This is a genomic window from Sphingobium sp. UBA5915 (genome assembly GCF_002431195.1).
In the GTDB taxonomy this organism is placed as follows: domain Bacteria; phylum Pseudomonadota; class Alphaproteobacteria; order Sphingomonadales; family Sphingomonadaceae; genus Sphingobium; species Sphingobium soli.
In genome coordinates this window covers 752-58422 of the sequence record NZ_DJDV01000128.1, presented here as the reverse complement: position 1 = coordinate 58422, position 57671 = coordinate 752, and the positions used below count along the sequence as shown (strand labels likewise).

The 57671-nt window shown below is 62.2% G+C and carries 50 protein-coding genes, 1 tRNA gene and 1 pseudogene (1 of these 52 cut by a window edge); 36 read left to right on the top strand and 16 right to left on the bottom strand.

Features of this window, described 5'->3' with window-relative positions:
- Positions 1-2119, top strand: the 3' portion of a protein-coding gene (locus tag B2V90_RS22890) for a S9 family peptidase (protein WP_228222802.1). 110 nt of this gene lie to the left of the window's left edge; only the last 2119 of its 2229 coding nucleotides appear in the window; the start codon falls outside the window, past its left edge; its stop codon occupies positions 2117-2119.
- Positions 2120-2128: 9 nt separating this feature from the next.
- Here B2V90_RS22890 and B2V90_RS22885 read toward each other — a convergent pair whose 3' ends face one another.
- Entirely contained in the window at positions 2129-2839 is a 711-nt protein-coding gene (locus tag B2V90_RS22885; RefSeq protein WP_228222801.1) for a class I SAM-dependent methyltransferase, read from the bottom strand.
- Between the two features lie 157 nt (positions 2840-2996).
- On the opposite strand from B2V90_RS22885, the gene B2V90_RS22880 reads away from it, so the two are divergent.
- The 5 genes from B2V90_RS22880 (at position 2997) to B2V90_RS22860 (ending at position 8524) form a co-directional block, all read left to right on the top strand.
- Positions 2997-4022, top strand: coding sequence for an aspartate-semialdehyde dehydrogenase (locus tag B2V90_RS22880; protein WP_009821613.1), 1026 nt, complete (start codon positions 2997-2999; stop codon positions 4020-4022).
- A gap of 7 nt (positions 4023-4029) precedes the next feature.
- Positions 4030-4707, top strand: a complete 678-nt coding sequence (locus B2V90_RS22875) for a DUF2238 domain-containing protein (RefSeq protein WP_228222800.1) — start codon at positions 4030-4032, stop codon at positions 4705-4707.
- A 5-nt stretch (positions 4708-4712) separates the two neighbouring features.
- A complete protein-coding gene (locus tag B2V90_RS22870) occupies positions 4713-5474 on the top strand; it encodes an alpha/beta fold hydrolase (RefSeq protein WP_228222826.1) in 762 nt (253 codons plus the stop codon).
- A gap of 52 nt (positions 5475-5526) precedes the next feature.
- Positions 5527-7347 carry a M2 family metallopeptidase gene (locus tag B2V90_RS22865; RefSeq protein ID WP_228222799.1) on the top strand — a complete coding sequence of 607 codons (1821 nt, stop codon included), beginning with the start codon at positions 5527-5529 and terminating at the stop codon, positions 7345-7347.
- 82 nt (positions 7348-7429) lie between these two features.
- Positions 7430-8524, top strand: a complete 1095-nt coding sequence (locus B2V90_RS22860) for a GGDEF domain-containing protein (protein ID WP_009821617.1) — start codon at positions 7430-7432, stop codon at positions 8522-8524.
- A gap of 8 nt (positions 8525-8532) precedes the next feature.
- On the opposite strand, the gene B2V90_RS22855 is transcribed toward B2V90_RS22860, so the two are convergent.
- Together B2V90_RS22855 and B2V90_RS22850 are read right to left on the bottom strand one after the other, a co-directional pair.
- Positions 8533-9987: an AMP nucleosidase gene (locus B2V90_RS22855; protein ID WP_228222798.1), complete on the bottom strand. Its 1455-nt coding sequence runs from the start codon at positions 9985-9987 to the stop codon at positions 8533-8535.
- A gap of 79 nt (positions 9988-10066) precedes the next feature.
- Positions 10067-10549 carry a peroxiredoxin gene (locus B2V90_RS22850; protein ID WP_228222797.1) on the bottom strand — a complete coding sequence of 161 codons (483 nt, stop codon included), beginning with the start codon at positions 10547-10549 and terminating at the stop codon, positions 10067-10069.
- A 144-nt stretch (positions 10550-10693) separates the two neighbouring features.
- On the opposite strand from B2V90_RS22850, the gene B2V90_RS22845 reads away from it, so the two are divergent.
- The 9 genes from B2V90_RS22845 (at position 10694) to trxA (ending at position 24208) form a co-directional block, all read left to right on the top strand.
- Complete coding sequence (locus B2V90_RS22845) at positions 10694-11254, top strand: YqgE/AlgH family protein (RefSeq protein ID WP_228222796.1); 561 nt, start codon at positions 10694-10696, stop codon at positions 11252-11254.
- Between the two features lie 139 nt (positions 11255-11393).
- Positions 11394-12806: an adenosylhomocysteinase gene (gene ahcY, locus B2V90_RS22840; RefSeq protein WP_228222795.1), complete on the top strand. Its 1413-nt coding sequence runs from the start codon at positions 11394-11396 to the stop codon at positions 12804-12806.
- 171 nt (positions 12807-12977) lie between these two features.
- Positions 12978-15326: a sensor histidine kinase gene (locus tag B2V90_RS22835; RefSeq protein WP_228222794.1), complete on the top strand. Its 2349-nt coding sequence runs from the start codon at positions 12978-12980 to the stop codon at positions 15324-15326.
- Positions 15319-15777, top strand: coding sequence for a tRNA (adenosine(37)-N6)-threonylcarbamoyltransferase complex ATPase subunit type 1 TsaE (tsaE, locus tag B2V90_RS22830; RefSeq protein WP_228222793.1), 459 nt, complete (start codon positions 15319-15321; stop codon positions 15775-15777). Before B2V90_RS22835 ends, tsaE begins: the two co-directional genes overlap by 8 nt.
- A complete protein-coding gene (locus tag B2V90_RS22825) occupies positions 15774-16760 on the top strand; it encodes an aminoglycoside phosphotransferase family protein (RefSeq protein ID WP_228222825.1) in 987 nt (328 codons plus the stop codon). The genes tsaE and B2V90_RS22825 overlap by 4 nt, the downstream gene beginning before the upstream one ends.
- 10 nt (positions 16761-16770) lie before the next feature.
- Positions 16771-17481: a nucleotidyltransferase family protein gene (locus tag B2V90_RS22820; protein ID WP_228222792.1), complete on the top strand. Its 711-nt coding sequence runs from the start codon at positions 16771-16773 to the stop codon at positions 17479-17481.
- Positions 17474-20443 (top strand): double-strand break repair protein AddB, encoded by a 2970-nt coding sequence (gene addB / locus B2V90_RS22815; RefSeq protein WP_293923203.1) that lies wholly within the window; start codon positions 17474-17476, stop codon positions 20441-20443. The genes B2V90_RS22820 and addB overlap by 8 nt, the downstream gene beginning before the upstream one ends.
- Positions 20424-23858, top strand: a complete 3435-nt coding sequence (gene addA, locus B2V90_RS22810) for a double-strand break repair helicase AddA (RefSeq protein ID WP_228222790.1) — start codon at positions 20424-20426, stop codon at positions 23856-23858. Before addB ends, addA begins: the two co-directional genes overlap by 20 nt.
- A 29-nt stretch (positions 23859-23887) precedes the next feature.
- Positions 23888-24208: a thioredoxin TrxA gene (trxA, locus tag B2V90_RS22805; protein WP_009821630.1), complete on the top strand. Its 321-nt coding sequence runs from the start codon at positions 23888-23890 to the stop codon at positions 24206-24208.
- 168 nt (positions 24209-24376) lie between these two features.
- Here trxA and B2V90_RS22800 read toward each other — a convergent pair whose 3' ends face one another.
- Together B2V90_RS22800 and argJ are read right to left on the bottom strand one after the other, a co-directional pair.
- Complete coding sequence (locus B2V90_RS22800; RefSeq protein ID WP_228222789.1) at positions 24377-25174, bottom strand: inositol monophosphatase family protein; 798 nt, start codon at positions 25172-25174, stop codon at positions 24377-24379.
- Complete coding sequence (argJ, locus tag B2V90_RS22795) at positions 25174-26397, bottom strand: bifunctional glutamate N-acetyltransferase/amino-acid acetyltransferase ArgJ (protein WP_228222788.1); 1224 nt, start codon at positions 26395-26397, stop codon at positions 25174-25176. The genes B2V90_RS22800 and argJ overlap by 1 nt, the downstream gene beginning before the upstream one ends.
- Positions 26398-26528: 131 nt before the next feature.
- Here argJ and B2V90_RS22790 point away from each other — a divergent pair, with 131 nt between their 5' ends.
- The 3 genes from B2V90_RS22790 to B2V90_RS22780 all read left to right on the top strand — a co-directional run bounded on the left by B2V90_RS22790 (position 26529) and on the right by B2V90_RS22780 (position 30921).
- Positions 26529-27590 (top strand): hypothetical protein, encoded by a 1062-nt coding sequence (locus tag B2V90_RS22790; protein WP_228222787.1) that lies wholly within the window; start codon positions 26529-26531, stop codon positions 27588-27590.
- Positions 27591-27714: 124 nt separating this feature from the next.
- Positions 27715-30450, top strand: coding sequence for a preprotein translocase subunit SecA (gene secA / locus B2V90_RS22785; RefSeq protein ID WP_228222786.1), 2736 nt, complete (start codon positions 27715-27717; stop codon positions 30448-30450).
- 111 nt (positions 30451-30561) lie between these two features.
- Positions 30562-30921 (top strand): PilZ domain-containing protein, encoded by a 360-nt coding sequence (locus B2V90_RS22780; RefSeq protein ID WP_228222785.1) that lies wholly within the window; start codon positions 30562-30564, stop codon positions 30919-30921.
- Positions 30922-30944: 23 nt separating this feature from the next.
- Here the strand turns inward: B2V90_RS22780 and B2V90_RS22775 are convergent.
- A tRNA-Ser gene (locus tag B2V90_RS22775) sits at positions 30945-31034 on the bottom strand.
- 131 nt (positions 31035-31165) lie between these two features.
- On the opposite strand from B2V90_RS22775, the gene B2V90_RS22770 reads away from it, so the two are divergent.
- The 13 genes and pseudogenes from B2V90_RS22770 (at position 31166) to B2V90_RS22710 (ending at position 42607) form a co-directional block, all read left to right on the top strand.
- The gene (locus tag B2V90_RS22770; protein ID WP_228222503.1) at positions 31166-32215 is read left to right on the top strand and encodes a lytic murein transglycosylase; all 1050 of its coding nucleotides are present in this window, start codon (positions 31166-31168) and stop codon (positions 32213-32215) included.
- A pseudogene (locus B2V90_RS23070) lies at positions 32199-32951 on the top strand (septal ring lytic transglycosylase RlpA family protein); the annotation flags it as partial. The gene B2V90_RS22770 and the pseudogene B2V90_RS23070, both read left to right, overlap by 17 nt.
- Entirely contained in the window at positions 32923-33126 is a 204-nt protein-coding gene (locus B2V90_RS23210) for an SPOR domain-containing protein (RefSeq protein ID WP_323132802.1), read from the top strand. The pseudogene B2V90_RS23070 and the gene B2V90_RS23210, both read left to right, overlap by 29 nt.
- A 48-nt stretch (positions 33127-33174) precedes the next feature.
- Positions 33175-34338 carry a D-alanyl-D-alanine carboxypeptidase family protein gene (locus B2V90_RS22755; RefSeq protein WP_009821638.1) on the top strand — a complete coding sequence of 388 codons (1164 nt, stop codon included), beginning with the start codon at positions 33175-33177 and terminating at the stop codon, positions 34336-34338.
- Positions 34335-34961, top strand: coding sequence for a dTMP kinase (gene tmk, locus B2V90_RS22750; protein WP_009821639.1), 627 nt, complete (start codon positions 34335-34337; stop codon positions 34959-34961). Before B2V90_RS22755 ends, tmk begins: the two co-directional genes overlap by 4 nt.
- Positions 34958-35926, top strand: a complete 969-nt coding sequence (locus B2V90_RS22745; RefSeq protein WP_228222502.1) for an AAA family ATPase — start codon at positions 34958-34960, stop codon at positions 35924-35926. The genes tmk and B2V90_RS22745 overlap by 4 nt, the downstream gene beginning before the upstream one ends.
- Positions 35927-35969: 43 nt before the next feature.
- Positions 35970-37532 carry a methionine--tRNA ligase gene (gene metG / locus B2V90_RS22740; protein WP_228222501.1) on the top strand — a complete coding sequence of 521 codons (1563 nt, stop codon included), beginning with the start codon at positions 35970-35972 and terminating at the stop codon, positions 37530-37532.
- Positions 37533-37535: 3 nt separating this feature from the next.
- Entirely contained in the window at positions 37536-38309 is a 774-nt protein-coding gene (locus B2V90_RS22735; protein WP_009821642.1) for a TatD family hydrolase, read from the top strand.
- Positions 38306-39097, top strand: coding sequence for an MBL fold metallo-hydrolase (locus tag B2V90_RS22730; RefSeq protein WP_228222500.1), 792 nt, complete (start codon positions 38306-38308; stop codon positions 39095-39097). Before B2V90_RS22735 ends, B2V90_RS22730 begins: the two co-directional genes overlap by 4 nt.
- Positions 39097-39726: a retropepsin-like aspartic protease family protein gene (locus B2V90_RS22725; protein ID WP_228222499.1), complete on the top strand. Its 630-nt coding sequence runs from the start codon at positions 39097-39099 to the stop codon at positions 39724-39726. The genes B2V90_RS22730 and B2V90_RS22725 overlap by 1 nt, the downstream gene beginning before the upstream one ends.
- Positions 39723-41018, top strand: coding sequence for an MFS transporter (locus B2V90_RS22720; RefSeq protein WP_228222498.1), 1296 nt, complete (start codon positions 39723-39725; stop codon positions 41016-41018). The genes B2V90_RS22725 and B2V90_RS22720 overlap by 4 nt, the downstream gene beginning before the upstream one ends.
- A gap of 198 nt (positions 41019-41216) precedes the next feature.
- Complete coding sequence (mazG, locus tag B2V90_RS22715; protein WP_228222497.1) at positions 41217-41969, top strand: nucleoside triphosphate pyrophosphohydrolase; 753 nt, start codon at positions 41217-41219, stop codon at positions 41967-41969.
- Between the two features lie 77 nt (positions 41970-42046).
- Complete coding sequence (locus B2V90_RS22710) at positions 42047-42607, top strand: tetratricopeptide repeat protein (RefSeq protein ID WP_037542223.1); 561 nt, start codon at positions 42047-42049, stop codon at positions 42605-42607.
- A 36-nt stretch (positions 42608-42643) separates the two neighbouring features.
- On the opposite strand, the gene hflX is transcribed toward B2V90_RS22710, so the two are convergent.
- The 7 genes from hflX to dusB all read right to left on the bottom strand — a co-directional run bounded on the left by hflX (position 42644) and on the right by dusB (position 52024).
- Positions 42644-43978, bottom strand: a complete 1335-nt coding sequence (gene hflX / locus B2V90_RS22705; RefSeq protein WP_228222496.1) for a GTPase HflX — start codon at positions 43976-43978, stop codon at positions 42644-42646.
- A 117-nt stretch (positions 43979-44095) separates the two neighbouring features.
- Entirely contained in the window at positions 44096-44578 is a 483-nt protein-coding gene (gene hfq, locus B2V90_RS22700; RefSeq protein ID WP_009821650.1) for an RNA chaperone Hfq, read from the bottom strand.
- A gap of 143 nt (positions 44579-44721) precedes the next feature.
- Positions 44722-46092 carry a sigma-54-dependent transcriptional regulator gene (locus B2V90_RS22695; protein ID WP_228222495.1) on the bottom strand — a complete coding sequence of 457 codons (1371 nt, stop codon included), beginning with the start codon at positions 46090-46092 and terminating at the stop codon, positions 44722-44724.
- The gene (locus tag B2V90_RS22690) at positions 46082-48337 is read right to left on the bottom strand and encodes a sensor histidine kinase (protein WP_228222494.1); all 2256 of its coding nucleotides are present in this window, start codon (positions 48335-48337) and stop codon (positions 46082-46084) included. The genes B2V90_RS22695 and B2V90_RS22690 overlap by 11 nt, the downstream gene beginning before the upstream one ends.
- Before the next feature lie 110 nt (positions 48338-48447).
- Positions 48448-49896 carry a nitrogen regulation protein NR(I) gene (ntrC, locus tag B2V90_RS22685; protein ID WP_228222493.1) on the bottom strand — a complete coding sequence of 483 codons (1449 nt, stop codon included), beginning with the start codon at positions 49894-49896 and terminating at the stop codon, positions 48448-48450.
- Positions 49893-51005: a two-component system sensor histidine kinase NtrB gene (locus tag B2V90_RS22680; RefSeq protein WP_009821654.1), complete on the bottom strand. Its 1113-nt coding sequence runs from the start codon at positions 51003-51005 to the stop codon at positions 49893-49895. Before B2V90_RS22680 ends, ntrC begins: the two co-directional genes overlap by 4 nt.
- Entirely contained in the window at positions 51002-52024 is a 1023-nt protein-coding gene (gene dusB / locus B2V90_RS22675) for a tRNA dihydrouridine synthase DusB (protein WP_228222492.1), read from the bottom strand. Before dusB ends, B2V90_RS22680 begins: the two co-directional genes overlap by 4 nt.
- Before the next feature lie 118 nt (positions 52025-52142).
- Here dusB and B2V90_RS22670 point away from each other — a divergent pair, with 118 nt between their 5' ends.
- Positions 52143-53309, top strand: a complete 1167-nt coding sequence (locus tag B2V90_RS22670) for a bifunctional 2-C-methyl-D-erythritol 4-phosphate cytidylyltransferase/2-C-methyl-D-erythritol 2,4-cyclodiphosphate synthase (RefSeq protein WP_228222491.1) — start codon at positions 52143-52145, stop codon at positions 53307-53309.
- Positions 53310-53313: 4 nt separating this feature from the next.
- Positions 53314-53826, top strand: coding sequence for a CinA family protein (locus B2V90_RS22665; RefSeq protein WP_228222490.1), 513 nt, complete (start codon positions 53314-53316; stop codon positions 53824-53826).
- Here the strand turns inward: B2V90_RS22665 and B2V90_RS22660 are convergent.
- Together B2V90_RS22660 and lipA are read right to left on the bottom strand one after the other, a co-directional pair.
- The gene (locus tag B2V90_RS22660; RefSeq protein WP_009821658.1) at positions 53778-54248 is read right to left on the bottom strand and encodes a type II toxin-antitoxin system RatA family toxin; all 471 of its coding nucleotides are present in this window, start codon (positions 54246-54248) and stop codon (positions 53778-53780) included. The genes B2V90_RS22665 and B2V90_RS22660 overlap by 49 nt on opposite strands.
- 7 nt (positions 54249-54255) lie before the next feature.
- Positions 54256-55254, bottom strand: a complete 999-nt coding sequence (lipA, locus tag B2V90_RS22655) for a lipoyl synthase (protein ID WP_050763017.1) — start codon at positions 55252-55254, stop codon at positions 54256-54258.
- 7 nt (positions 55255-55261) lie between these two features.
- Here lipA and B2V90_RS22650 point away from each other — a divergent pair, with 7 nt between their 5' ends.
- Genes B2V90_RS22650 through B2V90_RS22640 form a run of 3 tightly spaced genes read left to right on the top strand, consistent with a single transcriptional unit; the run spans position 55262 to position 56972 of the window.
- Positions 55262-55903 (top strand): carbonic anhydrase, encoded by a 642-nt coding sequence (locus B2V90_RS22650; RefSeq protein ID WP_009821661.1) that lies wholly within the window; start codon positions 55262-55264, stop codon positions 55901-55903.
- Positions 55904-55917: 14 nt separating this feature from the next.
- Positions 55918-56691 (top strand): NYN domain-containing protein, encoded by a 774-nt coding sequence (locus tag B2V90_RS22645; protein ID WP_009821662.1) that lies wholly within the window; start codon positions 55918-55920, stop codon positions 56689-56691.
- Positions 56691-56972 carry an acylphosphatase gene (locus B2V90_RS22640; protein WP_228222489.1) on the top strand — a complete coding sequence of 94 codons (282 nt, stop codon included), beginning with the start codon at positions 56691-56693 and terminating at the stop codon, positions 56970-56972. Before B2V90_RS22645 ends, B2V90_RS22640 begins: the two co-directional genes overlap by 1 nt.
- Positions 56973-56991: 19 nt before the next feature.
- Here the strand turns inward: B2V90_RS22640 and B2V90_RS22635 are convergent, their stop codons facing one another.
- On the bottom strand, positions 56992-57261 hold the full coding sequence (locus B2V90_RS22635) for a hypothetical protein (protein WP_228222488.1): 270 nt from the start codon (positions 57259-57261) through the stop codon (positions 56992-56994).
- Positions 57262-57671 lie beyond the last annotated feature (410 nt).

Below are 57671 nucleotides of genomic sequence, written 5' to 3'. Positions count from 1 at the left end.
CAGTCCGGATCTTGCCGGCCCTCAGCCCCGCGCGCTCAAGCTTTCGCCCGACGGCACGCTGGTCACATTATTGAAGCCGCGCGCTGACGAAAAGGAGCGGCTCGATCTTTGGGCCATCGACACCCGTACCGGGTCGGAGCGAATGCTGGTGGATTCCAAGAAGACCGGTAGCGGCGCGGCCTTAAGCGAAGCGGAAAAGATGCAGCGGGAGCGGGACCGCTCTGTTGCGGGAAGCACCGGCATCACCAGTTATGACTGGTCGCCCGACGGGAAAACGATCCTGGTTCCCGTCGATGGCGACCTGTATCTCGCCGCGCTGGATGGCAAGGTGAAGCGGCTGACCGATACGCCCGGCGGGGAACTCAATGGCGTGGTCAGCCCCAAAGGCGGGTTCGTCTCGTTCGTCCGTGACGGCAATCTGTTCGTCCAGCCTATCGGAGGCGCAGAGCGGCAGGTGACCCAAGGCGCGAGTGACACGGTCAATTGGGGCGTTGCCGAATTCGTCGCGCAGGAAGAAATGGATCGCCGCACCGGCTATTGGTGGTCCCCCGACGATAAGATGATCGCGGTCGCCCGCGTGGATGAAAGCCCGGTCGGGATCGTCACTCGCACGGCGATCGGCGGCGAAGGCACCACGGTCTATCAACAACGCTATCCCGCCGCCGGGACGCCCAACGCCCTTGTGGACCTGTTCGTCATGAAGCCTGACGGTTCGGGGCAGGTTCAGGTCGATCTCGGGCCGGACAAGGACATCTATCTCGCGCGGGTGAATTGGTCCAAGGACGGCCGCACGCTATTCGTCCAGCGGGAAAGCCGGGACCAGAAGCGGCTCGACCTGTTGGCGGTGGACCCGATGACGGGCAAGGCGCGGATCGTACTGACCGAAGAGGCTAAAAGCTGGATCAACCTGTCCAATAATTTCCATCCTTTACGTGACGGCAGCTTTTTGTGGTGGTCGGAACGTTCGGGCCATGGCCATCTGTATCGCGTTACCGGAAAAAAATGGACCGCGCTCACCAATGGCGATTGGGAGGTGCGCGACGTTGTCGGCGTGGATGAGGACAAGGGTCTTGTCTACTTCACGGGAAATCGCGAAACCCCGCTTGAACAACAACTCTACGTCACGTCGCTCGCCACGCCCGGCGCGGCGCGAATGTTGACCAGCGCAGGATGGTGGAATGACGCCGTCATGGACGATGCGGCAAGCCGGGTCGTGGTGTCGCGTCAGAACACGGACCAGCCCAAGCAGGTCTATCTGGCCGATAGCGACGGCAAGCAATTGCAATGGTTGTCGCAGAACGCATTGACTGGGGATCACCCCTACGCGCCCTATGTCGCAAGTCACGCGAAGACACGCTTTGGAACGGTGAAAGCGAAGGATGGCACGACGCTTTATACCAAGATGATGACGCCGCCGCTGGAGCCGGGCAAACGCTATCCGGTCTTCATGATCCATTATGGCGGCCCCGGTGCCGGCCGGCAGGTGACGAATAGCTGGTCGGGCGCGCTCAACCAGTATCTCGTCGATCGCGGTTGGATCGTCTTTGCCATCGACAATCGCGGCACTCCCGATCGCGGCAAGGCGTTCGAGGATCATCTCTATCGCGCGATGGGCACGGTCGAGGTGGAGGATCAGTTGAAGGGCGTCGAATGGCTGAAAAGTCAGCCCTTCGTCGATGCTGACCGGATCGCCACCTATGGCTGGTCCTATGGCGGCTATATGTCGCTCAAATTACTGGAAAAGGCGCCAGGGACCTTTGCAGCCGCTGTGGCAGGCGCCCCGGTGACGAAGTGGCAGTTGTACGACACCCACTATACCGAGCGCTATCTGGGGAAACCCCAGGACAAGCCAAGCGCCTATCCGGCTGCCGGCGCGGTCGAAGAGTCGGTCAAGATCAGCGATCCGCTATTGCTGATCCACGGCATGTCCGATGACAATGTCGTGTTCGACAATGCCACCGCGCTGATGGCGAAGATGCAGGGCGCGGCGGTGCCGTTCGAGATGATGGCCTATCCAGGGCAGACGCATCGCGTCGGCGGGCCGGGCATCAGCGTGCATCTGTGGCGCACGATTGAGAATTTCCTGGCAGACCATGCCGGCGGCCCGAAACGCGAATAGGCGATTGCGCTATCGCCAGGCGTGAAACACCGCCCGGCGATAGCGGTCCTTGCGGCGGAAGGGCATGGCCCATTTGCGCCACCCCCGGTTATCGAGCGCTTCGGGCATGACCGCGAAACGCGTATAGCCAAAACGGCGGCACATTTCGCGCAGCGCCAATATGTTGGGCGCCCAGAAGTTGGTGGGGTCCCTGTCCAGCTCCAGTTCGGTGAACAAACGCATCGCCGGCACTGGTTCATGACGCAGCGCCGTGACCGTTTCCAGCACCAGATGATCCCGGCTCATCGCGGCGGCGGCTTCGAGGATGCGATAGGGGTCGGTGACGTGATAGAGCACACCGAGCAGCAGCACGGTGTCGAAATGGCCCAGTTCCCCGACCCGATGCTGAGTCACGTCGAGGTCGAGCGACCTTACCCTGGATCCGAAGCGCGCATGGGCGTGGTCGAAGCCCCGCTTGTCGCCCCAGCCCTGGCCGGACCAGCAGAAATGATCGGTGGCCAGTACCTCGGCCGCGCCGCGTCTTTCGGCTTCAAAGGAGAAAAATCCGTCCCATGCGCCAATGTCCAATATGCGCCGACCTGCAAGCGGTTGATTGAAAATCTGGTCCGCCTCCTCGCGGAGGGATGCGAGCGGCTTTATGCCTTCGACCCGCTCGCCATCGGGAAATTCGAAACTGTGGAACCAGCGCTGGGGCAGAGGCGGCAACGAACGGGACGACATCAACTGATATTCCGATGACAAAGGGGAAAGGGGGCCGCCGACTATGCCGTGGCGGGAGCGCGCTATGGGATCGAAAAGCCCTTCTTTCTGGACAAACGCCCCAGTATCGCTATGCCGCCCCCACCGCAATATGTGCATCGGAGTGGAGTTTTCAGTCATGGGTTACAAGGTCGTCGTCGTCGGAGCCACCGGAAATGTGGGCCGCGAAATGCTGACCATTCTCTCTGAGCGAGAGTTCCCGATTGACGAGATCGCGGCGGTCGCATCCCCCAGGTCGCACGGCACCGAAATCGAATTCGGTGAAACCGGCAAGATGCTCAAATGCAAGAATATCGAACATTTCGACTTCACCGGATGGGACATCGCCCTGTTCGCCGCGGGTTCTGGTCCAACGGCCGAATATGCGCCCAAGGCGGCGGCCGCGGGCTGCGTCGTGATCGACAATAGCTCACTCTATCGCATGGACCCGGACGTGCCCCTGGTCGTGCCCGAGGTGAACCCGGAAGCGGTCGACGGCTATACGAAGAAGAACATCATCGCCAATCCCAACTGCTCGACCGCGCAGATGGTCGTGGCCTTGAAGCCTCTGCATGACGCCGCGACGATCAAGCGCGTCGTCGTCGCCACCTACCAATCGGTATCGGGCGCCGGAAAGGCGGGCATGGACGAGCTGTTCGAGCAGAGCCGCAACATCTTTGTGGGCGATAGCGCCGAGCCCAAGAAGTTCACCAAACAGATCGCCTTCAACGTGATCCCGCATATCGACGTGTTCCTGGACGATGGGTCGACCAAGGAAGAATGGAAGATGGTCGCGGAAACCAAGAAGATCCTTGACCCGAAGGTCAAGGTCACGGCGACATGCGTGCGCGTGCCGGTGTTCGTTGGCCACAGCGAAGCGCTCAATATCGAGTTTGAGAAGGAGATTTCGGCCAAGGAAGCGCAGGATATCCTGCGCGAAGCGCCGGGCATCATGCTCGTGGACAAGCGGGAAGATGGCGGATACGTCACCCCGGTCGAATGCGTTGGCGACTATGCGACCTTCATCAGCCGCGTGCGGGAGGATTCGACCGTCGAAAACGGCCTGAACATCTGGTGCGTCAGCGATAATCTGCGCAAGGGCGCGGCGCTGAACGCCGTGCAGATCGCCGAACTGCTGGGTCGGCGTCACCTCAAAAAGGGCTGAATGCCCTATGGTTTCCGGCGTTGGCAGGGCGTGGCGCGATGTGCCGCGCCCGCAACGCGGGATGATCCTGCTGTTGCTGGCGGCCATCGCGCTCGCCAATGTAAGGCAGCCCTTTCCCGATCTTGCTCCGCTCCAGCATGGTCCGACGCTGGTCCTCGCGCTCATGGCCCCGGGACTGGTGCGTCGTTGGCCCCTTTCGGATCGGGCCGTTGGCTGCGTCTGGCTCTTCCTGTTGCTGCACACTTTCGCTGCGCGCTGGATTTACAGCTATGTGCCCTATGATGACTGGGCGCGGATGCTGACCGGTCATGACATTTCCAGCTTTATGGGCCTGCGCCGCAATGGGTTCGATCGCCTCGTGCATTGCGCGTTCGGCGCGTTGCTGATGATGCCATTGGCGCAAGTCGCGCTTCGCCATGGTGGGATGTCGCACCGCTGGAGCCTTGCCTTCGCCTTTGCCGCGATCGGGCTTGGCAGCGCGCTCTACGAAATCTTCGAATGGCTTCTTACCGTGTTTGTGGCGGGCAACACGGCAGACTATTATAACGGCCAGCAAGGCGATCCTTGGGATGCGCAAAAAGACATGGGCATCGCTCAGGCCGGCGCGGCGCTGACACTCATCCTGCTGTTGCGCCAGGGCCGCCGACCCCATATCGGCAAATTGGATTTGCCGAATAAGGAATAGCGATGATGACCGACCTGCCGATCGAACGCCGGGATGTCAAAGGGTTCGATGGTCTGCCCATTGCCGTGCATATGGTGGGGCAAGGGCGGGACCTGGTGCTGATCCACGGTTACTTCTCCAACGCCTGGACCAATTGGATCCGCTATGGCCATGCCGCGAAACTTGTAGAGGCGGGATTTCGCCTGATCCTGCCCGACCTGCGCGGACACGGGGAAAGCGCCAAGCCGCATGACGCCGCCGCCTATCCCGCAGACGCGCTGACGGACGACAATCTGGGTTTGATCGAGCAACTGGGCCTGACCGACTATGATCTTGGCGGCTATTCGCTGGGCGCGCGGACGACTGTGCGGATGCTGGCGCGCGGCGCGACGCCCCGCCGCGTGATACTGAGCGGCATGGGCCTGCGCGGCCTTACCCAGACGCTCGACAATGGCGGATATTATACCAATGTGCTCACCAACCTCGGCACCTTCACGCGCGGCACGTCAGAGTGGATGACCGAAGCCTTCCTGAAAACGACCAAGGGCGATCCGGTCGCGCTGCTGCACATTCTCAACACCTTTGTCGATACGCCGGCCGACGTCATCGCCAATTTTCCGCAGCGGGCGGCTGTCATCTGCGGAGCGGATGACGATAGCAACGGGAGCGCCCATGAATTGGCGGACATATTGCGCGACGGGCATTATTTCGAAGTGCCCGGCAATCATATGAACGCTGTGACGCGCAAGGAGCTGGGGCAGGCGATGGTGGATTTCCTCACCGCTTGACTGTGTCGGTGGAGCAAGTCAGTCTCCGGGCATAACGTTCAGGGGACTATCCATGAAAATCGCGATTTCGCTGGCCGCGCTTGCGGCCGCTCTTGTTGCCACGCCGGTGCTGGCGCAGGCCGCGCCTGCCGCTGCGCCGACCGCGGCGGAAGCGGAAGCCTTTCTGACGAAAGCGGAAAAGGCGCTGTTCGACCAGTCGATCATCAGCGGTCGGGCCGCCTGGATCAACGCAACCTATATCACCGACGACACCGACGCGATCGCATCCTATTTCGGCGCAATCGATACGAAACAGCGCGTCGATTTCGCTTTGGAAGCGGCCAAATATGCCACGGCGCCGGGCCTGTCAGCCGAAACCAGACGGCGGCTCAACCTGCTGCAAACCGCGTTGACGCTGCCGGCGCCCACCACGGCTGGCGCAGCCGAGGAACTGAACGAACTCGCGACAAAGCTTCAGTCGGCTTATGGCAAGGGTAAAGGGACGCTCAAGGGCCAGCCGATCAACGGCAGCGACATAGAGGAGCAGATGGGGGTCAACCGCAATCCCCAGGAACTCAAGGAAATGTGGGTCAGCTGGCATGACAATGTCGGTGCACCCATGCGCGACGATTATGTCAAACTCGTTGGCATCGCCAATGCAGGGTCCAAGGAACTGGGTTTTGCCGATACAGGCGCCATGTGGCGTTCCAAATATGACATGCCAGCCGATGACTTCGCTAAGCTGACCGACAAGATCTGGGCCGAGGTCAAGCCGCTCTATGACGAGCTTCATTGCTATACCCGCACCAAGCTCAACGAAAAATATGGTGATGCCGTTCAGCCAGCGACCGGTCCGATCCGCGCCGATTTGCTGGGCAATATGTGGGCGCAGGAATGGGGGAATATCTATGATATCGTCGCGCCCGCGGGCGCCGGCGATCTGGGCTACGACGTCACCGAATTGCTGACCACGAAGGGCTATGACCCGGTGAAGATGGTCAAGGCGGGTGAGGGGTTTTACAGTTCCCTCGGCTTCGATCCGCTGCCCCAGACATTCTGGGAACGCTCGCAGATCGTAAAGCCGCGCGACCGTGAAGTCGTATGCCATGCCTCGGCCTGGGATCTCGACAATAAGGACGACATCCGCATCAAGATGTGCACCAAGGTGAATGGCGACGATTTCGTCACCATCCATCACGAACTGGGGCATAATTATTATCAACGCGCTTATCAGATTCAGAAACCGCTCTACCTCGACGGCGCCAATGACGGTTTCCATGAAGCGATCGGCGACTTCATCGCCCTGTCGATCACGCCCGATTATCTGGTGAAGATCGGCCTGCTCGATCCCGCCAAGGTTCCGGGGTCGGACAAGGATCTGGGGCTGCTGCTACGCCAGGCGATGGACAAGGTCGCCTTCCTGCCCTTTGGTCTGCTGATCGACAAATGGCGTTGGGGCGTTTTCGATGGGTCTATTCCGCAGGATCAGTATGAAAAGGGCTGGAACGACCTGCGCCTGCAATATCAGGGCATTGTGCCGCCGGTTCCGCGCGACGAGACGAAGTTCGATCCGGGCGGCAAATATCACATTCCGGGCAATACGCCTTACACCCGTTATTTCCTGGCCCGCGTGCTGCAATTCCAGTTCTACGAAGCCGCATGCCGGCAGGCCGGATGGAAAGGCCCGCTGCACCGCTGTTCCTTCTACGGCAACAAGCAGGTTGGCGAAAAACTGAATGCCATGCTGGAAATGGGGGCGTCAAAGCCATGGCCCGACGCGCTTCAGGCGTTCACGGGCAAGCGGGAAATGTCCGGCAAGGCGTTGGTCAATTATTTCGCACCATTGCAGAAGTGGTTGATCGAACAGAATAAAGGTAAGTCTTGTGGCTGGTAACGCTCAATAAAAGTTGGTAAATGGCCGGTTCATGAGTGGGCCGGCTATCCTTCTTTCGCTGCTTTTTGGAACTGCCGTTGTGATGACGATCGCCTTGGCGATCGCCTTCGCACATTTCGGCAGGCAGAGGCATGTCCTGACATGGACCGCCTCCTATGCGGTCGGCGTCCTGCAATGGCTGGCCAACGCCGCGGGGTTTTTCCTGCAAAGCGCCGCGATGTTCATCGTGACCGGAACAGCGCTGGTCGTCAGTGCGTCGCTATTGGCGATCGGCATTCGTCAAAGATCCAGCCGACGCGTCAACATCATGGCTTTTGCCGCACCGGCGGCAATCGTCTGCGTAATGATAGCGGTGGCGATCGGCTTTTTTGGCAATCAGGTCCTTCAGGGCATGATCATACCAACATATGTCGGGCTGTTGCTGCTCGTCAGCGCCGCATCGCTCTGGCCGATCGACCGGGCGATGACGCCCCCGGAAAAGGCGTTTTTCGCCTTTCTCATTCTGTTCGCGCTTTGCCAGTTGGCGCTGGCTGTATCGGCCACTTTCATTCGCAGTGCGAGCGAAGGGAAGGACCTGTATCGCAACATCCTGAGCCTTGGCATGCCGACCATATATGTCGGCACGGCCGTTTCTGCCGTGCTGGTGGTTGCGGGCGACCTGGCCCAGCAGTTGCGCAGCCAGATGCGTCACGATCCGCTGACGGAAGTGCTCAATCGTCGCGGACTGGAAGAGGCCGCGTCGCAGGCCATTGCCCAGGCCCGTCGCCACGGACGCCCCTTGTCACTCGTGATTTGCGATCTTGATGGCTTCAAGGCGCTCAATGACAATCACGGCCATATTGCCGGCGATCATGCGCTCAAGGGCTTTGCGCAGTTGCTGATCCTGGCGGTGCGTCGCGGTGATATCGTCGGGCGGATGGGCGGCGACGAGTTCGGCCTGCTGCTACAGGATAGCGACGCGCAGGCGGCGGCCGACGTGATGGAGCGCGTGCGCCTGGAAGTTGCGCATCTTTCCCTGCCGAAGGTGCCCGAAAGCACGCTACGCGCCAGTTTCGGCGTCGCCGCCTTGCTTCCCGAAGACTTGACGCTCGAAGATATGGTTCACCGCGCCGATGAGGCGCTCTATAGCGCGAAGAAGCTGGGCAAGAACCGAGTCAGCATCGCCGGCGCTGCATGATCTACCTGTCAGCGGAAGGGCGGTTCGTTGAATGCCCGCAGCTTGCGACTGTGCAGTTTCGCGCCCTGCTGCCGCAATAATTCGCATGTCATGATACCGACGCGCAAATGCCCGGCTATCGCTTCCTCATAAAAGCGATTGGCCTGGCCGGGCAGCTTGAGTTCGCCGTGAATGGGCTTGTCAGAAACGCACAGCAACGTGCCATAGGGCACGCGGAAGCGATAGCCTTGCGCGGCGATCGTAGCCGATTCCATGTCGATTCCAACAGCGCGCGACAGGCTGAACCGCAGCGCCGAATGCGAATAGCGCAATTCCCAGTTACGATCATCGGTCGTAACAACGGTCCCGGTGCGCAGGCGACGCTTGAAATCCTCCGGATCGTTGCCGCCTAGTACCGTTTCGGCCGCGGTCGCCATGGCGACCTGAACTTCGGCAATGGCGGGCACGGGAATTTCTGGCGGCAGCATCGCGTCCAGCACCTTGTCATCGCGCAGATAGGCGTGGGCCAGCACATAGTCGCCAATCCGCTGGCTCGGTCGCAGCCCGCCGCAATGGCCGATCATCAGCCAGGCTTCCGGGCGCACAACCGCCAGATGGTCGCAAATCGTCTTGGCATTGGCCGGCCCGACGCCGATGTTCACCAGTGTGATGCCGCTGCGATCGGGCGCCATCAGATGATAGGCGGGCATCTGGTGTTTGCGCCATGCACCTTCCGCAATGGCGGCATGGGGGTTGGCGGTTTCGTTCGTGACATAGACGCCGCCCGCGCCGGACAGGCCAGTGAAACGGCTGCCTTCGCGTTGCAGCTCGCCACAGGCCCACGCAACGAATTCATCGACATAGCGATGATAGTTGGTGAAGAGGATGTAACGCTGCACATGCTCGGCCGGCGTGCCAGTATAATGTTTCAGCCGTGCCAGTGAAAAGTCGGTTCGCAGGCCGTCGAACAAGGCCAGGGGCCTGTCGCCATCCACATCCGGCATAAACAGGCCATCGGCAATTTCGTCACCAATCTCCGCCAGTTCGGTTGCGGGGAAGTGTCGCGCCAGTTCCGTTGGCGGCGTTCCATCCAGCGCATTGATGTCCAGCCCGTCGAGCACATAGGGGAAGGGGATTTGCTGATTACTGGGGCCGACGTCGACCTCTACCCCATAATCGCGCACAAGCAGGTCGATCTGCTCAGCGAGATAATCCGAAAACATGGCTGGCCGCGTGATCGTGGTCACATAGCGTCCCGGTTTCGACAGGCGCGCGAAGGATCGACCAAGTGGCGGCACGTCGCTGTCGCGCCGATAGGTGATGCGCAGTTCAGGGTAGCAAAAGCGGCGGTCGTCGCGGGCTTGTGGGGGCGGCACGCTGCCATCGCGGGCATAAGCGCGCATCGCTTCGCGCAGCGTTTCGATGGCGGTCTGGTAGATCTGGTCGATTTGCCCGACCGTGGCTTTGCCGATGCTCTGAGTCATCGCCTCCCGTTACCGCCTTTCGATGACGGAAGGAAGACCGCGCGCCAGTCTTGTGAAAGCTGGCGCGCGGTGCGGAGGATCAGAGCTTTTCGAGCATATATTCAGCCGAAGATACCTTGAAGTCACCAGGCTCTTCGACATTGAGGTCTTCGACGACGCCGTCCTTGACGATCATCGAGAAGCGCTGGCCGCGCGTCCCCAGGCCGAACTTGGTACCATCCATGGTCAGACCCACGGCCTTGGCGAAATCGCCATTGCCGTCGGCGAGCATGGTCACCTTTTCGTCGGCGCCGGCCGACTTGCCCCAGGCCCCCATGACAAAAGCGTCATTGACGGCGGTGCAGGCGATTTCGTCCACGCCCTTGGCCTTGAGCGCATCGGCCTTTTCGATGAAGCCAGGCAGATGTTTGGCGGAGCATGTGGGCGTGAAGGCGCCGGGCACGGAGAAGATGGCGACGGTCTTGCCGCTAAAATAGTCATCCGACGATACCGGCTCTGGGCCGTTTTCCGTCATCTTGGTGAAGGTGGTGCTGGGAATGCGTTCACCCTTGGAAATCGTCATGCTGTGTCTCCTGCCTATCTACGCGCCGGGAGGTCGGTTGCGACCAGCGGGATGTCAAGGCGCGGATGCACGAATATGACAGGGCGCCCCGAGCGCCGGCCCGACTGTCCTTGGCAAGCATGGTAAGCCTTCTATATTCAGATCATGGATCAGGCCCAATTTTATGGCGGCAATTTTTTGCTCGCCCTCCCCGGCATGCAGGATCAGCGGTTCGATCATTCGGTGCTGGCGCTGTGCGTGCATGACGCGGACGGGGCGCTCGGGATCGCGGTAAGCGACGAAATGGAGGGGCTGGGCCTCCGCGAACTGCTGGAAAGCTTCGATATTGACGCCAGCAAGGTGCCCGATACGCCAGTGCTGCGCGGCGGCCCGGTGGAGCCGCGACGGGGTTTCGTGCTCCATTCGCTCGATTGGGCCGGACAAGACATGATGCAGGTCAATGACCAATGGGGCCTGTCGGGGTCGCTGGACATATTGAAGGCGATCGCCGAACAGCGTGGACCCAGCCGCTATCTTGTGGCGCTGGGTTATGCCGGCTGGGGCGCGGGGCAGCTTGAGGAGGAAATGACCGGCGAAAGCTGGTTCCTTGCCCCTGGCAATGCCGACCTGCTGTTCAACACACCGGCACGACGCAAATGGGCTGCGATCTTTGCCGCATCGGGCATCGATTCCACGCATCTCGTCGGCGGGGCCGGACTGGCATGATCCGCCATCGCGACGCTACATAAAGAAAACTTTATATCGAGTTGCCTTGATCCGCGCCGATTGGTAAGGCGCGGATCATCCCGCCGCCGGATTGTCCGCCGGCGCGCATCTGACATTTTTCAAGAACGGAGACACGCCCGTGGCCACCGCCCCCGCTGCCCAGACCCAGGATTATGTGATTGCCGACATCGGCCTTGCCGGTTTCGGCCGCAAGGAAATCGAGATCGCCGAAACCGAAATGCCCGGCCTCATGGCCCTGCGTCAGGAATTTGGCGCGGCAAAGCCGCTGAAGGGCGCGCGCATCACCGGTTCGCTGCACATGACGATCCAGACCGCGGTGCTGATCGAGACGCTGGCGGAACTGGGCGCTGAACTGCGCTGGGCGTCGTGCAACATCTTTTCGACACAGGACCACGCCGCTGCCGCCATCGCGCAGCGCGGCATCCCCGTTTTCGCCGTCAAGGGCGAGACGCTGGAGGAATATTGGGATTATGTCGTCAAGATTTTCGACTGGGGTCAGGACACGACCTGCAACATGATTCTGGACGATGGCGGCGACGCCACGATGTTCGCCCTTTGGGGCGCCCGCGTCGAAGCGGGCGAAGCGCTGTTCACGCCCGATAACGAGGAAGAGGAAATCTTCGTCGCGACGCTGAAGCGCTTCCTGGCCGAACGTCCGGGCTATCTCACCAAGACCGTGCAGGCGATCAAGGGCGTATCGGAAGAGACCACCACGGGGGTGCATCGCCTGTATGAATTGGCAAAGAAGGGCAAGCTGCCTTTCCCGGCGATCAACGTGAACGACAGCGTCACCAAGTCCAAGTTCGACAACCTCTATGGCTGCAAGGAAAGCCTGGTCGACGCGATCCGCCGCGCGACCGACGTCATGCTGGCGGGCAAGGTTGCGGTCGTCGCGGGCTTTGGTGACGTGGGCAAGGGTAGCGCTGCCTCGCTGCGCAACGGAGGCGCGCGCGTGCTCGTGACCGAAGTCGATCCCATCTGCGCGTTGCAGGCGGCGATGGAGGGCTATGAGGTCGTAACTATGGAAGAGGCCGCGCCCCGCGCCGACATCTTCGTCACCGCGACCGGCAATGCCGACGTCATCACCGTCGACCATATGCGTGCGATGAAGAATATGGCGATTGTCTGCAACATCGGTCACTTCGACAGCGAGATTCAAATTGCGGGCCTCAACAATATGAAGTGGACCGAGATCAAGCCGCAGGTCGACGAGGTTGAATTTGCCGACGGCAAAAAGATCATCGTGCTGGCCAAGGGGCGTCTGGTCAATCTGGGCTGCGCCACCGGCCATCCTAGCTTCGTCATGTCGTCCAGCTTCACCAACCAGGTGCTGGCCCAAATCGAACTGTGGACCAAGGCAGACGATTATAAGAACGAAGTCTATGTCCTGCCCAAGCATCTGGACGAAAAGGTGGCCGCGCTTCACCTCGAAAAGCTGGGCGTCAAGCTGTCCACGCTCAGCCAGAAGCAGGCCGACTATATCGGCGTGCCGGTCGAAGGCCCGTTCAAGCCCGATCACTACCGCTACTAAGACCGACACCGAAAGGGGGAGGCTGAAACGCCGCCCCCTTTTCCGTTCAGCGATCATCATTCTGCCTGTGAATCTTTGAGCCAACCGCTTCCCGCCATGCGCGATCTGCGTTAGGTCGGTGGCACTTATGATGAGAGACAGGCAGGTTCTGCACATGGTGGGCAAGCGCCTATGACGACGCTCTCGCCTGTCGCGGCCATGATTTTGGGGATCGTGCTGGCCCTATGGCTGGGCGCGGCCATCTGGGCGATGATGAGCGGCCAGCGTATGCGCCGGGAAGGAACGCAGTCGCAAGGCAAGCTCGACCGTTTGACCATGCTGCTTGCGTCGGCCCCGGCGGCGCCGGTTATCGTCCACCCCGACGGCCGGCTGGAGGCTGCGGACAGGCTGGCCAAATGGCTTGGCCGCACCCGCGCGCCCAATTTCCTTTCGGAACTGACCGCTGAAGATGGCGGGATCGAGCCGGAAGATGCGCATGCGCTCGCTCAAGTCATCGCTGCCGCCCAACGCGCCGGCAAAAGCTTCGCTCTGCCCGTTCGCGGCATCGATTCGACTCGCTTGCTGCTTGTGCGCGGCGCGCCCGCCGGCCCTGAGCTTGCGGAAAGCGGCGGCGTTCTGCTGTGGATTTTTGATGCAACCGACAGCCAGGCCGAAATTCAGTCCCTTCGAAGCCAGGTTGCGCAACTGCGTGATGCGTTGGAGGCGCTTGCCGGGCTCGTGGAAGCGGCGCCCTTTCCGATGTGGCATCGTACCCCCGACCTGCGGCTCAGCCTTGTCAACAGCGCCTATGTCCGCGCTGTCGATGCCCAGGACGCTGCCGATGTCATCACCCAAGGCATCGAGCTGGTCGAATCCGTAGGTGGCGTCCCGCCGGAAGCGGCTGCGGCCGATGCGATGGCACGCGACCAGCTGGTCGAACGCATGGTGCCGGCCACGATCGACGGCGAGCGCCGGATGATGCGGGTCGTCGACGTGCCGTTGGGCGATGCGGGGATAGCCGGCTACGCGGTCGATCAGCATGAACTGGAGCAGGCGCGAGTCGAGGGTCGGCGGCTTGAAGCCGCGCAGCGTGACCTGCTGGACCGTTTGTCTGCGGGCGTCGCGCGCTTTGGTCCCGACCGTATGCTGCGCTTCTGGAACCAGCCCTTCATGAGCCTCTTTGGCCTGCGGCAGGAGGCTCTGGCGGATGCGCCGGTTTTCGAACGTGTCCTCGACCAGATGCGCGACGCCCGCCGCTTGCCTGAGCATCGCGATTTTCCGGCCTGGCGATCCGAACGGCGTGACTGGTTCCTCTCGCCTGAACCGGTGGAGGAGAATTGGCTGCTTCAGGACGGCACGCATTTGCGCGTCTACGCCCAGCCGCTTCCCGATGGTGGGCTGCTCCTGATTTTTGAAGACCGTACCGAACAGGTCCAATTGTCGAGCGCGCGCGACACGCTGTTGCGGGTGCGGACCGCCACCTTCGATAATTTGTTCGAATCCATTGGTGTCTTTGCCGCTGACGGCCGCCTGCAAATGTGGAACAGCCGTTTTCGCACGATCTGGGGCGCGAGCGAGGAATTGCTCGCCACTCATCCGCGCATCGACGATCTGATGCGCGACGTGCAATCCCGCCTCGCCAAGCCCGAACAAGGCAATCTGGTGCGCGAACTGGTGCGGGCCGCCACCGTGGAACGTAAGCAGCGCATGGGGCATGTCGGCTTTGCCGATGGCCGCATTTTCGAATTCGCAGCCATTCCGCTGCCCGATGGCAACGCCCTGTTCACCATGCTGGACGTGACGGACAGCCGCCGGGTCGAACAGGTGCTGCGCGACCGCAATGAGGCGCTGGAACAGGCGGACAAGATCAAGACGGCCTTCGTCACGAATATGAGCTATGAACTGCGCACGCCGCTGACGACCATCGCGGGTTTCGCCGAAATGATGAGCGCGGGCTATGCGGGCGAACTTTCTGAACCGGCCAAGGACTATGTCTCGGGGATCCTGCAGAGCACCGGCCGCCTGTCGATGCTGATCGACAATGTGCTGGACCTGACGCAAAGCGAAGCGGGCACCTTGCCGATCGAGCGGCTTCCGCTCGATCTTGGCGATCTGGCCCGCGCGCGCGTCGAACGGTTGCGGGCAGAGGCGGTGGCGAAGGGTATGGACCTGGCGCTCGACCTCACGCCAGCGGTGGGCGTAGTGCGCGGGGACGAACGGCGGATCGGCCAATGTATCGACCATCTGCTTGAGAACGCATTGACCTATTGCAGCCGGGGCGCGCGCATCCTGCTGCATGGCGATGGCACGGCCGATCGGGCGCGCATCGTCATTTCTGATAATGGACCGGGCATTCCGACCGAGCGTCAGCGGGCTATTTTCGAGCCGCTGGTGCGGGCGGAACAGGCGCGTAGCGGTGCCAAGGCAGGCATGGGTCTGCCCCTGGCCCGCCAATTGGTGCAGGCGCATGGCGGGACGCTGGAGCTTGTATCAAAGAAAGGGCAGGGGACGATGATCCTGATCGAACTACCCCGTGGCTGACCTGGCGGTCGATCTCCCCGACGAGTCGGCAATGGTCGCTTTCGGTCGACACCTTGCCCGGCACGTACGCATCGGTGATGTGATCGCGCTGGAGGGCGGGCTTGGCGCGGGCAAGACCACGCTGGCGCGCGGCTTGCTTGAGGCGCTCGGCCTGCAAGGCGAAGCGCCGAGCCCGAGTTTCGCGATCGTTCAACCCTATGATGTGCCCGAAGTCAGGGTGCCGGTGACGCATGTCGATCTTTACCGGCTGGACGATGTGGCGGAAGCCGACGAGCTGGCGCTGGGCGACTATTTGATGGACGGCCTGCTGTTGATCGAATGGCCCGATCGGCTGGGAACCTCGCTCTGGCCGCACAGCCTGCGCCTCACCATAGAGATATTGGAGGATGGCGCGCGACGCTTGACAGCGGACGTGCCGGACGCTTGGACGGATCGATGGTCCCAGATTTGATCCCGCCCGTTGCCGCTCCCGCTTTTCTCGCCCAGGCAGGGTGGGGGGAGGCCGCGATCCTGCCTTTGGCATGCGACGCATCCTTCCGCCGCTACTTCCGCGTTGTCAGGTCTGGCGGGCAGGCCGTGTTGATGGACGCTCCGCCGCCGCAGGAAGACCCGCGCCCTTTCATTGCGATTGCCGAACGGTTGCGGCAGGACGGATTTGCCGCACCGCGCATCCTGGCGCGCGATCTGGAGCGCGGCCTGGTGCTGATCGAGGATTTCGGCGACCTGCGCGTCAAGGAGCATCTGGATGTGCATCCGGGCGATGAACTGGCCGTCTATACGCGCGCGGTCGATCTGCTGGCGGAACTGCACCGACTGCCGCCAGCCGACCTGCCGCCCTATGACCGCGCCGTATACCAGCGCGAAACGGGGCTTTTGACCGAATATTACTGCCCCGCCGTTGGCCTTTCGGTCGATGTCGATGCCTATGTCGGCGTGTGGGATCAGGTGCTGCCCCTGATCGAACGGTCGGTCAGCGCGCCGGTCACTGTCCTGCGCGACTATCATGCGGAAAATATCATGCTGATCGACGATCCGACGTCGCATGGCCTTGGGCTGCTGGATTTCCAGGATGCCCTGGTCGGCCACCCCGCCTATGACCTTGTATCCCTGTTGCAGGATGCGCGGCGCGACGTCCCGCCGGCGGTGGAGGCTGCGATGCTCGATCATTATCGCGCCATCGCGTCGCCGCCAGCGGATTTCGACGCGGCCTACGCCGTGCTTGGCGCGCAGCGCAACGCCAAGATCATCGGCATCTTCACACGTTTGTGGAAGCGGGATGGCAAGCCGCGCTATCTGTCCTATCTGCCGCGCATGTGGAGCCTGCTGGAGCGCGATCTCGCCCATCCTGCGCTGGCGCCGGTCGCTTCATGGTTCGCGCAGAATATTCCGGCGGAAAAGCGGCATAGCGCGCTTGAAGCCTACGCGTTGGCATAAGGCGGCGACCATGATGGACACGGCGATGCTGATGGCGGCGGGGCTGGGCAAGCGGATGCGCCCCCTTACCGCAACGCGCCCCAAACCTTTGGTCAAGGTGGCCGGCAAGCCTCTGATGGATCACGCGCTCGATCGGCTGGAAGCCGGGGGCGTTCGCAAGGTGGTGGTGAATGTCCATTATCTCGCTGACACGGTCGAAGCCCATCTGAAGGCGCGCCGCTGCGGGATGGAGTTCACCGTTTCCGATGAGCGCGCGCAGCTGCTGGAAACCGGCGGCGGCCTCATGAAGGCGAAGCCATTGCTCGGCGATCAGCCCTTCTTCTGCGTCAACAGCGACAATTTCTGGGTCGATGGCCCGGCGGAAACCTTCGCCATGATGCGCCGCGTGTGGGATCCTGCGCGCATGGATGCGTTGCTGCTGCTTGTGCCGCAGGCCCGCGCCTATTGCCATAGCGGCATGGGTGACTTCAGGATGGACGCGGACGGCAGGCTGACCCGCCGGCGCGAAGGCCATGTCGCGCCTTTCGTCTATATCGGTATCCAGATCCTGTCTCCCGCATTGCTGGTCGATCCGCCGAGCGACGTCTTTTCCACGAATATCTTCTGGAACCGCGCTATCGCGGCGGGTCGTCTCTATGGCGTATCGCACCAGGGATTGTGGTTCGACGTCGGCACGCCCGCGGCGATCCCCGTGGTGGAATCCACGCTCGCTTATGGGTGAGCGCAGCCGGCCGGCCCTGTTCACCATCCCGGCGCATCGCGCCTTTGCCGATGCCCTGGTGACAGGGCTGCTCGCGCAGCATCGTGGCGATGTGATGGCGCTGGCGCAAGCCATGGTGCTGCTGCCCAACAACCGCGCCATTCGCGCGGTGCGGGACGCATTCGTGCGGCAATCGGGCGGGGGACTGCTGCTTCCACGCCTGATCGCGATCGGCGATCCCGATCTGGGCGAACAGGTCGGCGGCGCGTTGGACCCGCTGGGCGAAGAGGAGCCTATACCGCCCGCCATTGATCCGATGCGCCGTCAGATGCTGCTGGCGCGCATGGTGCAGGACGTGCGGCCGGAGGTGGATGCGGGGCAGGCGCTCCAGCTGGGCCAGGCCCTCGGCGCCGTGCTGGACCAGATGCAGGTGGAGCGCATTTCACCCCGCGCGCTGCGGGATATTGACCTTTCCGCAGACCTGTCACGCCACTGGCAAGTGTCTTTGACCCTGTTCGAGATACTGATCACGCGCTGGCCCGCCGAACTGGCGCGGATCGGTTGCATCGACCTTGCCGACCGGCGCAACCGGCTGTTCGATCGGCTTACGGCCCGATGGGCGCTGCACCCGCCTTCCGGTCCCGTGGTCACCGCTGGCATTTCGACCACGGCGCCGGCGATTGCCCGCCTGCTCCGCTGCATCGCTGAAATGCCCGACGGCATGGTGGTGTTCGCCGGACTGGACCAGCATATGGATGCCGATGCCTGGGATGCGATCGGCCCGTTCGACCCCGACCCTGCAACCGGGCAGCGCGTACCCGGCCATGAAAGCCATCCGCAATATGCGCTCAAGCAATTGCTCGACCGCATGAGCGCAACCCGCGACGATGTCGCGCAGTGGCGCTGGGGCAGCGAACATGATGCGCGCGCCGTGCGCGGGCGCAATATCTCCAACGCGATGCTGCCGCCGCGGCTCACCAGTCGCTGGCGCGACCTCAAGACCGCCGACCGATCTCTGGCGGGCGTCGAAGCGCTGGAAGTCGCGACGCCGGGTGAGGAGGCGCAGGCGATCGCTATCGCCCTGCGCGAAGTTCTGGAAACGCCGGCACGCACGGCAGCGCTGGTGACGCCGGATCGGCAGTTGGCAACCCGCGTATCGGCGCATCTCCGCCGCTGGGGGATCGACGCGGATGACAGCGCCGGGCAACCCCTGTCGCGCCTGCCGCCCGGGACGCTGCTGATTGCGATGGCCCAAGCGGTGGCCGAGCGGTTCGCTCCCGTGCCGCTGCTGACGTTGCTGAAACATCCGCTGGTGATGCGGGGCGATGCGCGGATCGCCTGGCTGGACGGGGTGCGCGGGCTCGACCTGCTGCTGCGCGGACCGCGCCCGCAGGCCGGGCTGCACGGCATAGACCTGGTGCTGCGCGCCCGTGACGACGACCGGCAGCGGACGCTGCGCGATCAGGTGCGCGCCTGGTGGCCGACCGCCCGGGCGTTGCTGGAGCCGCTGGAAACGGCTTTCGCCACCACCACCGGTCTTGCAGGGCAACTCGCTGCGTTGCGAGAAGCGGCCAGCCTATTGTCGGCGGAAGCGATCTGGGCGGGTCATCATGGTCATGCCGCCGCTGATCTGTTCGCGGACATGGAGTCAGCAGCGCCGGAGGGGCCGCGTCAGGCCGATGCGCGCGCGCTGCCGGCATTGCTTGACGATATGCTGCGCGGTCTTTCCGTGCGCCCTCCGCAAGGCGGGCACCCACGGCTTTCGATCCTGGGGCTTATTGAGGCGCGCCTGACTCAGGCCGATGTCATGATCCTGGGTGGGCTTAACGAAGGCGTTTGGCCCGGCTTGCCCGCGCCGGACCCCTGGCTCGCCCCGCGCATCCGGCGTGACCTGGGCCTGCCGGGACTGGAAACACGGATCGGGCTGGCCGCGCATGATTTTGCGGGCGCGTTGGGCGCACCGCGCGTGCTCATCACCCGCGCGCGGCGCGGCAGCGGCGGGCCGGCCGTGGCATCGCGCCTGTGGCTGCGCCTGAAAGCGATGGCAGGGCCGCAGTGGAAGACCGCAGATCGTTATGCGGCGATGGCGCGGGCCATCGATGCGCCGTTGGTTTACGGCCCAGCCAGGCGTCCCGCGCCATCCCCGCCGATAGCCGTGCGGCCCCATGTCATTCCGGTGACCGATGTCGACCGGCTCAAGGCCGACCCCTTCGCTTTCTATGCGCGCCGCATTCTGCGCCTGGCGCGACTCGATCCCGTAGACGCCGACGCCGGCCCGGCCTGGCGCGGCACCGCCGTCCATGAGGTTCTGCAACGCTGGGCGGAGGCCGGTACGCTTGATCCCACCGACCTGGAAGTGCGCGCGCGCGCCATGTTCGATCAGCCGGAAGTTCACCCGCTGCTCAAGGCTCTGTGGCAACCGCGCCTGATCGAATCGATCCGCTGGATCGCGGCGGAGGTCGCGCGCGACAAGTCGGAAGGGCGGACCATCATATCGGTGGAACAGGAAGGCCGTGCTGACGTCGCGGGGGTCACGCTGATGGGCAAGGCCGACAGGCTGGACCGGCTGGCGGATGGTCGGATCGGCATCATCGATTACAAGACGGGCAAGCCGCCCAGCGCGCGGCAGGTGAAGGCAGGCTTCTCGCTTCAACTGGGGCTGCTTGGCGTGATCGCGGAAATGGGCGGCTTCGACGGACTGGGCCCCGCGCCCGTGGCCGGCGACTTTGAATATTGGTCGCTCGCCAAAAAGGGGGACCAGTTCGGATATCGGGAACGGCCGGTCGATCCGCTGGGAAAACGCGACAAGATCATCACGCAGGAATTCACGGCGCATGCCCACGCCCATTTCGAAGGGCTGGCGAATGACTATCTGCTGGGCAGTGCGCCCTTCGTGGCGCAGCTCAATCCCGAAGTCGCCAACTATGGCGATTATGACCAGTTGATGCGGCTGGAGGAATGGTATGGCCGCGACGATGGGTAAGGCGCGCGCGCTTCAGAAATTGCTCGGCGATCAGGCACGGGCTGCCGGACCTGACGCCCATGTGTGGCTTTCGGCATCGGCGGGGACGGGAAAGACCCATGTCCTTACCGCGCGTGTATTTCGCCTGCTGCTCCAGGGGGTGCGGCCGGAGAATATCCTCTGCCTGACCTTCACCAAGGCGGGGGCGGCCGAAATGGCCGATCGCATCCATGATCGGCTGGCGGCGTGGGTCCAGATGGATGGCCCCGCGCTGGCGGCAGACCTGATGGCGCTGGGTGAGGATCATGGCCCGCAGATGCAGGATCATGCCCGGCGCCTGTTCGCCGAGGTGCTGGAGTCCACCGGTGGCCTGCGCATTCAGACGATTCATGGCTTTTGTCAGCAATTGCTGACAGCCTTTCCGTTGGAGGCTGAACTGGCGCCGGGCTTTCGGCCGCTGGATCAGCGCGAGCAATCGGCCCTTGCCCGCCAGACGCTGGCGGACGTGGTGGTGCGCGCGCAGGAAGAGGGCGACGACCCGCTCATGACAGCGCTCCAGTCGCTCAGCCTGCGCTTGGGCGAAGGCGGCGCGGAAGCTTTTCTGATGCGCTGTGCGGCACGGGGCGAGGCGCTGGGCGGCTTGCCTGCCCACATTGCACCATGGATCGCTGCCGAATTGGGGCTGCCGGATGGTGACGTGGACCAATGGTTGGCCGACCAGTGCCGCGACGACATATTCGATATGCGGGCGCTCGACTGGATCGTGCGCGCCAATGCCGATTGGGGCAAGGGGCGCGGGCTGGAACGGTGCGACCGCATCGCCGCCTGGCGGGCGCTCGATCCGGCGGGCCGCGCTGCGGGCCTGATCGAATTGCATCGCGCCTGGGCGAAGGCGGATGGCGACATCATCGATGCCAGGGGCTGGGTGCCGCCGATTGACGGCTATGGCGAGATGGCGGCGCGGTTGCACAGCCGGTGCGGCGAGCTGATCGCGCTCAAGCTGCGCGCCGATTACGCCGCGCTGCTCGCTCAGGCGCTTCATGCCGGGCGCGCCTATGCCCGCGAATATGCGACCGCCAAACGCCTGGCCGGCGCGGTCGATTTCGATGACCTGATCGCGCGTACGGCCGCGCTGCTGGAGCAGCCCGGCATCGCCGAATGGATACGTTACAAGCTGGACCAGCGGATCGACCATATATTGGTCGATGAAGCGCAGGACACCAATGCCGCGCAGTGGCGGATCGTCCGGACGCTGGCGGAGGAATTTTTCAGCGGCGCAGGGGCAAAGGGCGACAAGGTTCGGACCGTGTTCACGGTCGGCGATTTCAAGCAGGCTATTTTCGGATTTCAGGGCACCAGTCCCCAGAATTTCGCGGCTGCGCAATTGTTGTTCCAACGCGATGCGATGGATGCAGGTCACGATTTTCACAGCCTGTCGCTCGACCGTAGTTTCCGTTCGACGCCGGCGGTACTGGATGTGGTGGATCGCACCATCGCCACGCTGCGTGCCGAGCGGCTCGGCCTGGAGGCGGGCGAGGTCCATCATGACAGCGCCAATCGCCATCCGGGCGAAGTGACGTTGTGGAAGCCGGTTGTCGCCAACATGACCGAGGATGCGGACGGCGAGGAGGATTGGGCTGACGATCAGGAGCGCGTGCTGGCGCAGCGGATCGCGCGGCAGATAAAGCAGTGGATTGACAACGGCGTCATGCTGGAAAGCCGAGGCCGTCCGGTGCGGGCGGGCGATATCATGATCCTGGTGCGTCGGCGCAGCGAACTGGCACGACTGATCGTCGCGCGGCTTTATGAGGAGCAGGTGGCGGTTGCGGGTATTGACCGGCTGCGCCTCAACGCGCCGATCGCGGTGCGCGACTTGCTGGCGGCCTTGCGGTTCGCGGTTCAGCCGGAGGACGAACTCAACCTGGCGTCCCTGCTTGTATCCCCCTTGATCGGCTGGACCCAGGACGAGTTGATGAACCGGCTGGTTGGGCGCCGAACGGGGCTGTGGCGGCATCTGAACCAGACGCTGGACGATGAGGCGCTCGGGCCTTTGCGGAATCTGCTGGCGGTGGCGGACTTCTCGACGCCCTACCGCTATCTGGAAGCGATAGTGTCGGGGCCGATGGATGGCCGGCGCAAGCTGATCGCACGGCTCGGCGCGGAAGCCGCCGACCCGATTGAGGAATTGCTCAACGCAGCGCTTGCATTCGAACAGGACGATCATCCCTCGCTCCAGCGCTTCATCGACTGGTTCGACCGGGGCGAGGTGGAGATCGTGCGCGACGCGGCGGGGCAGGGGGATATGCTGCGGCTGCTGACGGTGCATGGCGCGAAGGGATTGCAAGCGCCGATCGTCATCCTGGCCGATGCGTGCCTGGACCCCGATGCGGGCAATCGCGCCGACATGCTGGAGTGGAATGGCCTCCCCATCCTGCCGCCGCGCAAAGCGGAGCGGCAAGGGCCCATCGGGGATGTGGCAGAGGAGGCGGCTCAAATCGAGCGCGAGGAGCATTGGCGGCTTCTCTATGTGGCGCTCACCCGGGCGGAGGAAAAGCTCGTCGTTGCAGGATCGCTGGGGCCGCGCGCCAAAGGCGAGGTCAAGCCGGAAAGCTGGTTTGCCGCTGTCGAAGGGGCGATGATATCGCTGGGCGCGCAGTGGGAGGCTGACCCCTTATGGGGCGCTGCCCGGCGCTGGCGCGGGGCGGAGCAATTGCCCTCCAAGGACGCGGCTGTCGAGGATGCGCCTGCCGATCTGGCTACCGACATGCCGTCTTGGCTGCGGCAGGCCGCGCCCGCCGAAGCCAGGCCCCCGCGGCCGCTGGCGCCCTCTGCTCAGGTGGAGGATGATGTTCCCTATCCTCCGCCTACTCCCGCGATGCGCGCGGCGGCCGAGAAAGGCCGGTTGTTGCATGCCTTGTTCGAACGACTGCCTGGCCTGGGCGCCAATCAGCGTGCATTCGCCGCCGACCGCTGGCTGGCGCAACGAGGGCTCATCGACGCAGACGAGCGCCAGCAGTTGATCGACCAGGCATTGCGGGTGATCGACGCGCCGGACTTCGCTGATCTATTTGGCCCTGGCGCGCTCGCCGAAGCGCCGATTGCGGCGGTGGTGGGGGAGGCGGTCATCGCCGGTACGGTGGACCGCCTGTGTGTCGCGGCGGATCGGGTGCAGTTCGTCGATTTCAAGACGGGGCGCGTCGCGCCATCGACGCTGGCGGACGTGCCGACCTCCCACCTGCGCCAGATGGCGGCCTATGCCGCCGCGCTTGGCGTGATCTTTCCCGGCCGCCAAATCGAGGCCGGATTGCTCTACACCAGCGTTCCGCGGCTCATCACCCTGCCGCCAGCGCTGCTCGCAGCGCACAAGCCGGGCTTTGTCGGTGCGCAGGGAATTTTGCCGCTCCCGCCCGTTGAGCCGGCGGCTCCGTCATCCTAGATATTGCGCCAAGCAAAGGAGATTTACCCATGGCCACCAAGGCAGTTACCGATGTCAGCTTTCAGCAGGACGTGATCGCCGCCGACAAGCCGGTGCTGGTCGATTTCTGGGCGGAATGGTGCGGCCCGTGTAAGATGATCGGCCCGGCCCTGGAGGAAATCTCCGAGGAACTGGGCGACAAGGTCACCATCGCCAAGATCAATATCGACGAAAATCCTGACGCTCCGGGCAAATATGGCGTGCGCGGGATTCCGACCATGATCCTGTTCAAAAATGGCGAAGTCAGCGCGACCAAGGTCGGCGCCGCCCCCAAGAGCGCGCTCAAGGGCTGGATCGAAAGCGTCCTGTGATGCTCTGATACGCGGCGCTCCGCCGCGTGTCGGCTGGGTAGAAAGCCGCGCCGTCAACGCTTTGACGGCGCGGCTTTTTTCATGGGCGTGGACAGCGAGTGCGACAGTTGCGCGCGGACTGCCAACTGTTCGGCTAGCCGTTGCAGCTGTCGCATTTGCTGTCGTGATTCAGCCGAACAATTGGCGCGCCGCCTGCTCCCAGAGGCGGGGAGAGGATGCACCCAGCAGGCCCCGGCGCAGATCGCCTACGACATAGGGCGTGCCGTCCAGCCGCTGGCAGCAGCCGCCCGCTTCATTGACGAACAATGTGCCGGCGGCATGATCCCAAGGCAGGGTGCGCGCGAAAACGGAGACGTCATTCTGGCCAAGCACCAGCCGGGGATATTGTTCGGCGGCGCAGCGGGGAATGTCCACCACGGCAAAGGCACCCTCGGCGCGTCTTTGAATGTCCGCCCGCTCCTCAGCCGTCATGAAATAGACTGCGAGCGCTGCGATCGGCAGGTCACCGCCGCTCTCTTTCGCGCGAACGGCTTGCCCGTCAATATGACTGCCGCCGCCCAACAGTGCGTGGCATAGCCGACCGGTCAGGGGATCTAAGATCCAACCCGCCAGGGTCGTGCCCGCGTCGGCGAGAGCAACCATGATCCCGAAAGGCGGATTGCCAGCTGCGAAATTGCCGGTGCCGTCGATCGGATCGATGATCCAGTTCAAACCTTCGCCCGCGCAGTCCAATATGGCGGGATCGGCCGCGCAGGCTTCCTCACCGATGATGCCAGCCTCCGGCAGGATCGCGCTCAATCCTTCGGACAGCCGCAATTCGCTCTCCTTGTCGGCGATGGTGACGAAATCATCCGCCGCCTTTTCGGCGATCTCATCGGCAGCCAGGTTGCGGAAACGTGGCATGACCACGTCGCGGGCAACTTGCCGCATCAGCGCAACAACGGGTTCGTGCAGATCCAAAAGCATCAGCTGCGATAGTCCGCGTTGATGGAGATATAGCCGTGCGTCAGATCGCAGGTCCAGATGGTCGCCCGGCCTTCGCCCAACCCCAGATCGACGCCGATTTCGATCTCCTGCCCTTTCAGATGCGCGGCGACCGGTGCTTCGTCATAGCCCTCGACGGCCAAACCGTTGGTAGCGACCTGGGTTGCGCCGAAGCGGATGGAAAGCCGGTCCCGATCGGCGGGTTCGCCGGCCTTGCCGATGGCGGCGACCACGCGCCCCCAATTGGCATCCTCGCCCGCTATCGCGGTTTTGACGAGGGGTGAGTTGGCGATCGACAAGCCGATGCGATGGGCGCTGTCGTCACTGGTGGCGCCTTCGACGCGGATTTCGATAAATTTGGTCGCGCCCTCGCCGTCGCGCACGACAAGGTGCGCCAATTGGCGGCAGAGGTCGGCCAGCGCCGCGGCAAAGGCATCCGCGCCCGGATCGTCCATTGAACGCAGCGCGGGATGGCCGGCCTTTCCTGTGGCGAAGGCAAGCACCGTGTCGCTGGTCGAGGTGTCGCTGTCGACCGTGATGCAGGAAAATGTGCGTGTGTTCGCGGCCGTCAGCATTTGCTGCAACAGCGCCGGTTCAATGGTGGCGTCGGTGAAGATGTAGCCCAGCATGGTCGCCATGTCCGGCGCGATCATGCCCGATCCCTTGATGATCCCGACCAAAGTCACCCGCCTGTCGCCGATCATTGCGCTGGTGTTCGCGCCCTTGGGATAGGTATCCGTGGTTCCGATGGTGATCGCGGCCTGCTCCCAGCCACACGGCGCTGCGGCGAAGGCGGCTTCAAGACCGGCTTCTGCCTTTTCTACGGGCAGTGGGACACCGATGACGCCCGTCGAGGAAATGAACACGTCCGACGGCAGGCAATCCAGATGATTGGCGACCTTGGCGGCGATCGCTTCCACGGCTGCGCGGCCGCGGCTACCGGTAAAGGCGTTGGCGTTGCCGGCGTTGACCACCAGCGCGCGCGCGGCCCCCAATGGGATGGCGTCGCGGCACCATTCGACTTCCGGCGATGGGCATTTGCTTTGAGTCGTGACACCGGCAACCGCCGTACCTGCCTCCAGTTCGACATAGGTCAGGTCAGCGCGCTCCCATGCCTTGTAGCCAGCACGAGCGGTGCGCAGCGTGACCCCGGCAATGGCTGGAAGGGAGGGAAAGGTGGCTGGGGCGAGGGGCGATCTGTCCATGGCGTCGCCATAGAATGCGTACCGACCGAAAGCCAGCCCGTGCCGTCGCTAAATGGCGATGCGACTGCGGACTTGCGTCGACGGCGGCGTCATGCTTGTCAGAGTTGATAGATGATAGGGTCGCACTGGATATGACGCATGTCGGCGGGGGCCGTTTCGCCTTTTATGCCAAGCGCTTTTCCCCGCGCAAGGCAAGTATCAGGCTGCGGGTTCTGGAGCCCCTGGCTGCGCTGCGCGAAGCAGGTCTGGGCGTCGCGCGCTATCCCCTGCTTCGTCGACCGATCGGTTATGACGTCGTCGTCATTTCCAAAGCTTTCGGCCGAGGCGCGATGAAGGTCGCGAAGGCAGCGGCTGCCGCGCGATCCAGCCTGGTATTCGACATTTGCGACAATCGTTTCGCCAATAATCGCTGCAAGAAATCCGCGCGCCATAGCCTGCGCACCAACCATCTGTTGGGCTGCGCGGACCTGGTGACGGTTCCGACAGAGCGGATGGGGCGTCTGCTGATTCAGTCGGTCCCTGAAATCAGCGATCGCGTGCGGATCGTCCCGGACATGCTGGACGACATGTCCGGGCATGCGGTGCGGTTGTCGGTGATCGACAGGTGGCGGCTCGGGCAGCTCGACGACTTTCTCGCCCGGCATGGCGATGCGCTGCATTGCGTGTGGTTTGGCAACAATATGCCCGGGATCGCGGGTTTATGCCAATTGCACGATCGGATTGCGGAGCTTGAGCGCTTCGCGACGCGGCATCCCGTGACACTCACGATCATCAGCAACAAGCCTGCCCTATACCGCAGGGCATCGATGCACTGGGGCATTCCGCATCATTATATCCCATGGGCGCTGGCAAGCTTCCCGCATGCCCTGCGCCGCCATCGTGTCGCCGTCATCCCAGTGCCGCAAAATGATTATACCGCGGGCAAATCCATTAACCGGCCGGCGACGGCGATGATGGCGGGGCTCGGCGTCATCGCGGATTCGATCGAATCCTACGAGGAATTGCGGCCTTTCATCGTGTTGGACGACTGGCAGGCGGGGCTTGCCCGCTATGCGCTTGACTGGGCAGGCGAACGGGACCGCCTGGCGGCCGGACAGGCGCACCTCAACGCGCACTATGGGCGGACGCAGATCGCCCAGCGCTGGGCAGAGGTATTGCGCGAGGCTGAAGCGCGTCGAAACATGCAGGGCTGACAGGCATTTAGTATCCCGTAGGCCCACGCCGAATTGACGCGCGCCCGGCCGATGCCTATTTGCCGCTCAATTGTTTGCGGCGTGGCTTGTTGCGCCCTTTTGTCTTTTCGCTCAGGGAGAGCTCATGTTCGGCGCACTCGCCAAATCCATTTTCGGATCGTCCAACGAACGCTATGTCAAGTCGCTGGGCAAGATCGTCGAGCGGATCGCTTCCTTCGAGCCATCAATCGAAGCGCTGAGCGATGAAGATCTGGTCGCGCAAACGGTCCGTTTCCGCGAACGGCTGGCGGCGGGCGAGACGCTGGACGACCTGCTGCCCGAAGCCTTCGCCACCGTGCGCGAAGCGTCGAAGCGCGTTCTTGGCATGCGGCATTTCGATGTGCAGATGGTGGGCGGCATCGTCCTGCATCGCGGCGAGATCGCCGAAATGCGCACGGGCGAGGGCAAGACGCTGGTGGCGACACTGGCCACCTATCTCAATGCGCTGGAGGGCAAGGGCGTCCACGTCGTCACGGTGAACGACTATCTTGCCAGCCGCGACTGCGATTGGATGGGCCAGGTCTATCGCTTCCTTGGGTTGACCACGGGGGTTATCGTGCCCAACCTGTCCGAGGACCAGCGGCGCGCGGCCTATGAGGCCGACATCACCTATGCGACCAATAATGAACTCGGCTTCGATTATCTGCGCGACAACATGAAGTTCGACCGCGGGTCGATGGTCCAGCGCCCGTTTAATTACGCGATCGTCGATGAGGTGGATTCGATCCTGATCGACGAAGCGCGCACGCCGCTTATCATCTCCGGGCCGACGGACGACAAGTCCGAGCTCTATGTAGCGGTCGATGCGATCGTGAAGCAGGTCACGGACGCTGATTATGAGAAGGACGAGAAGCAGCGTAGCGTCACGCTGACCGAAGACGGCACGGAAAAGATCGAGCGGTTGCTGGAGCAGGCCGGGCTGTTGCAGGGCGCCAACCTCTATGATTTCGAAAATACCGCCGTCGTCCATCATGTGAACCAGGCGCTGCGCGCGAACGTCATGTTCCGCCGCGACATCGACTATATCGTCAAGGACGGCAAGGTCGTCATCATCGACGAATTCACCGGTCGCATGATGGATGGGCGCCGCTGGTCCGATGGCCTGCACCAGGCGGTGGAGGCGAAGGAAGGCGTCAATATCGAGCCGGAAAACCAGACGCTCGCTTCCATCACCTTCCAGAATTATTTCCGCATGTATCCCAAGCTTTCGGGCATGACGGGCACCGCTGCGACCGAAGCGACGGAATTTTATGAAATCTACAAGATGAACGTCGTCACCATCCCGACCAATCGGCCGGTGCAGCGGGTGGATGAAGAAGATACGTTCTACAAGAATCTGGAAGACAAGTTTCGCGGCATCGCCCGGACCATCAAGGTCCATGCCGAAAAGGGTCAGCCCGTGCTGGTCGGCACCGTGTCGATCGAGAAATCGGAAATGCTGTCCGAATTCCTTAATCAGGAAGGCGTCAAGCATGCGGTGCTCAACGCCAGATTCCATGAAAGCGAAGCGCATATCGTCGCCCAGGCGGGCCGCAAGGGCGCCGTGACGATTGCGACCAACATGGCGGGTCGTGGCACCGACATCAAGCTGGGCGGCAATCTGGAGATGCGCGTCGAGGACGAACTGCGCGACATGCCCGAAGGTCCAGACCGCGACGCGGCCATCGCCCGGATTGAAGCGGAGATCGAAGTCGAGAAGCAGGAGGTGCTGGATTCCGGCGGCTTGTTCGTGCTGGCGACCGAGCGGCACGAAAGCAGGCGCATCGACAATCAGCTGCGCGGCCGTTCGGGTCGTCAGGGCGACCCGGGCCTGTCGCGCTTCTACCTCAGCCTTGACGATGACCTGATGCGCATCTTCGGCCCGGACACGATGTTCGCCAAGATGATCCGTTCCAACCTGGAGGACGGAGAGGCGCTGCCGCCATCCAAATGGCTCAGCAAGGCGATCGAGACCGCGCAGAAGAAGGTCGAGGCGCGCAATTACGACATCCGCAAGCAGGTCGTCGAATATGACGACGTGATGAACGACCAGCGCAAGGTCATCTACGAACAGCGCAGCGACATCATGGATGCCGATACGGTGGACGATGTCGTCACTGATATGCGGCACGAAACGGTCAACGACCTGGTCGGCGCATCCTGCCCGCCCGGCACCTATCCCGAACAATGGGACATGGAGCGACTGAAGGCCCGCACTGCGGAGATTTTGGGGCTGGAGCCAGACTTTGACGCGTGGCTCGCCGAGGACGCGGTCGATCCCGAAATGATCGAGGAGCGGCTGGTCGCGATGGCGGACGCTGCGGTTGCCGAGAAGGTCAAGGAAATCGACGCGGCCGATTGGCACATGATCGAAAAATCGATCCTGCTCCAAAGTCTCGATCATCATTGGAAGGAGCATCTTTCCACGCTCGACGCGCTGCGTCAGGTCGTCCATTTGCGCGCCTATGCGCAAAAGACGCCGATCAACGAATATAAGCAGGAAGCCTTCGCGCTATTCGAGCGGATGCTGGAAAATATCCGCGAGGATGTGACCGGGTCGATCGCCCGCGTGCAGTTCCGGATGGAGCAGCCGCCGATGGAGGATTATGCGCTTCCCGTATTGCCGGATTTCATCACGACGCATATCGACCCGTTTTCGGGCGAGGATAATAGCGCCGATATCGATGCTGGGCAGACGGGCAGCATAACGACGACCATCCCGCGCGCGCCTGCGCCGCCGGTGGCGGGCGAAGACTTCACCAATATGGACATCAGCCGCAATGCGCCCTGCCCCTGTGGTTCGGGGCAGAAATACAAGCATTGTCACGGCGCGCTCGCCTGATGTTCTCTAAACGGCGCACATTTGCTGCGCCGTTAACCACGTGGCGTAAGCGTTCATAAAGGATCGAGCGCGAATCTGTGCCTATTCCGGGGGGCGAACCGGGAGAAGAATATGGAACAGGCCGTGTGTCGAGCCCGAGCAGAACGGAGGCGCGAGCAGCGTTTTGCCACCGAAGTGTCGGCTATGCTCAATTGGGAGGGCACGAGCCAGCCCGTCCAGATCCGGAATATCTCCATCTATGGGGCGCTGGTGAGCGGCGCGTGGCTGCCAGTGGTAGGCGAACGCGTGACATTGATCGCCGATCATCTGGAAGTATGCGGCACGGTAATCTGGAACGGCCCGGATCGGTGCGGCCTGCTTTTGAGTCACGCAGTCGATCCGCAGGCCATCGTCTGCCAAGCCGACCACCAAGTATCAGTGGAAAGCTCGGCCCTCACTTTGCAAGAAGTGTCACCCGGCCATTATGCCTGAAAAGACCGCAGCCGACTGAAAACTGGCGGACAGGGTGGGATTCGAACCCACGGTGGGCGTGAACCCACGGCGGTTTTCAAGACCGCTGCCTTAAACCACTCGGCCACCTGTCCCTGGCGCGCTTCCTAGCGCGGAATGCGCGGTTGCCAAGCGTAAAAATCATGGTGCTCGGTTCATCGTCTTCTGGCTGCGATGGTTCGATAGGGGGTTTCGCGGCCGCCATGGCCTGTGCAACAACAGTCGCATGCGAGATTCTTTGCGCTCAACTCTTTCGGCATTGTGGGTCGCGGTTGCGACCGCTTCGGTCGGCGCTGCAACGCCCGTACCCGCGGTCGCTCAAACTAGTGGCGACTTTCGTTCCTATCTGGAAAGCCTGCGGCCGCAGGCGCGAGCAATGGGGATAAGCGAGGCGACGCTCAACGGCGTCTTTTCAGACCTGACGCCCAACCCGCGCGTCATTGAACTCGATCAGAACCAACCGGGTGGGGGCGCCTATGCGCCGATCCCGAATTTTCAGCCCTATCGCGTCAAGCATGTCGATGCAGCGCGGATCAGCCGCGGCCGCACCGCCTATCAGGCCAATCGCGCCCGGCTGGCGCGCATCGAAGCGGAAACGGGCGTGCCCGAGGAAATCATGGTCGCTATTTTCGGGCATGAGACCAATTATGGCTCCTATACCGGCGACTTTGATCTGATCCGTTCGCTGGCGACGCTGGCCTGGGAGGGGCGCAGGCGGACGCTGTTCGAACCCGAACTGCTCGCTACGCTCAAAATGCTGGACAATGGCGTGCCGCGCAGCCGACTGGTGGGCAGTTGGGCCGGGGCGACCGGATATCCGCAATTCCTGCCCAGCGTCTATCTGCGGCTGGCCAAGGACGGCGACGGCGACGGCAAGGCCGACATCTGGACCAGCGAGGCCGACGCCCTGGCGTCGATCGCCAACTATTTCGTGCAGTCCGGCTGGCGACGTGGCGAGCCATGGGGCGTCGCGGTATCCGTGCCATCCGGGCTTAATCGCGGGTCGCTCGCCGCGCGCACCAACCCGCCGCGTTGTCCCCGCGTGTTCAACCGTCACAGCCGCTGGATGACCATGGGTGAGTGGCGGCGGCTCGGACTGGTGCCGGAAAGCGGGCGCTGGCCGGCCGACACGATGATGGCGACCTTGCTGGAACCCGATGGCCCCGGCAAGACTGCCTATTTGTTGACCAGCAACTACCGGGCGATCCTGGATTATAATTGTTCGAATTTTTACGCCTTGTCGGTCGGATTGCTGGCGGATGCGGTCAAACAATAAGGCGCTGGCCGCCCTGATCGCGGCGGCATTCAGCGCGATGGCCGCCATTGCTGAAGCGCAGCCTGCCGCCATGGTCGAGGATCAACCTGTCCTGCTGGGCGAAGCCTATAATGTGGCGGGTGTGCTTTACCGTCCTGCCGATCCTGCCGCCTATGATGAGGTAGGCTATGCCGCCGCGATGGCGGAGGGCAGCCAGGGCGCGAAGACGGCCAATGGCGAGGCCTTCGCGGCTGACGCGATCACGGCCGCGCACAAGACGCTTCCGCTGCCCAGCTATGTCGAAGTGACGGCGCTGGACAGCGGGCGCACGATCCTGGCGCGCGTGAATGATCGCGGGCCGATGCGCAATGATCGCCTGATTGGCCTGTCTCCAGGCGCGATGGCGCAATTGGGGCTTGCCGGTCCGTCCGCTGCGGTCCGCGTGCGGCGCGTCAATCCACCCGGTCAGGATCAGGTCGCGCTGCGCTCCCACCAGCGCGCAGCCGAACGGTTGGAAAGTCCGCCAGCATTGCTCAAGGTGCTGCGCGAAAAATTACAGCCGTCCCGCTCGCCTGTAACCCAATCGACAAAAGAGGTACTGGCGTCCAAAGCGGCAGCGTCCGGGAGACCTGGCGCGACGTTCGACCCCGCGCCCGCTGATCTCAAGCCGGCCGCGCCCCCGGTGACGCCGGCGGCGGCTAAGCCGGAAAAGGCGCCGGGCCGCTACTATGTACAGGTCGGCGCCTTTTCCTCGCGCGCCAATGCCCAAAGGCTGGCAAAGCGGATCGGCGCGCAGGTGGAGCCGGGGGGGTGGACTATGGCGCGTGCGCTATGGTCCCTACACCACCCGGCAGGCGGCGCAGGCCGGTGTTCGCGCTGCCGCCGCGCAGGGCTTTGCGAATATGCCCATCATGGCTAAGGACGAGCCATAGCTTCAGGCCGCTTCAAGCGAATCCATCCAGTCGAAGGCAATTGTTCCGATGAAGAAATCCCTCGCAATGCTCCTGGCCGCAGGCTTGGTCGCCCAGCCGGTGATCGCGGCCGCGCCGCCCTACACGACCGAGGCGCCGATTGCCTATATGAAGGACCTGTCGTCGGGCGCGGTGTTGTACGACAAGGGCGGGGAGACGCGTATTCCGCCCGCGTCGATGGCGAAGATGATGACCGCGCATGTCGCCTTTCGCCTGATCCAGAAAGGCGATCTCAAGCTCGACACGAAATTCACCGTGCGGCCCGAAACCTGGCAGCAATGGCATGGCCCGAAAGCGGGATCGACCATGTTCCTCTCCGCAGGCGAGCAGGTGTCGGTCGAAAATCTGCTGCATGGCATCGTCACCCTGTCTGGCAATGACGCCTGCGTCGTGCTGGCAGAGGGTATTGCCGGGACCGAGCAGGCCTTCGTCGCGCTGATGAATGAGGAGGGCAAGCGCCTGGGCCTCAAGAACAGCCATTTCGGCACCAGCAATGGCTGGCCGGACGAAGGCGTGACCTATGTCACGGCCGAGGATCTGGCCACGCTCGCCCAGGCGACGATCGAGGAGACGCCCGACCTTTATAAGCGTTTCTATGCCACCAAGTCCTTCACCTGGGGCCAGACGATGGGCGGTTCGGCGATCGAGCAGGCCAATCGCAATCCTATATTGGGCAAGATCGCGGGCGCCGATGGCCTGAAAACCGGTCATACCGAAGAAGCCGGCTATGGCTTCACCGGGTCGGCCGAGCAGGATGGCCGCCGACTGGTAATGGTGGTCGCAGGTCTCAACAGCTTCAACGGCCGCATCAAGGAATCCGTCCGCTTCATGGATTGGGGCTTCAAGGCGTGGAAGGCCCAGCCGCTGTTCAAGAAGGGGCAGACCGTCGAAACCGCCGAAGTGCAGTTGGGAAGCGCTACCAGCGTTCCCCTGGTCGCGCCTCAGAATCTGGCGGTCACGCTGCCGCGCACCGCTTCGGCGGACGTGAAGGTCAAGGTCGTCTACACCGGTCCGATCAAGGCGCCGATCGCCAAGGGACAGCAGATCGCACAGCTTATCGTCCAGACCCATGATACCGCGCCGCAGGTCATGCCGCTGGTCGCGGGCGAGGACGTTGCCGAGGCAGGCGTTTTCGGTCGGCTCTGGAACGGCCTGAAGTCGCTGTTCGGGTGACGACCGGCCGGTTTATCTCGCTGGAAGGCGGGGAGGGTGCGGGCAAGTCGACGCAACTGCGTGCGCTGGCCCGGACCTTGCGAGAGCGAGGACTTGATGTGCTAGAAACCCGCGAGCCGGGCGGCAGCGACGGGGCGGAGGCCATCCGCACCTTGTTGCTGACCGGCGGCGCGGACCGATGGAGCCCGCGCGCCGAAGCGTTGCTGTTCGCGGCGGCGCGGGCGGATCATATCGAAAAGACGATCCGCCCGGCACTCGCGCGCGGCGCGTGGGTATTATCCGACCGCTTCCTGGATTCAAGCCGCGCCTATCAGGGGCAGGGGGAGTTGAGCGACAGCGACATAGTGGCGCTGCATCGTATCGGCAGCGCCGATTTTCTGCCGGACCGCACGTTGGTGCTGACCCTGCCCGATGCCGTAGCGGCCGATCGCGCGAGGGCGCGCGATGGCGATCATGTCGATCGGATCGGCGGTCGCGACAGCCGCTTTCATCATGCCGTTGCGGATGCCTTTGCGCGCTTTGCCGCCCAGGAGAGCGAGCGGGTCCGCGCTATCGACGCAAGCGGCACGACGGAGGCAGTGACGCAGCGTCTGGTAGACGCTCTGGCCGACCTGCTACCGTGATTCTGCCCATCGGCCATGAAGCGCAGGCGCGCATGCTGTTGGCGCAGGCCCAAAGCGGACGAATGCACCATGGCTGGATTTTCGCCGGCCCCAAAGGCATCGGCAAGGCGAGCTTCGCGCGCGCTCTGGCGTTGCGGCTGCTTGCAGGCGCGGCTGGCCCTGCTATCGAAGGTGACGGGCTGGCGGTGCCGGAGGATCACCCGATCCGCCGGCTGATCGAAGCGACGGCGCATCCCGATTATGCCGAGTTGGCGCCGATCGAAAAGGATGGCGTCACCGCCCGCAACATCAGCGTCGATCAGGTGCGGGGTTTGCAACGGTTGATCCAGTCGGCACCGTCGCTGTCGCCGCGACGGATCGTGGTTGTCGACAGCGCTGACGACCTGGAGCGCGGGGCGGCCAATGCGTTGCTCAAGACGCTGGAGGAGCCCCCTTCGGACATGCTTTTCCTGTTGGTCAGCCATGCGCCGGGGCGCTTGCTGCCGACGATCCGGTCGCGCTGCCGGACCTTGCGGTTCGACGCGCTGAACGATGCGGCGATGCGACGGGCGCTGATCGAAGCGCAGCCGGGCCTGTCTGACGTTGAAATGACGGCCCTGGTCCACGCTGGCGAGGGGTCGCCAGGTCAGGCGATGCGCTTTGCCGGCCTCAATCTTGCTGAAATCGAAACGGCGCTCGGTGAGCTTGCGACGGGGGCAGACGAAGGCGACAGCAAGAGGCTGGCGCTGGTCAAGGCGCTTTCGGCCAAATCGGCCAAAGCGCGCTATGAAGCCTTTCTGGAGCGTGCGCCTGCGTTCATCGCGCAGGCTGCGCGCCAGCGGCAGGGACAGGCCCTGGGGGAAGCGCTCGATCATTGGGAGCAGGCGCGGCATCTGGCCGGGGGCGCGGTGATCCTGTCTCTTGATCCCGCCGCCGTGGTGTTCGAACTGGCCGGTCATGTCGCGGCGCTCGCGCCCCGGCGCTGAAAAGCGACTTTGCGCGGGCGCGATCAGCGGTTAGGGAAGCGCCATGTCGAAACCCTTCACCATTACCACCGCCATTTCCTATCCCAATGGCCGCCCGCATATCGGCCATGCCTATGAAGTGATCGCCACCGATGCGATCGCGCGGTTCCAGCGGATGATGGGACGCGATGTCTTCTTTCAGACCGGCACGGATGAGCATGGGCTAAAAATGGCGCAGACGGCGCGCGCGCGAGGCATTGAACCGCGTGCACTCGCTGATGAAATGGCGGGCTATTTCAAGGTGATGAACGAGGCGCTGAATATCAGCCATGATCGGTTTATCCGCACGAGCGAACCCGATCATCATCGCGCCAGCCAGGCGATCTGGCGAGCGATGGAGGCGAATGGCGACCTGTATCTTGGACGTTACGAAGGCTGGTATTCGGTTCGGGACGAAGCCTTTTACGATGAGAAGGAATTGATCGAGGGGGAGGGTGGCGCGAAGCTGTCGCCGCAGAACACCCCGGTCGAATGGACCGTCGAGGAAAGCTGGTTCTTCCGCCTGTCCGCTTATCAGGACAAGCTGTTGGCGCTGTACGAAAGCCAGCCCGATTTCATCCAGCCCGAAAGCCGCCGCAACGAGATCATGCGCTTTGTCGAAGGCGGGCTGTCCGACCTCAGCATTTCGCGCACCAGTTTCGATTGGGGCGTGCGCGTGCCCGATGCCGACGGGCATGTCATGTATGTCTGGGTCGACGCACTGACCAACTATCTGACTGGCTGCGGTTATCCCGACGACGCCGAACGGATGGCGCGCTATTGGGCCGAAGGCGGCGATATCACCCATGTCATCGGCAAAGATATCGTGCGTTTTCATGCCGTTTATTGGCCAGCTTTCCTTATGAGCGCGAAGCTGCCCTTGCCGAAGCAGATATTCGGCCATGGCTTCGTCCTCAATCGTGGGGAGAAGATGTCGAAGTCGCTCGGCAATGTCGCAGATCCCATGGAATTGGCGGACCGGTTCGGCGTGGACCAGCTTCGCTATTTCCTGCTTTCAGAAGTGACGTTCGGGAATGATGGCAGCTATAGTGCGGAGGCGATCATCGCCCGGTCCAACAGCGATCTGGCCAACAGCTTCGGCAATCTGGCGCAGCGCACGTTGAGCTTCATCGCGAAAAACCTGGACGGGCGCTTGCCTGAACCAGCGGCTATGGAGGTGGATAACGCGCTGTTGAGCGGTATTGCCGATGCCTGCCGGATATTCCAGGATGCGATGAACGCTCTGGCGCCTTCGGTGGCGATCGAAGCGTGGATGCGCGCCGTTTTTGCCTGCAACGCCTATATCGACGCCCAGGCGCCATGGGCGCTGCGCAAGACCGATCCGGCCCGGATGGAGGCGGTGCTTGCCACCCTTTATGAGGCCATCGCAAGCCTTGCCGTGATGATTCAGCCGGTCATTCCTGCAAGCGCGGCCGCTTTGCTGGACCAGATGGGCATTGACGCCGATGCGCGCGGCTATGAGCTGATCGGCTCCGATTTCTATGCCGCGCAGCGCGCCTCAGGCTTCGCATTAAGCCCGCCCAAGCCGCTGTTCCCGCGCCTTGAGCTTGTAGAAACGGAGGGCTGAGCGGTGCTGATCGACAGCCATTGTCATCTCAATTACAAGGGCTTGATAGAGGATCAGAAGAATGTGCTGGAACGTTCGCGGGCGGCCGGCGTGGACCTGATGCTCAACATCGCGACCCGCGAGAGCGAATGGGACGCGGTTTTGGGCACGGCGGTGCGCGAACCCGACGTTTGGGCGACGGTCGGCATTCACCCGCATGAGGCCGATGAACATCCCCATGTCGACACCGCCAAGCTGGTGGCGCGCGCTTCGCACCCGCGCGTGGTAGGTATTGGGGAAACGGGACTCGATTATTATTATGACCATAGCGACCGGGAGCGGCAGCAACATAGTTTCCGCGCGCACATTGCCGCCTGTCGTGAGACCGGCCTGCCGTTGATTGTTCATACCCGTGACGCTGAAGACGATACCATCCGCATCATGCGCGACGAAATGGAGCAGGGTCCTTATAGCGGCGTCATCCACTGTTTCACGGCGAGCGGGGCCTTTGCCGACGCCGCGATGGCATTGGGCTTCTATATCAGCATATCGGGTATCGTGACGTTCAAGAGCGCCAGGGATTTGCAGGAAACGGCGGCGCGATTGCCGCTCGACCGATTGCTGGTGGAAACCGACTCGCCCTTTCTTGCTCCGGTGCCACATCGGGGAAAGCCGTGCGAGCCGGCCTATGTGGCTGACACTGCCCGCTTTCTGGCGGCGTTGCGAGGCGAGAGCGTGGAGCAACTGGCGGCGGCGACGTCCGCCAATTTTCGCACGCTGTTCTCGAAGGTGGCATGAGCCTGAAGCTGACCATGCTGGGTAGCGGCACCTCTTCAGGCGTGCCGCGTATCGGCAATGACTGGGGCATTTGTGACCCCAGCGAGCCGAAAAACCGGCGCACTCGGGTATCCATCCTGGTGGAAAGCGCGACGACGCGCATTCTGGTGGACACATCGCCTGACATGCGGGCGCAATTGCTGAGCGCGGATGTCGCGCATATCGACGCGATCCTGTGGACGCATGATCATGCCGATCATTGCCACGGGCTGGACGATGTGCGGCAGCTTTATCATCATCGTGGAACGCCGGTGCCCGGCTATGCCCGTGCGCAAACGCTGAAATTACTGAAGCAGCGGTTCGCCTATGCGTTCGAGGGGCGGCAAGGTTATCACCCGACCATCGCCGCGTGCCCGCTGGATGATTCATTGCGGATCGGCGACATCGACATCTCCTGCGTCGATCAGCCCCATGGTGCTATCTATTCGACCGGCTTTCGGTTCAGTCATGGCGGAAAGTCGATCGGCTATGCGACGGATTTTCATGTCATAACACCCGAAATGCTGGCTTTATATGATCAAGTGGACATCTGGGTTGTGGATGCGCTGCGCGAAAAGCCGCATCCTACCCACCCGCACCTGGCCATGACGCTGGAAGGCATCGCGGCGGCGCGGCCGGGACGGGCGATCCTGACGCATATGGACCAAAGCATGGACTATGCCACGCTTTGCCATACACTGCCCCGGGGCGTGGAACCCGGTTACGACGGGCTGGTGGCAGATTTGGGCAAAAATGTGCGGGAGAACTGATGGACGGGACGGGTCAGGCGGCTTCGAGCATCTGGTATCTGCTGGCGCTGGTGCTCGTCGGCTCGGCGCTGGTTGGACGGCGGCTCGCGTGGAGCAGCTTATGGCGCATGGCGTTGCTGTGGGTCGCAATCTTTGCGGCATTGCTCGGCCTGTTCAAATTTGCGCAGGCTAGCGGGTATCTCACCGGCCGCTGGGCGGAGGAGGGGGGTGTAGCTACTCCAGCCGACGCGCCTGCCGCCATGCCGCAGGCGCTGACGGAGGGCCAGAGATTGCGGATCCCGGTTGCGCCGGACGGGCATTATTGGGTCGAAGGCCGGATAAACGGCGCGCCGGCGCGCTTTCTGATCGACAGTGGCGCGACCATCACGGCCTTATCGGAATCCAGCGCTCAGGCGTCCGGGCTGAATTATGATGTAGCCGCGCCGGGCGTTATCATGACGACCGCCAATGGTCGGGTGGAGGCGCGGCGATCCAATGTCGCGACCCTCGCCATCGGGCCGATCCGCGCGAGCGATCTGCCAGTCGTGGTCTCGCCCGCATTTGGTGATGTCAATGTCATCGGGATGAACATGCTTTCGCGCCTCAAAAGTTGGGGTGTGCAGGATGGCGAAATGGTGCTGACGCCATGACGGAGAGCCATGCAGCACCCAGTCAGCGCCAGAGGCTGAAGGCGATTATCGGCGGATCCACCGGGAATCTGGTCGAATGGTATGATTGGTATGCCTATTCCGCCTTCACGCTCTATTTCGCGCCGCATTTCTTCCCCAGTGAGGATCGCACGGCGCAATTGCTGAGTGCGGCGGGCATTTTCGCGGTCGGATTTCTGATGCGGCCGATCGGCGCCTGGCTGATGGGGGTCTATGCCGACCGCCATGGCCGCAAAAGCGGCTTGACCTTGTCCGTGGCGCTGATGTGCGCCGGGTCTCTGCTGATCGGCGTGACGCCAGGTTATGAGACGATCGGCGTTGCCGCGCCGATGCTGCTGGTGCTTGCCCGGTTGATGCAGGGGCTTTCGATCGGTGGCGAATATGGCGCAAGCGCGACCTATCTATCGGAAATGGCCGGTCGAAATCGCCGGGGTTTTTTTTCCAGCTTCCAATATGTGACGTTGATTGCCGGGCAGCTGGTGGCGATTTGCGTGCTGCTGATCCTACAGGCCAGCCTGACGGTGGAGCAACTCGATTCCTGGGGCTGGCGGATACCCTTTTTCATCGGTGGCGCGCTGGCGATTATCGTCTTCTGGCTGCGACGGGGCCTGTCGGAAACGCAAAGCTTTGCCAATGCCAAGGCCGAGGGCGCGCCCAAGTCTGGCTTCGTCGAATTGATCACACGCCATCCGCGCGAGACGATGACGGTGATGATGCTAACGGCTGGCGGGACGATCGCCTTTTATGCCTACAGCATCTACATGCAGAAATTTCTGGTGAACACCAGCGGCCTGACCCGCGAGGCCGCGTCTCAAATCAATGCAGTGACGTTGTTCCTATTCATGTTGCTTCAGCCGGTCGCGGGGGCAGTGTCGGACCGCATCGGTCGCAAGCCGCTGATGATCAGCTTTGGCGTGCTTGGTGTGATATGCACCTATCCGATTTTTTCCACGCTTGCGCAAACGACCGATCCGATGGTTGCCGGATTGCTGGTCATGGCGGGGCTGCTGATCGTTACCGGCTATACGTCGATCAACGCCGTGGTGAAGGCTGAGCTGTTTCCGGCGCATATCCGCGCGCTGGGGGTGGCGCTGCCTTATGCCTTGGCCAATACGCTGTTCGGCGGCACGGCCGAATTCGTCGCCTTGTGGTTCAAACAGGCTGGCATGGAGGAAGCATTCTACATCTATGTCAGCATCATGATCGCCATATCGCTGGCCGTCTATGTGTGCATGCGCGACACGGCAAAGCACAGCCAAATATTAGAGGATTAAAGCGTATGCGGACGACGAAAGGGACAGCTCGACAAAGGCATCCCTCGCCATGGGACTTTACATAATATATATTATCGAACACGAATATGATCTGGCGGCTGGAGTGAACCTCACCTATCTGCGCCGATCGACGACACTCAACATGATGCGGGACGTTGTATGACACGACCAAGCCAAAGCCCAAGTCCAGCCGATATCATGCCGCTGGCCACCGTCATGGCGCGGCTGCGTGATCCCGAAGTCGGCTGTCCTTGGGACATTGTTCAGGATTTTGCCTCGATCGCCCCCTATACGATCGAAGAAGCCTATGAGGTGGTAGATGCGATCGAGCGCGACGACATGGCGGCATTGCGCGATGAACTGGGTGACCTGTTGCTTCAAGTGGCCTTCCACAGCCGCATGGCCGAGCAAGCTGGCCATTTTTCCATGCAGGATGTCATCGACGGGATAACCCGCAAGATGATCCGCCGGCATCCGCACGTCTTTGGTGACGGCGTCAGGCGCGAGGATGGCCATGCGCAATGGGAGGCGATCAAGGCGGCCGAACGCGCGGAAAAGGAGCCTGATCCCAGCGCCCTATCGGGTGTGGCAACCGCCCTGCCCGCACTGTTGCGCGCGGAAAAGCTCCAGAAACGCGCGGCGCGCACGGGGTTCGATTGGCCAGACACGGACGGCGTGGTCGCAAAGATCGAGGAGGAACTGAAGGAAGTTGCCGCAGCGCGGACTAGTGCCGAGTATGAGGAAGAAGTTGGCGACCTGCTGTTCGCCGTCGTGAATTTGGCGCGTCACCTGAAGGTCGATCCTGAAACGGCGCTGCGCCGCGCCAATAGCAAGTTCGAGCGCCGTTTCCGGACAATGGAAGCAGAAGGCGGATTGTCTTTTGCAGCCATGCCGCTTGAAGACAAGGAAGCGCTTTGGCAAAGCGCCAAATCACAGGAGCGCACGGATTAACCATTGTAAGTTGCAACGGATATTGACGAGCGCCCATGGCAGGCATATCTTAGCTATTCAGATCAAAGGAGAATGCTATGCGCTTACGACTCCTTCTGCCGCTCTGTATGGCTGTTTCCGTTCCTGCCTTCGCGCAAGGAGGACATGCCGTCACCGGCATCACTGGCATCAATTTCAACGCCGGCTATGACTTTGGAACCTTGTCTTCCGGTAGCACGGCATATTCTGCCAGTGGCGCGTTCAGGGGCCCCCCCGACCGTCCGCCCGTAAACGCCATGCAATATGCCCGTGAACTGGTCGTGCAGGGAAAATATGCCGAGGCCGACCCGGTGTTAAATCGGCTTATGGGGCGAACCCCGAGCAAGGACGTCCGCTTTTTACTCGGCGTGACCAAGCTGGGCCTGGGTGACGCTGACGCCGCACGCCGATATTTCGAGCGGAGCGTGCATCGCGGTTTCCATTATCATCCAGGATCCATGAGTGGTCTGGCGCTCGCGGAAATCAAGCTGGGAAATGTCGATGCGGCGAACAATATCTTGGCTCGGTTGCGCAAGCAGCGTGAGGCGTGTGACAATCGTTGCGAGCGCGCCCCTGCCCTCAACGCGGCGATAAATGTGGTCGAAAAAAATCTGACGTAAGAGCTGGAGGGTGGATGGTCTTCGCCCTCTTTTATTTCACGCAAAGTCAGATTTGGTAAAGCGCGCGAAAGATGCGTCCGACAGCCGTACTTCGACCTTCGTCATGTCATCGCCTGTTTCCGAACGCAGTACTTCGCCATGCTCGTGCAGCCAGGCCAATGATGCGCCGTCCGCAACGGGAATGCTGAAGGTGTAAACTTTCGCTCCGCGGGTCATGTGATCGCTGATCATCCGTTGGAGTTGATCCACCCCCTCGCCTGTCAGCGCTGACAGGATGACGACATCCTCGCGCCGTGTAGCCTGCTCCCGGACCAAGGACGTGCTATCCGCATCCAGCAGATCGAGCTTGTTCCACGCCTCAATGATCGGCGGCGGCTCCGAGGCCCCCTCCCCGCGCTCCAGCGCCGCTTCACCGGTCAGGCCGAGTTCTCCGAGTACGTCCAGCACGTCGTCGCGCTGGGCCTCGCTGTCGGGATGGGCAATATCGCGGACATGGACGATGAGATCGGCGGACAGCACTTCCTCCAGCGTTGCGCGGAACGCGGCGATCAGTTGCGTCGGCAGGTCCGACACAAATCCCACGGTGTCGGACAGGATCGCCTTGTCGAGTCCGGGTAACGCAATCTGGCGCATCGTTGGATCGAGCGTAGCAAACAGTAAATCTTCCGCCATGACCTCGGCCCCGGTCAAGCGGTTGAAAAGCGTAGATTTTCCAGCGTTGGTATAGCCAACCAGCGCAATCACCGGCCAAGGCGCGCGCTGGCGGCGGGCCCGGTGAAGGCCGCGTGTGCGCGTCACCTGATCCAGCTCGCGCCGGATCTTGGCCATACGATCGCGGATCATGCGGCGGTCCGCCTCGATCTGGGTTTCCCCCGGACCGCCCAGGAAGCCAAAGCCGCCACGCTGCCGTTCAAGGTGAGTCCAACTGCGCACAAGGCGCCCCGCCTGATAGTCAAGATGGGCAAGTTCGACCTGCAATCGACCTTCGTTGGTGGCGGCGCGTTCACCGAAGATTTCCAGGATCAGACCGGTTCGGTCGATAACCTTGGCTTCACATGCCTTTTCCAAATTGCTTTGCTGAACCGGCGACAGACTATTGTCGACGATGATCAATTCGGCCTCTTCCTGGCGCGCTAGCGTCGCGATCTGGTCTACCTGCCCGCTGCCGAATAGGGTTGCCGGCTTGAGGTCGCGCACGCGAAATGCCTGCGCGGCGCGCACGTCAATGCCGATGGCGAGCGCTAACCCTCGCGCTTCTTCCAGCCGCGCATCGCTGTCCCTACGTTCTAGCCCACGAGTTTCCGCGTGAACGACCACCGCCCGCGCGCCGCGTGAAACTTCATCCTGTGATTCGCGATTGAACACGGCCATGAATATTTCAACGCCTCAAAATGCGACATGCTCCCGTCGGGCGGCGAACAGCCTGATGGGCTGAAATGCCGGCCAAGCGCGAGCATTATCGAAGGAATGAAAGGAACGCCGCAGCGATCAGTCGTCCTGTTCGTTTTCGCCCGTCAAGTCGAGCGCATGAAGAGGCTGAACCGTGGAAATGGCATGTTTGTAGACGAGCTGCACCATGCCGTCACGCTCCAGCAACATGCAGAACAAGTCGAACGCCGCGATCTCACCCTGGAGCATGACGCCGTTGACTAGGAACATCGTGACCGGGCTGCCGGATTTGCGAACGGCCGACAGGAAAATTTCCTGCAACAGCTTCGACTTGCCATTTCCATCACTCGATTTGCGCAGGTCGGTTAGGTCCATCGGCTGGGCCGGCATGACGGTTGAGATGGCGTGCTTGTACACCAGTTGCGACTGCCCATCACGGCGGAGCAGCACGGAAAAATTGTCGAACCAGGTGATGATGCCTTGCAGCTTTACGCCCTTGACCAGGAACATGGTCACCGGGGTCTTGCTCTTGCGCAGGCTGTTCAGGAAGATATCCTGAAGATTGTTCACTTTGTCGGCCATGGTCGTCGCCAGTCCTATATTCTTGGCGGGACGTTACCCGCTCTTCGCGCCCTTAAGCAGGGCGTCTTGCTTGTCTCCGCGTACCGGAGGCGGTGTATTTCTACCGCAATTGCGAAGAGCCGTCCACAGGCAATGGCAAATCGCTAATCCTTGTCTTCGGTGATGCCCAACAGCTTCAATTTCCGATGGAGGGCCGAGCGCTCCATGCCGATGAAGGTCGCCGTTCGCGAAATATTGCCGGAAAAGCGGCGGATTTGAATACGCAGATATTCGCGTTCGAAGCTCTCGCGCGCTTCGCGGAGCGGCGCGCCCATGATCGCCGATTGTCCAATCCCCTCCCCGCCGCTGTCGCTGGTCAATTCGGACGGCAGCATATCCAGCTCGATACGCCCGATCCGGTCCCCTGGCGCCAGAATCATCGTGCGTTCGATCACGTTGCGCAGCTGACGGACGTTGCCGGGCCATTCATTGGCCTGCAAAGCCGCCATGGCGTCACTGGCAATTTCGGGCGGGGGAACCCGGCGATCGGCGGCAAAGCGGGCGAGATAATGTTCAACCAGCGGCGGAATGTCGTCGCGACGCTCCGACAATGGCGGGATTGCCAATGGAACGACGTTGAGGCGGTAAAACAAATCTTCGCGGAACCGCCTTTCCTCGATCTCGCTCGCCAGGTTGAGCGCCGTTGAGGAAATGACGCGCACATCAACCTTCACCTGCCGCTGGCCGCCCACGCGCGTAAAGCTTTGATCGGTCAATACACGCAGGATCTTGCCCTGCGTGGTGAGCGGCATATCCGCGATCTCGTCGAGATAGAGCGTGCCGCCATGCGCCTGTTCCAGAAATCCAGGGCGCACGAGCCCACTCGCGTCCTCGATGCCGAACAATTCTTCCTCGACCCGGTCCGGGTCCATGCGCGCGGCAGCGACGATAATGAAGGGCGAGTCGGCCCGCCCGCTCCAGCTGTGCAGCATGCGGGCGGCGACTTCCTTGCCGACACCGGCGGGCCCGGAGATCAGCACGCGGCTGCCCGTGCCGGCGACCTTCTTGATGGTTGCGCGGACGCCGTTGATCGCGGCGGAAGTGCCGGTCAGTTCGTCATCCTGACCAAAGCGCGCGCGCAGCACCTGATTTTCCCGGCGGAGGCGCTCTGTTTCTGTGGCCCGCGCGACCAGGTGAAGCAGGCGATCGGCCTCGAACGGTTTTTCGATAAAGTCGGCCGCGCCCTTGCGGATGGCGGCAACGGCGGTGTCGATATTGCCATGGCCCGAGATCATTAATACTGGAACGGTCGGATCCCGGCGCTTGATCTCGTCCAGCAGTTCCAGTCCGTCCATGCGTGATCCCTGGAGCCAGACGTCGAGCAGCACCAGCGATGGACGACGCGAATCCAGTGCGTCAATCGCGCTATCGCTGTTGGCAGCCGTGCGCGTGGTAAAGCCTTCATCTTCCAGCACACCCGCGACGAGGTCGCGAATATCCTCTTCATCGTCGACAATCAGAATATCAAGCGCCATGGGCCGTCACTTTTCCTTTTGGCAGCGCCACCGGCTGCCCTTCTTCCAGTTTTTCCAGTGCCATCGCGGCAAATCGCAGGGTTACGCGTGCGCCGCCGCCTTCGGCATCGTCAAAGCGGATTTCGCCAAGATGTTCTTCGACAATCTTCTTGACGATGGCGAGACCCAGGCCGGTGCCTTTGGTTCGCGTCGTCATATAGGGTTCAAGGATGCGATCCCGCTCGGGTGGCAGGCCAATGCCATCGTCCCGCACCGTGATAACGATATCCTCACCATCCCGAGCGAGCGTCATGCGAACATGGCCGCGCGGGCCGCCTGCATCAGGTTCAGCCTTAGGCTCAATGGCTTCGACAGCGTTTTTGACGATATTCGTCAATGCCTGCCCGAGCTGGCGCCGGTCACATACCAGCTCCAGGTCGCTTTCGTGCGCGACATATTCGAACTGAATGTCAGGATGGGCGACTTCGTGCAGGAACAGGGCGTGGCGAGCGATGTCGCCAATCGCCTCGCGGCGGAAAACTGGCTTCGGCATCCGCGCGAAGGAAGAAAATTCGTCGACGATCCGACGCAGGTCACCGACTTGGCGTACGATGGTCCCGGTCAATCGGCTGAATGTCGCCTTGTCGCTGGTCACTTCCTCGGCATAGCGCCTCTGAAGACGCTCGGCCGCCAGCTGGATCGGCGTCAACGGGTTCTTGATCTCGTGCGCAATACGCCGGGCGACGTCCGACCAAGCGGCGCGGCGTTGGTCCGATAGTTGCTGGGTAATGTCATCGAAGGTGAGAATATGGCGCGATGCGTCGGCGGCGAGCTTCACCGCCAGGGTCCGCAAGTCGCCATGAGCCCGCACCTGAACGATGCCGGCATCCTCGCCTGATGTGACGAAATCAGCAAGTTCTGGAGAAATTTCCGCGAGACTCCGGCCGACTGGGTCATCATCCTCTCCCACAAGGATAGCTGCCGCCGAACTGTTCAGGAGCAGGATGACACCTTCCAGATCGACGGACAAAACCCCTGCGGTGACGCCTGACAGGATGGCCTCAATAAAGGCCCGACGCTCGTCCAACTGGCTGTTGGCAGCCACCAGCGCGCCGGTTTGCGCTTCGAGGCGCTGCGTCATGCGGTTGAAGGCGGATGCCAGAGTGCCGATTTCATCGCGGCTGAGCGGGCTGGTGACGCGCGCCGACAAGTCGCCCGCGGTGATGCGCCGGGCCGCGGTCACCAGTTCGTTGACAGGGCGGACCATCCAGTCCGCCACCGCCAGGGCGATATAGACGGCGATCCCGACGAGCAACAACGAGCCTACGAACAGCGCGACGTTGAAGCGCAATTGCAGCGCGCGCGATTGCGCCGCGAAAAGATCATAGTCGGCAATCACCTTTTGCGCCCGTTCCACATTGGAGAAGGACGATGTGCCCGCGTTGCGCGTGGCGTAGAGATAGACCTTGCTGTCGGGATAGAGCAGGGTCACGGCCTCGACCTGGTTCGGGCGCGCCTGGACCACGATATCCTCACCCGCCGCCAGGCGACGCACGACGTTCGGCGGCAGCATCTCGGCAACCGGGCGATTTTCCGGATCGACCGTCGCGGCGGTACGGGCGATCCCGTCCTTGCCCACCTCGATAATGGCCGATCGGTTCAGCTTTCGCGTGACGACCTGATAGATATAGCCCTCGGCGAAACGCGGGCTGGAAACGTCGGTCTGGCTCAGATAATCGCGAAGATCACCCGCCATGGTCAGCGTTTCGTCGCGAACCTCGCGCAAATTCTGCTCATAATAGCCGCGCGCCAGGTCGCTTGCATTTTGCAGCATGCCGCGCGCGCTGTCGGAAAACCAGAATTGCACGCCATATTGGAACAGCAGGGATGCGAAGATCACCACCAGCAGCATCGGGACGCTCGCGACGATCGAAAAGATCGCGACCAGCCGCACGTGCAATTGCCCGTCGCTGCCGATCGCCGACGCGCTGGCGCGCCGCTTGGCAACGCGGCGGCCCAGCAGAACAAGCAGGGCGATTGCAGGAACCAGATTGGCAACCAGCAACAGCGCAACGATCGGCGGCGTCAGCAATGTATAGGATTGGCCGCTGCCAGACAGCAGATGGTAGGTCAGCCCCGCCATGCCGAGGAACAGCGCGAGCGTAATCCCTTCCACCAACGCAGCGAGTCGCCCGCCGCGTAGGAACGCCGGCATCAGCCTCCGCCATGCAGCGGCCCGCTTGGGGAGGATATTCGCGCCGATCATAGTGGCTTTGTTACAACAAGCCCGTGCCCATTCAAACACAGTATTTCACCGCCCAGCTGTCGCTGGTCGATTCCCCCCGTCGTTTCGTCTCGATCCGCAACCTGATCGGGTCAGTCGCCCAACCGCAGCTGCAAGGGATCAAGGCCATAATCCGTCAATTTCTTGCGCAACGTGTTGCGATTGATACCAAGCAGCCCGGCCGCCCGGATTTGGTTTCCATCAACACTCGACAACACCTCTTCCAGAAGGACCGGTTCGATCACGGCGAGCAGATCATCGTGCAAGGCGCGTTGCGGCTGGCTGATGCCGATCCCTAATTGCCGTTTGGCCCAGTCGCGGACGGCATGGATCAGATGATCGGCAGGCGCGGCATGATCCGCCGGAACATGCTCGATCGGCAGCATATGGCGCAGCATCTCGGCCGTAATGACATTTTCCCGGCTGAGCACCGACAAGCGCTGCATCATATTCTGAAGTTCACGGACATTGCCCGGCCAATGCCAGGCCATCAGCAATTGCGCAGCGTCTTCGGCCAAAGCCTTGCGCGGCAGGCCATCCTGCGCGGCGCGTTCCAGGAAATGGCGCGCGAGCAGAATGACGTCTTCCCGCCGTTCCCGCAGGGGTGGCAGCGCGATCGGCACGACGTTCAGGCGATAGTAGAGATCCTGCCGAAAGCGGCCTTCTTCAATCAGTTGCGGAAGGTGCTTGTTAGTGGCTGCGATGATCCGAACATTCACCCGGACCGGTTTCGAGCCCCCCACTGTCGTGACTTCACCCGATTGAAGGACGCGAAGCAGGCGCGTCTGCGCCTCCATCGGCATATCTCCAATTTCGTCGAGAAAGAGCGTGCCGCCCTGCGCCTGTTCGAACTTGCCGGCAGTGCGAGCCTGTGCGCCAGTAAAGGCGCCCTTTTCATAACCAAACAGTTCCGCTTCGATCAACTCACGCGGTATTGCAGCCATATTGATCGCGATGAAGGGTTTTGTGCGCCGCTGCCCCAGGCTGTGGATCGCCTCTGCAACCAGTTCCTTCCCCGTTCCCGATTCGCCCAGCACCAGGATCGAAAGGTCATTGGACAGAACGCGCGCGATCGTCCGATAGACTTCCTGCATCGCTGGCGAGCGGCCGACGAGCGGCAGTCCGTCATGGGGCAGGCCGCCATGCCCTTCTTCCGCCCCGTCGGCCGGAGCGCGAGTGCCCAGCGCGTCGGAAACGGCGCGGGTAAGTTCGTTCAGATCGAAAGGTTTGGGCAGATACTCGAACGCCCCCTTTTCGGTCGCGCGGATCGCGGTATTGAGCGTGTTCTGCGCCGAAAGGATGATGACATTCAGGTCCGGGTTGCGGTCAAGAATATCGGCCACGCCGTCCAGTCCGTCGCCATCGGGCAGCATGACGTCAGTGATAAGGACATCGGGCGTAAAACTGTCGATCAAGGCGCTGCGTTCGCGAATGGACGCGGCCGTCTTCACCTTATGCCCCTGCCGCCGCAGCGCTTCGCCGACCACGACGCAGATTGCGGGATCGTCATCGACCACCAGGATCGCACCCGTCGCCCTCATGACGCCATCCCCATCGGGAGCAATATACGGAAGCTGGATTCTCCGGCTTCGGTGTCGCGCGCATATTGGACAAAACCATTCATGTCGCGCACCAACTTGTCGACCAGCGCCAGCCCCAGTCCCTGCCCGTCCCGCTTGCCAGTGATGAACGGGTTGAAAAGATGGTCGAGAATATGTTCCGGAACGCCAGGACCATTGTCGATGACCAGAATCTCGATGGGCAGCACGGCACTGCCCCTGCCGCCGCCCGTCACCACAGAAACGCCGTGGCGGAAAGCGGTTTCGACGCGGATGACCGGCCTGGCGACATGATCCAGTGCTTCGGCGGCATTTTTCAGCAGGTTTATCATCACCTGCACCAACGCATCGTCGTTGATGGTGGCAAATGGCAAGGATGGATCATAATGTTTTATGATCTTGATGTTTTTTGCGAACCCCGCAGCAGCGATTCCGGCGGCGCGATCAATCAGGGGATAGATGTTGCCGGGGTGGCACTCCAGGGTTCGATCGGTCGTGAAATCCTGCATCCGGTCGATCAGCGCGGCAATGCGATCCACCTCGTTACAGATAAGTTGGGTCAACGCTGTGTCGCGCCCGTCCTGACCGGATTCCAGAAGTTGCGCCGCGCCACGAATTCCCGACAGCGGATTCTTGATTTCATGCGCCAATATGGCGGCTGCGCCCATGGCGGAGCGCGCCCCTCCGGCCGAGTTGCGACGACCGATCTTGCGCGCCTGGCTTTGCGCGTGCACCGACACAACGCGCCAGCCGTCATGATCGACGATCGGCGAAATCAGCAAGTCGACTTCCATCTCCGCAGTGCGGCCCGCATGAACCTTGATATCGTAAGCCGCAACCGCCTTGTTGCTGTGCCAGATGTCAAAGCGTGCACCTGCTTCGGCAATTCTGATGGTCCGCGACACGTCACTGCCAATGATCGCCGAACGCGCCATGTTAAGCAGCGTTTCTGCGCGAACATTGGCGTCGGCAATACTATTGTCCGGCTTAACGATCAGTGTCGCGACCGGCAACGCAGTCATCTGTTCGGCCAGCGATGGTCCGTCCTGCGCGACGCGGAGCGGCGGGACCGACGTGAGGACGCTGGTCATGCGGCCTTGCGCAATTCCGCCGGATCAAGGCCGCTGGCGATCAACGGTTCAAAAAAGCGCGCCAGCATGTCGAGGACGGTGTCGGCGTCCGGCTCCTGGTTCACGGCATTGCGGAATTCCGCCGATCCAGTCAGCCCCTTGGTATACCAACCGATATGCTTGCGCGCCATGTTGACGCCGGTATGCCTGTCATAATGATCGAGCATCGCGCGATAATGCTCTACGATTACGTGATATTGTTCCTCAAGCGAAGGATCGGGCAGACGCGTTCCGTCCGTCAGCCACGCCATGACCTGACCGATCAGCCAGGGACGACCATAGGCGCCGCGGCCGATCATCACGCCATCCGCGCCGCTTTGCTCCAGAGCTGTGTCGGCATCCTCGATCGAACAGATATCCCCATTGACGACGACGGGCAGCTTCACCGCATCCTTCACCTTGCGCACAAAGGCCCAGTCGGCCGACCCCTTGTACATCTGGTTACGGGTGCGGCCGTGCACGGTGATCAGTTTTGCGCCCAGATCCTCGGCGATATGCGCCAGTTCGGGCGCATTGAGGCTGGCATGATCCCAGCCCATCCGCATCTTGACGGTGACGGGCACGTCCACCGCCTCTACCGTCGCCTTGATCAGCGAGGCGGCGAGCGGCAGGTCGCGCATCAGCGCGCTGCCGGCGTCGCCATTGACGACCTTCTTGACCGGGCAGCCCATGTTGATGTCGATAATGGCTGCGCCGCGATCGGCATTGAGCCTGGCGGCATCGGCCATTTCCCTGGGAGAACAGCCGGCCAGCTGCATTGACACCGGTTCTTCCAGCGGATGCCAGGCGGCCTTTTGCAGCGATTGGCGCGTTTCGCGTATCATTGCCGCCGACGCGATCATTTCCGTCACGTTCAGGCCCGATCCATAGCGGCGCACCAGCGTCCGAAACGGCATGTCGGTGACGCCGGTCATCGGTGCCAACACGACGGGCATGTCGATGGTCACCGGACCGATGGAAATGGGTGAAAGCCTGCGCATGATCTTCACTTCACAATGTGCCTAAAAAACGGGCAGCCTTTAGCGGAAATGGGCTTCGCCGACAAGCGCTGTGCCTCTCCCCCTTCCTGATTTCAGCGGGAGCGGCTATGCGGCGGCGATGACCTTTCCCTTGAAGACCATCGCGCTGATCGTCGCCGCAGGCCAGGGCAACCGCGTTGGCGGTGAAGTGCCAAAGCAATATCGCGTCATCGCAGGCAAAACCGTGTTGGCCCACGCGCATGAGGCCCTGGCCAGCCATGATGCAATCGACGGCGTGGTCGTGGTCGTGGCCGCGGGGCAGGAGGATCTCGCGCAGGCGCTGCTTGGTGAGGATGTGCAGGTGGTGGTCGGCGCGGACAGCCGGAGGGGATCGGTACATGCGGGGCTGGAGGCGATCGCTGCGGCAGGCGGCGCGGACATCGTGTTGATCCACGATGCGGCGCGCCCCTTCCTGCCCCCGGTGGTGGTGGATCGGCTCCTGGGCGCGTTGATGGACAAGGACGGGGCTATCCCCATATTGCCCGTTGCAGACACTCTGGTGCGCGGTGCGGGCGGCCTCATGGAAAATACGGTGGATCGCGCGCAATTGCATCGAGTCCAGACGCCGCAAGCCTTTCGCTTTCCAGCTATTTTAGCTGCGCATCGCACCTGGGATACGGCACATGACGCGACCGACGACGCGCAAATTCTGCGCGCCTGTGGTCATGACGTCATTCTGGTGCAAGGTGATGAAAGATTGAACAAATTGACCTACGAACAGGATTTCAGCCGCGTGCAAGCCCTGTTGGCGCCCGCTTTCGTTACCCGCGTTGGCATGGGCTATGACGTGCATCGCCTTGCAGCGGGCGAGCCCTTGTGGCTGGGCGGCGTTCTCGTCCCGCATGATCGCGGGCTGGCCGGTCACAGCGACGCGGATGTCGCGCTTCATGCGATCGTCGATGCGGTGCTGGGTGCGCTGGCGGATGGAGATATTGGCAGCCATTTTCCGCCATCCGATCCACAATGGCGGGGCGCGTCGTCAGACCGCTTCCTTGCCCATGCCCGTGACCGGGTGAAGGCGCATCAGGGGCGGATCGACCATATCGATCTCACCATCATCTGCGAAGCGCCCAAGATCGGTCCGCACCGCGAAGGCATGCGCGCCCGTATCGCCGAGATATTGGAGGTGTCGACCGAACAGGTCAGCGTGAAGGCGACGACGACCGAGAGGCTGGGTTTCGCGGGCCGCCGTGAAGGGATCGCGGCACAGGCGGTTGCCACCCTCTCCCTACCCGCGCTATCCTGACGCCATGCCCGATACCGTCCTCCCGACCCGACTGGTCGAACTCGCCGACAAGGTCATCATCGCCAATCGTCGCGCCGGGCGCACGGTGGCGGTTGCCGAAAGCTGCACTGGCGGCCTTGTGTCGGCCGCACTGACCGAGATCGCTGGCTCCTCCGACGTCTTCGAAGCTGGATTTGTCACTTATTCCAATGATATGAAGGCGGAGCTTCTGAAGGTTTCGCATGACGTGCTGGACACGTTCGGGGCCGTGTCTATCGCCACCGCCTGGGCGATGGCGCAGGGCGCGCTGAAACAAAGCCATGCTGATGTCGCTGTCGCCATCACAGGCATTGCAGGGCCAGGCGGCGGCAGCGATCAAAAGCCCGTCGGCACAGTCGTGTTCGCGCGCGCCGAGCGGGGCGCCAGCCCCGACAAGGTCGTCGCAGACATGCGGCATTTCGATAATGACGGCCGGGGCGGCGTTCGCCTTCAGGCGGCGCTGTGCGCGCTGGAATTGCTGCTGCCCGGCGAGGCGTAAAGTTCGGCAGCGCGTTCTTCGAACGCACCGATCATCTTGCGCAGCGCCTTGTCGAAAAATTGCCCGGCGAGCATTTCGAAGATGCGGTTCTTGAATTCGAACTCCACCTCGAAATCGACCAGCACGCCCCCCTGCCCGTCGTCTCGGAACTGCCATTCATTGTGCAGATGCTTGAGCGGCCCGTCGAGATAATCGACTCGTACATGATCGGGTCGCTCTTTAAGGACGCGGGATGTGAAGCTTTCCTTGATGCCCTTGAAGCCGACGATCATGTCGGCGACCATTTCTCGCTCGCCATCCTGACGCACCCGGATCGCGCTCACCCAGGGCAGAAATTCGGGATAAGCCGCGACGTTCGACACCAGGTCGAACATCTGGGCAGGCGTATAGGGAAGATGACGCGTTTCGTTGTGACGGGGCATCGTGCGGTCAGGCCTTCGCCGCGGCCTTGGCAAGCCGCGCTTCGCGCGCTGCCTTCATTTCGGCAAAATCCTTGCCGGCATGATAGCTGGAGCGGGTGAGCGGGCTGGACGCGACCTGCAGGAAACCCTTGGCGCGCGCGATGCCGGCATAGGCGTTAAACGCGGCAGGCGTCACGAACTCCATCACCTTGGCATGTTTGGGCGTCGGCTGGAGATATTGGCCCATGGTCAGAAAATCGATGTCGGCCGAACGCATGTCGTCCATCACCTGATGCACCTCCAACCGCTCCTCGCCCAGCCCCAGCATGATGCCCGACTTGGTGAAGATCGACGGATCGAGCTTCTTGACCGTTTCCAGCAGGCGCAGCGACGCATAATAGCGCGCGCCCGGCCGGATGGTTGGATAAAGGCGCGGCACGGTTTCAAGATTGTGATTGTAGACGTCGGGGCGCGCCGCAACGATCATTTCGACCGCTCGCTCATGCTTGTTGCGGAAATCGGGCGTCAGAATTTCGATGGTCGTGTTCGGCGTCGTGCGGCGCAGAGCTTCGATCACCTTGACGAATTGGCTGGCGCCGCCATCGGGCAGATCGTCGCGATCGACCGAGGTAATGACGATATGCTCCAGCCCCATTTCAGCGCAGGCATCCGCCAGATTCTGCGGCTCATTGGGGTCGACCTTGCGCGGCATGCCGGTCTTGACGTTGCAAAAGGCGCAGGCGCGGGTGCACACATCCCCCAGGATCATCACCGTCGCATGCTTTTTGGTCCAGCATTCGCCGATATTGGGACAGGCCGCTTCCTCGCAAACCGTCGCCAGCTTCTTTTCCCGCATCAACTGGCGGGTCTCATTATAGCCCTTGCTGGTCGGGGCTTTGACGCGGATCCAGTCGGGCTTGCGGGCGCGTTCGGGCTGGGCCGGCGCGGGAATGGGGGACAGCTCGTTCATGGGCACCAGATAGCGATGCCGGGTCGCTCTTGCCAGTGCAGAGTTTGTCAGGCACATCGTCGCCATGATCGACTTTGCCGAAATGCTGGCGGGCTATCGCCGCTTCCGCGAAACCGGCTGGGCGCAGCAGCGCGACCGCTGGGATGAATTGAACGAAGGGCAGAGCCCCCGGGTGATGGTGATCGCCTGTTCGGACAGCCGCGTCGATCCGGCACAGATATTCGACACCAGCCCCGGCGAAATCTTCGTTGTGCGCAATGTTGCCGCTTTGGTGCCGCCATTCGAAACGACGCCAGGCCGTCATGGTGTATCCGCCGCGCTGGAATTTGCGGTGCAGGTGCTCAAGGTCGACGAGATCCTGGTCATGGGCCATGGCAAATGCGGCGGCTGCAAGGCGGCGCTCAGCGCCGATCTGAAGGGCGCGCCTCCGGGCGAAGGCGGCTTCATTCACAATTGGATCGAGCTGCTGGACGAGGCGCGCGAGACGGTCGTTGGCCGCTATGGCGAGCGCCGCGACCGGGAGGTCGAGCGAGCGATGGAGCAGGAAGGGGTCAAGGTCAGCCTTGCCAACCTGCGCAGTTTCCCGTGCGTGCGCGAGAAGGAAAAGGCGGGCGAACTCAAACTGATCGGTAGCTTCTTCGCGATCGCCGACGGCCAGCTTCATATATTGGATGAAGCGAGCGGCGCCTTTTCGCCGGCCGCCTGACGCAGGAGACGGCTATGGCGACGCGACAGGAAGGGCGCGGTAACATTGCGCTGCTGATCGATTCCGACAATGCTTCGGCGGCGCATTTCGATTCGGTGATGACGGTTCTGGCAGAACTGGGAACGGTGAATATCCGCCGGGCCTATGGCAATTGGAGCAAGACGACCCTGAAAGCCTGGGCCGCTCTTTCAATTACCCAGGCGATCGAGCCGCAGCAGCAGTTCGACCTGACCAAAGGCAAGAATGCCACGGACATGAAAATGACCATCGACGCCATGGACTTGCTGGCCAGCGGCCGTGTCGATGGTTTCGGCCTTATGTCCAGTGATAGCGATTTCACGCCCTTGGTAACGCGCATCCGACAGGACGGCATCCCCGTTTACGGCTTTGGCAATGCCAATACGCCCGAAGGATTTCGCCGCGCCTGCACCCGCTTCATCGACGTTGCCGCGCTGGAACCAGCAGAGGTTCCTGCTTCCAAGCCTGCACGGAAGGCGGAAACCAGACCGGCTGCGGCGAAATCAAAAGCCGCGACCGAATCGGAACCGAAGGCCAAACCGATCGATGAGGAAGTCGTAAAACTGCTGATCGACGCTTATGACGCCGTCAAGCGCGACGAACATGGCTTTGCGGCGTTGGGCAGCGTAGGGCAACTGGCGGGCAATCGGTCGAGTTTCGATACACGCAACTATGGGTATAAGCGCCTGTCCGACCTGATCCGCGACGTTCCCAATTTCACGGTCGAGGTGCGCGAAGGCGGCCAGACCTGGATCAAGCGCGTCCATTAATGACCCGGGTCGCGCGCCGCCTGACGATCACAGGCCGGGTTCAAGGCGTCTGGTATCGCGCATGGACGGTGGAAACGGCGCAAAGCCTTGGCCGTTGCGGGTGGGTGCGCAATCGCACCGATGGCAGTGTCGAGGCTCTGATCGAGGGCGATGAGAATGCCGTCGCGCAATTTGTCCGATTGGCGCATGATGGACCGCCCGCCGCGCGGGTCGATCGGGTTGATGCCCAGCCGGCCGCAGTTAGTGGACATCAGGATTTTTTGAAGCGATCCACGGCCTGAGCAAATCCCGGGCCTCGTGTCAGGCGGAATGCGCGAGCACCTGCACGGCTTTCGCGCGAATGTCACTGTAGCCCCCCTCGCCAGTCGCGGGGTCTACCAGCATCTGCAATACCGCTTCGAGGCTGACGATCCGCGCATTGAGTGCCGCGACCTGGGCGTTATTCTGCGATCGGGTCGAAACGTCATGGTCTTTAGCAAGCCGCTCGACCGTATCCCAAACCTCAAAGAGCGAATCTTCGGTCGGCATTGCACCGTCGACAGCATCGGGAGGATCGTAAGGATATGTCATAACTACCGCTGTAGCTACCTAATACGGCTGTTGTATGAAAGCCCTTAGCTCAATGGCTTATCGATTTTTTGGTGCGGTTCGGCTTGCTCGCAGCACGCCCGTCTCATCCTCCTCCGCCACTTTGCGCGCCGCAGAAAAAAAAGGGCCGGTCGAATGACCAGCCCGAAAGTTTTTAGGAGAGGATGCCTGAAAGGCACCTTTGGATATGGAATGGTAGCGCGACCATCGCAAGTGCGAAAGGCACCCGAGCGATTGCAAAAACTGCAATCGCCCCGAGGTCATTCAGATCAGCGCGTCAGCTTCTTATAGGCAAGGCGGGTCGGCCGATCGGCAGCATCGCCCAGGCGACGGCGCTTATCCTCTTCATAAGCCTCGAAATTGCCCTCGAACCATTCGACATGGCTGTCGCC

Excerpts from the sequence above, each read along its gene's own strand:
- B2V90_RS22845 (WP_228222796.1), top strand. The coding sequence starts at position 10,694 with ATGGATCAGGCCCAATTTTATGGCGGCAATTTTTTGCTCGCCCTCCCC.
- mazG (WP_228222497.1), top strand. The coding sequence starts at position 41,217 with ATGCCGCTGGCCACCGTCATGGCGCGGCTGCGTGATCCCGAAGTCGGC.
- B2V90_RS22885 (WP_228222801.1), bottom strand. The coding sequence starts at position 2,839 with ATGTCGTCCCGTTCGTTGCCGCCTCTGCCCCAGCGCTGGTTCCACAGT.
- B2V90_RS22665 (WP_228222490.1), top strand. The coding sequence starts at position 53,314 with ATGCCCGATACCGTCCTCCCGACCCGACTGGTCGAACTCGCCGACAAG.
- B2V90_RS22780 (WP_228222785.1), top strand. The coding sequence starts at position 30,562 with ATGGAACAGGCCGTGTGTCGAGCCCGAGCAGAACGGAGGCGCGAGCAG.
- B2V90_RS22730 (WP_228222500.1), top strand. The coding sequence starts at position 38,306 with ATGAGCCTGAAGCTGACCATGCTGGGTAGCGGCACCTCTTCAGGCGTG.
- B2V90_RS22860 (WP_009821617.1), top strand. The coding sequence starts at position 7,430 with ATGACGATCGCCTTGGCGATCGCCTTCGCACATTTCGGCAGGCAGAGG.
- B2V90_RS22635 (WP_228222488.1), bottom strand. The coding sequence starts at position 57,261 with ATGACATATCCTTACGATCCTCCCGATGCTGTCGACGGTGCAATGCCG.
- B2V90_RS22695 (WP_228222495.1), bottom strand. The coding sequence starts at position 46,092 with ATGGCGCTTGATATTCTGATTGTCGACGATGAAGAGGATATTCGCGAC.
- B2V90_RS22875 (WP_228222800.1), top strand. The coding sequence starts at position 4,030 with ATGGTTTCCGGCGTTGGCAGGGCGTGGCGCGATGTGCCGCGCCCGCAA.
- hflX (WP_228222496.1), bottom strand. The coding sequence starts at position 43,978 with ATGGCCGTGTTCAATCGCGAATCACAGGATGAAGTTTCACGCGGCGCG.
- B2V90_RS22680 (WP_009821654.1), bottom strand. The coding sequence starts at position 51,005 with ATGACCAGCGTCCTCACGTCGGTCCCGCCGCTCCGCGTCGCGCAGGAC.
- B2V90_RS22755 (WP_009821638.1), top strand. The coding sequence starts at position 33,175 with ATGAAGAAATCCCTCGCAATGCTCCTGGCCGCAGGCTTGGTCGCCCAG.
- B2V90_RS22880 (WP_009821613.1), top strand. The coding sequence starts at position 2,997 with ATGGGTTACAAGGTCGTCGTCGTCGGAGCCACCGGAAATGTGGGCCGC.
- B2V90_RS22835 (WP_228222794.1), top strand. The coding sequence starts at position 12,978 with ATGACGACGCTCTCGCCTGTCGCGGCCATGATTTTGGGGATCGTGCTG.
- lipA (WP_050763017.1), bottom strand. The coding sequence starts at position 55,254 with ATGTGCCTGACAAACTCTGCACTGGCAAGAGCGACCCGGCATCGCTAT.
- addB (WP_293923203.1), top strand. The coding sequence starts at position 17,474 with ATGGGTGAGCGCAGCCGGCCGGCCCTGTTCACCATCCCGGCGCATCGC.
- addA (WP_228222790.1), top strand. The coding sequence starts at position 20,424 with ATGGCCGCGACGATGGGTAAGGCGCGCGCGCTTCAGAAATTGCTCGGC.
- B2V90_RS22790 (WP_228222787.1), top strand. The coding sequence starts at position 26,529 with ATGACGCATGTCGGCGGGGGCCGTTTCGCCTTTTATGCCAAGCGCTTT.
- B2V90_RS22650 (WP_009821661.1), top strand. The coding sequence starts at position 55,262 with ATGATCGACTTTGCCGAAATGCTGGCGGGCTATCGCCGCTTCCGCGAA.
- B2V90_RS22865 (WP_228222799.1), top strand. The coding sequence starts at position 5,527 with ATGAAAATCGCGATTTCGCTGGCCGCGCTTGCGGCCGCTCTTGTTGCC.
- B2V90_RS22870 (WP_228222826.1), top strand. The coding sequence starts at position 4,713 with ATGACCGACCTGCCGATCGAACGCCGGGATGTCAAAGGGTTCGATGGT.
- B2V90_RS22690 (WP_228222494.1), bottom strand. The coding sequence starts at position 48,337 with ATGATCGGCGCGAATATCCTCCCCAAGCGGGCCGCTGCATGGCGGAGG.
- B2V90_RS23210 (WP_323132802.1), top strand. The coding sequence starts at position 32,923 with ATGTACAGGTCGGCGCCTTTTCCTCGCGCGCCAATGCCCAAAGGCTGG.
- B2V90_RS22820 (WP_228222792.1), top strand. The coding sequence starts at position 16,771 with ATGATGGACACGGCGATGCTGATGGCGGCGGGGCTGGGCAAGCGGATG.
- B2V90_RS22660 (WP_009821658.1), bottom strand. The coding sequence starts at position 54,248 with ATGCCCCGTCACAACGAAACGCGTCATCTTCCCTATACGCCTGCCCAG.
- ntrC (WP_228222493.1), bottom strand. The coding sequence starts at position 49,896 with ATGAGGGCGACGGGTGCGATCCTGGTGGTCGATGACGATCCCGCAATC.
- B2V90_RS22725 (WP_228222499.1), top strand. The coding sequence starts at position 39,097 with ATGGACGGGACGGGTCAGGCGGCTTCGAGCATCTGGTATCTGCTGGCG.
- B2V90_RS22770 (WP_228222503.1), top strand. The coding sequence starts at position 31,166 with ATGCGAGATTCTTTGCGCTCAACTCTTTCGGCATTGTGGGTCGCGGTT.
- dusB (WP_228222492.1), bottom strand. The coding sequence starts at position 52,024 with ATGCGCAGGCTTTCACCCATTTCCATCGGTCCGGTGACCATCGACATG.
- B2V90_RS22640 (WP_228222489.1), top strand. The coding sequence starts at position 56,691 with ATGACCCGGGTCGCGCGCCGCCTGACGATCACAGGCCGGGTTCAAGGC.
- B2V90_RS22670 (WP_228222491.1), top strand. The coding sequence starts at position 52,143 with ATGACCTTTCCCTTGAAGACCATCGCGCTGATCGTCGCCGCAGGCCAG.
- metG (WP_228222501.1), top strand. The coding sequence starts at position 35,970 with ATGTCGAAACCCTTCACCATTACCACCGCCATTTCCTATCCCAATGGC.
- secA (WP_228222786.1), top strand. The coding sequence starts at position 27,715 with ATGTTCGGCGCACTCGCCAAATCCATTTTCGGATCGTCCAACGAACGC.
- B2V90_RS22710 (WP_037542223.1), top strand. The coding sequence starts at position 42,047 with ATGCGCTTACGACTCCTTCTGCCGCTCTGTATGGCTGTTTCCGTTCCT.
- B2V90_RS22855 (WP_228222798.1), bottom strand. The coding sequence starts at position 9,987 with ATGACTCAGAGCATCGGCAAAGCCACGGTCGGGCAAATCGACCAGATC.
- trxA (WP_009821630.1), top strand. The coding sequence starts at position 23,888 with ATGGCCACCAAGGCAGTTACCGATGTCAGCTTTCAGCAGGACGTGATC.
- B2V90_RS22850 (WP_228222797.1), bottom strand. The coding sequence starts at position 10,549 with ATGACGATTTCCAAGGGTGAACGCATTCCCAGCACCACCTTCACCAAG.
- argJ (WP_228222788.1), bottom strand. The coding sequence starts at position 26,397 with ATGGACAGATCGCCCCTCGCCCCAGCCACCTTTCCCTCCCTTCCAGCC.
- B2V90_RS22645 (WP_009821662.1), top strand. The coding sequence starts at position 55,918 with ATGGCGACGCGACAGGAAGGGCGCGGTAACATTGCGCTGCTGATCGAT.
- hfq (WP_009821650.1), bottom strand. The coding sequence starts at position 44,578 with ATGGCCGACAAAGTGAACAATCTTCAGGATATCTTCCTGAACAGCCTG.
- B2V90_RS22720 (WP_228222498.1), top strand. The coding sequence starts at position 39,723 with ATGACGGAGAGCCATGCAGCACCCAGTCAGCGCCAGAGGCTGAAGGCG.
- B2V90_RS22800 (WP_228222789.1), bottom strand. The coding sequence starts at position 25,174 with ATGCTTTTGGATCTGCACGAACCCGTTGTTGCGCTGATGCGGCAAGTT.